General features: G+C 69.6%; 50 protein-coding genes (1 of these 50 cut by a window edge). 14 read left to right on the top strand and 36 right to left on the bottom strand.

The window, feature by feature from the left end; all coding sequences use genetic code 11:
• Positions 1-208, top strand: a 208-nt coding sequence (locus H8N03_RS26045; RefSeq protein WP_222623061.1) for a hypothetical protein, incomplete at its 5' end; no start/stop codon positions are given.
• Between the two features lie 4 nt (positions 209-212).
• Here H8N03_RS26045 and coaD read toward each other — a convergent pair.
• From coaD to H8N03_RS20270, 4 genes are all read right to left on the bottom strand, one after another.
• Positions 213-713: a pantetheine-phosphate adenylyltransferase gene (coaD, locus tag H8N03_RS20285; RefSeq protein WP_187078036.1), complete on the bottom strand. Its 501-nt coding sequence runs from the start codon at positions 711-713 to the stop codon at positions 213-215.
• A 51-nt stretch (positions 714-764) separates the two neighbouring features.
• Complete coding sequence (gene rsmD, locus H8N03_RS20280; RefSeq protein ID WP_187078035.1) at positions 765-1,352, bottom strand: 16S rRNA (guanine(966)-N(2))-methyltransferase RsmD; 588 nt, start codon at positions 1,350-1,352, stop codon at positions 765-767.
• A gap of 195 nt (positions 1,353-1,547) precedes the next feature.
• A complete protein-coding gene (locus tag H8N03_RS20275; RefSeq protein WP_187078034.1) occupies positions 1,548-2,888 on the bottom strand; it encodes a M16 family metallopeptidase in 1,341 nt (446 codons plus the stop codon).
• Between the two features lie 17 nt (positions 2,889-2,905).
• Entirely contained in the window at positions 2,906-4,267 is a 1,362-nt protein-coding gene (locus H8N03_RS20270; protein ID WP_255428307.1) for a M16 family metallopeptidase, read from the bottom strand.
• Positions 4,268-4,356: 89 nt separating this feature from the next.
• Between H8N03_RS20270 and ftsY the strand changes: the two genes are divergently transcribed.
• The gene (gene ftsY / locus H8N03_RS20265) at positions 4,357-5,496 is read left to right on the top strand and encodes a signal recognition particle-docking protein FtsY (RefSeq protein WP_187078032.1); all 1,140 of its coding nucleotides are present in this window, start codon (positions 4,357-4,359) and stop codon (positions 5,494-5,496) included.
• A gap of 132 nt (positions 5,497-5,628) precedes the next feature.
• Here the strand turns inward: ftsY and cutA are convergent, their stop codons facing one another.
• Positions 5,629-5,961, bottom strand: coding sequence for a divalent-cation tolerance protein CutA (cutA, locus tag H8N03_RS20260; RefSeq protein ID WP_187078031.1), 333 nt, complete (start codon positions 5,959-5,961; stop codon positions 5,629-5,631).
• 83 nt (positions 5,962-6,044) lie between these two features.
• On the opposite strand from cutA, the gene H8N03_RS20255 reads away from it, so the two are divergent.
• From H8N03_RS20255 to H8N03_RS20245, 3 genes are all read left to right on the top strand, one after another.
• Positions 6,045-6,503: an Mpo1 family 2-hydroxy fatty acid dioxygenase gene (locus H8N03_RS20255; protein ID WP_187078030.1), complete on the top strand. Its 459-nt coding sequence runs from the start codon at positions 6,045-6,047 to the stop codon at positions 6,501-6,503.
• 138 nt (positions 6,504-6,641) lie between these two features.
• Entirely contained in the window at positions 6,642-7,577 is a 936-nt protein-coding gene (gene rpoH / locus H8N03_RS20250) for an RNA polymerase sigma factor RpoH (protein WP_187078029.1), read from the top strand.
• Positions 7,578-7,779: 202 nt separating this feature from the next.
• A complete protein-coding gene (locus tag H8N03_RS20245) occupies positions 7,780-9,444 on the top strand; it encodes a sensor domain-containing diguanylate cyclase (protein ID WP_187078028.1) in 1,665 nt (554 codons plus the stop codon).
• Between the two features lie 94 nt (positions 9,445-9,538).
• On the opposite strand, the gene H8N03_RS20240 is transcribed toward H8N03_RS20245, so the two are convergent.
• The 6 genes from H8N03_RS20240 to H8N03_RS20215 all read right to left on the bottom strand — a co-directional run bounded on the left by H8N03_RS20240 (position 9,539) and on the right by H8N03_RS20215 (position 14,391).
• Positions 9,539-10,348, bottom strand: coding sequence for a DNA alkylation repair protein (locus H8N03_RS20240; RefSeq protein WP_187078027.1), 810 nt, complete (start codon positions 10,346-10,348; stop codon positions 9,539-9,541).
• 1 nt (position 10,349) lies between these two features.
• Positions 10,350-10,934, bottom strand: coding sequence for an SCO family protein (locus H8N03_RS20235; protein WP_187078026.1), 585 nt, complete (start codon positions 10,932-10,934; stop codon positions 10,350-10,352).
• Between the two features lie 63 nt (positions 10,935-10,997).
• Positions 10,998-11,936, bottom strand: a complete 939-nt coding sequence (cyoE, locus tag H8N03_RS20230; RefSeq protein ID WP_435531676.1) for a heme o synthase — start codon at positions 11,934-11,936, stop codon at positions 10,998-11,000.
• A complete protein-coding gene (locus H8N03_RS20225) occupies positions 11,867-13,003 on the bottom strand; it encodes a COX15/CtaA family protein (RefSeq protein WP_187078024.1) in 1,137 nt (378 codons plus the stop codon). The genes cyoE and H8N03_RS20225 overlap by 70 nt, the downstream gene beginning before the upstream one ends.
• A gap of 1 nt (position 13,004) precedes the next feature.
• Positions 13,005-13,727, bottom strand: coding sequence for an SCO family protein (locus tag H8N03_RS20220; RefSeq protein ID WP_187078023.1), 723 nt, complete (start codon positions 13,725-13,727; stop codon positions 13,005-13,007).
• Complete coding sequence (locus tag H8N03_RS20215; protein ID WP_187078022.1) at positions 13,678-14,391, bottom strand: SURF1 family protein; 714 nt, start codon at positions 14,389-14,391, stop codon at positions 13,678-13,680. The genes H8N03_RS20220 and H8N03_RS20215 overlap by 50 nt, the downstream gene beginning before the upstream one ends.
• A gap of 30 nt (positions 14,392-14,421) precedes the next feature.
• Here H8N03_RS20215 and H8N03_RS20210 point away from each other — a divergent pair, with 30 nt between their 5' ends.
• Positions 14,422-14,640 (top strand): twin transmembrane helix small protein, encoded by a 219-nt coding sequence (locus H8N03_RS20210; RefSeq protein ID WP_187078021.1) that lies wholly within the window; start codon positions 14,422-14,424, stop codon positions 14,638-14,640.
• Between the two features lie 77 nt (positions 14,641-14,717).
• On the opposite strand, the gene H8N03_RS20205 is transcribed toward H8N03_RS20210, so the two are convergent.
• From H8N03_RS20205 to H8N03_RS20175, 8 genes are all read right to left on the bottom strand, one after another.
• Complete coding sequence (locus tag H8N03_RS20205) at positions 14,718-15,599, bottom strand: cytochrome c oxidase subunit 3 (protein WP_187078020.1); 882 nt, start codon at positions 15,597-15,599, stop codon at positions 14,718-14,720.
• Between the two features lie 40 nt (positions 15,600-15,639).
• Positions 15,640-15,816 (bottom strand): DUF2970 domain-containing protein, encoded by a 177-nt coding sequence (locus H8N03_RS20200; protein ID WP_187078019.1) that lies wholly within the window; start codon positions 15,814-15,816, stop codon positions 15,640-15,642.
• Positions 15,813-16,400, bottom strand: coding sequence for a cytochrome c oxidase assembly protein (locus H8N03_RS20195; RefSeq protein ID WP_187078018.1), 588 nt, complete (start codon positions 16,398-16,400; stop codon positions 15,813-15,815). Before H8N03_RS20195 ends, H8N03_RS20200 begins: the two co-directional genes overlap by 4 nt.
• A 4-nt stretch (positions 16,401-16,404) precedes the next feature.
• A complete protein-coding gene (locus H8N03_RS26040) occupies positions 16,405-16,518 on the bottom strand; it encodes a cytochrome oxidase small assembly protein (protein WP_222623059.1) in 114 nt (37 codons plus the stop codon).
• A gap of 11 nt (positions 16,519-16,529) precedes the next feature.
• A complete protein-coding gene (gene ctaD, locus H8N03_RS20190) occupies positions 16,530-18,206 on the bottom strand; it encodes a cytochrome c oxidase subunit I (RefSeq protein WP_187078017.1) in 1,677 nt (558 codons plus the stop codon).
• A gap of 31 nt (positions 18,207-18,237) precedes the next feature.
• Positions 18,238-19,398 (bottom strand): cytochrome c oxidase subunit II, encoded by a 1,161-nt coding sequence (gene coxB / locus H8N03_RS20185; RefSeq protein WP_187078016.1) that lies wholly within the window; start codon positions 19,396-19,398, stop codon positions 18,238-18,240.
• Between the two features lie 54 nt (positions 19,399-19,452).
• On the bottom strand, positions 19,453-19,929 hold the full coding sequence (locus H8N03_RS20180) for a DUF2244 domain-containing protein (protein ID WP_187078015.1): 477 nt from the start codon (positions 19,927-19,929) through the stop codon (positions 19,453-19,455).
• A 130-nt stretch (positions 19,930-20,059) separates the two neighbouring features.
• Positions 20,060-20,947 (bottom strand): class I SAM-dependent methyltransferase, encoded by an 888-nt coding sequence (locus H8N03_RS20175; RefSeq protein WP_187078014.1) that lies wholly within the window; start codon positions 20,945-20,947, stop codon positions 20,060-20,062.
• 28 nt (positions 20,948-20,975) lie between these two features.
• On the opposite strand from H8N03_RS20175, the gene H8N03_RS20170 reads away from it, so the two are divergent.
• Positions 20,976-21,677: a ComF family protein gene (locus H8N03_RS20170; protein ID WP_187078013.1), complete on the top strand. Its 702-nt coding sequence runs from the start codon at positions 20,976-20,978 to the stop codon at positions 21,675-21,677.
• A gap of 12 nt (positions 21,678-21,689) precedes the next feature.
• Positions 21,690-22,160: a tRNA (uridine(34)/cytosine(34)/5-carboxymethylaminomethyluridine(34)-2'-O)-methyltransferase TrmL gene (gene trmL, locus H8N03_RS20165; protein WP_187078012.1), complete on the top strand. Its 471-nt coding sequence runs from the start codon at positions 21,690-21,692 to the stop codon at positions 22,158-22,160.
• Positions 22,161-22,355: 195 nt separating this feature from the next.
• On the opposite strand, the gene H8N03_RS20160 is transcribed toward trmL, so the two are convergent.
• The 15 genes from H8N03_RS20160 to H8N03_RS20090 form a co-directional block, all read right to left on the bottom strand.
• Positions 22,356-22,811 carry a MaoC family dehydratase gene (locus tag H8N03_RS20160; RefSeq protein WP_187078011.1) on the bottom strand — a complete coding sequence of 152 codons (456 nt, stop codon included), beginning with the start codon at positions 22,809-22,811 and terminating at the stop codon, positions 22,356-22,358.
• Between the two features lie 40 nt (positions 22,812-22,851).
• Positions 22,852-23,469 (bottom strand): ParA family protein, encoded by a 618-nt coding sequence (locus H8N03_RS20155; protein WP_187078010.1) that lies wholly within the window; start codon positions 23,467-23,469, stop codon positions 22,852-22,854.
• Positions 23,470-23,548: 79 nt separating this feature from the next.
• Complete coding sequence (locus tag H8N03_RS20150) at positions 23,549-24,775, bottom strand: methyl-accepting chemotaxis protein (protein WP_290428160.1); 1,227 nt, start codon at positions 24,773-24,775, stop codon at positions 23,549-23,551.
• A gap of 128 nt (positions 24,776-24,903) precedes the next feature.
• Complete coding sequence (locus tag H8N03_RS20145) at positions 24,904-25,665, bottom strand: sulfite exporter TauE/SafE family protein (protein ID WP_187078009.1); 762 nt, start codon at positions 25,663-25,665, stop codon at positions 24,904-24,906.
• Positions 25,666-25,814: 149 nt separating this feature from the next.
• The gene (locus tag H8N03_RS20140; protein WP_187078008.1) at positions 25,815-26,357 is read right to left on the bottom strand and encodes an NADPH-dependent FMN reductase; all 543 of its coding nucleotides are present in this window, start codon (positions 26,355-26,357) and stop codon (positions 25,815-25,817) included.
• A 48-nt stretch (positions 26,358-26,405) separates the two neighbouring features.
• Positions 26,406-27,371 carry a Bug family tripartite tricarboxylate transporter substrate binding protein gene (locus tag H8N03_RS20135; RefSeq protein WP_187078007.1) on the bottom strand — a complete coding sequence of 322 codons (966 nt, stop codon included), beginning with the start codon at positions 27,369-27,371 and terminating at the stop codon, positions 26,406-26,408.
• A gap of 1 nt (position 27,372) precedes the next feature.
• Positions 27,373-27,990 carry a nuclear transport factor 2 family protein gene (locus H8N03_RS20130; protein ID WP_187078006.1) on the bottom strand — a complete coding sequence of 206 codons (618 nt, stop codon included), beginning with the start codon at positions 27,988-27,990 and terminating at the stop codon, positions 27,373-27,375.
• Between the two features lie 240 nt (positions 27,991-28,230).
• Entirely contained in the window at positions 28,231-28,944 is a 714-nt protein-coding gene (locus tag H8N03_RS20125) for an ABC transporter ATP-binding protein (protein ID WP_187078005.1), read from the bottom strand.
• Positions 28,937-30,685: a branched-chain amino acid ABC transporter ATP-binding protein/permease gene (locus H8N03_RS20120; protein WP_187078004.1), complete on the bottom strand. Its 1,749-nt coding sequence runs from the start codon at positions 30,683-30,685 to the stop codon at positions 28,937-28,939. The genes H8N03_RS20125 and H8N03_RS20120 overlap by 8 nt, the downstream gene beginning before the upstream one ends.
• Positions 30,682-31,545, bottom strand: coding sequence for a branched-chain amino acid ABC transporter permease (locus H8N03_RS20115; protein WP_187078003.1), 864 nt, complete (start codon positions 31,543-31,545; stop codon positions 30,682-30,684). The genes H8N03_RS20120 and H8N03_RS20115 overlap by 4 nt, the downstream gene beginning before the upstream one ends.
• A 7-nt stretch (positions 31,546-31,552) precedes the next feature.
• Positions 31,553-32,743 carry an amino acid ABC transporter substrate-binding protein gene (locus H8N03_RS20110; protein WP_187078002.1) on the bottom strand — a complete coding sequence of 397 codons (1,191 nt, stop codon included), beginning with the start codon at positions 32,741-32,743 and terminating at the stop codon, positions 31,553-31,555.
• Between the two features lie 36 nt (positions 32,744-32,779).
• Entirely contained in the window at positions 32,780-33,754 is a 975-nt protein-coding gene (locus H8N03_RS20105) for a Bug family tripartite tricarboxylate transporter substrate binding protein (RefSeq protein ID WP_187078001.1), read from the bottom strand.
• On the bottom strand, positions 33,751-34,914 hold the full coding sequence (locus H8N03_RS20100; protein WP_187078000.1) for a CaiB/BaiF CoA transferase family protein: 1,164 nt from the start codon (positions 34,912-34,914) through the stop codon (positions 33,751-33,753). Before H8N03_RS20100 ends, H8N03_RS20105 begins: the two co-directional genes overlap by 4 nt.
• On the bottom strand, positions 34,911-35,711 hold the full coding sequence (locus H8N03_RS20095) for a citryl-CoA lyase (RefSeq protein ID WP_187077999.1): 801 nt from the start codon (positions 35,709-35,711) through the stop codon (positions 34,911-34,913). Before H8N03_RS20095 ends, H8N03_RS20100 begins: the two co-directional genes overlap by 4 nt.
• A 129-nt stretch (positions 35,712-35,840) precedes the next feature.
• Positions 35,841-36,725, bottom strand: a complete 885-nt coding sequence (locus H8N03_RS20090) for a dioxygenase family protein (RefSeq protein ID WP_187077998.1) — start codon at positions 36,723-36,725, stop codon at positions 35,841-35,843.
• Between the two features lie 111 nt (positions 36,726-36,836).
• Here H8N03_RS20090 and H8N03_RS20085 point away from each other — a divergent pair, with 111 nt between their 5' ends.
• The 4 genes from H8N03_RS20085 to H8N03_RS20070 all read left to right on the top strand — a co-directional run bounded on the left by H8N03_RS20085 (position 36,837) and on the right by H8N03_RS20070 (position 39,607).
• Positions 36,837-37,721, top strand: coding sequence for a LysR substrate-binding domain-containing protein (locus tag H8N03_RS20085; RefSeq protein WP_187077997.1), 885 nt, complete (start codon positions 36,837-36,839; stop codon positions 37,719-37,721).
• 8 nt (positions 37,722-37,729) lie between these two features.
• Positions 37,730-38,113, top strand: coding sequence for a hypothetical protein (locus H8N03_RS20080; protein ID WP_187077996.1), 384 nt, complete (start codon positions 37,730-37,732; stop codon positions 38,111-38,113).
• Entirely contained in the window at positions 38,110-38,895 is a 786-nt protein-coding gene (locus H8N03_RS20075) for a DUF6544 family protein (protein WP_187077995.1), read from the top strand. The genes H8N03_RS20080 and H8N03_RS20075 overlap by 4 nt, the downstream gene beginning before the upstream one ends.
• A 178-nt stretch (positions 38,896-39,073) precedes the next feature.
• Positions 39,074-39,607: a hypothetical protein gene (locus H8N03_RS20070; RefSeq protein ID WP_187077994.1), complete on the top strand. Its 534-nt coding sequence runs from the start codon at positions 39,074-39,076 to the stop codon at positions 39,605-39,607.
• A gap of 6 nt (positions 39,608-39,613) precedes the next feature.
• Here the strand turns inward: H8N03_RS20070 and H8N03_RS20065 are convergent, their stop codons facing one another.
• Entirely contained in the window at positions 39,614-39,868 is a 255-nt protein-coding gene (locus H8N03_RS20065) for a hypothetical protein (protein WP_187077993.1), read from the bottom strand.
• A gap of 140 nt (positions 39,869-40,008) precedes the next feature.
• The gene (locus tag H8N03_RS20060) at positions 40,009-40,917 is read right to left on the bottom strand and encodes an alpha/beta fold hydrolase (protein WP_187077992.1); all 909 of its coding nucleotides are present in this window, start codon (positions 40,915-40,917) and stop codon (positions 40,009-40,011) included.
• A 94-nt stretch (positions 40,918-41,011) separates the two neighbouring features.
• Here H8N03_RS20060 and H8N03_RS20055 point away from each other — a divergent pair, with 94 nt between their 5' ends.
• Positions 41,012-42,772, top strand: coding sequence for an ATP-binding protein (locus tag H8N03_RS20055; protein ID WP_187077991.1), 1,761 nt, complete (start codon positions 41,012-41,014; stop codon positions 42,770-42,772).
• A 53-nt stretch (positions 42,773-42,825) separates the two neighbouring features.
• Positions 42,826-43,294 carry the 5' portion of a Crp/Fnr family transcriptional regulator gene (locus H8N03_RS20050; protein WP_187077990.1) on the top strand. It continues 263 nt past the right edge of the window, so 469 of the gene's 732 nt are visible here — the first part of the coding sequence; its start codon is at positions 42,826-42,828; its stop codon lies off the right edge, out of view.

Here is a 43,294-nt window from a genome sequence, read left to right as displayed (position 1 = left end):
AGAGAAAGAGAAGCAGGCGCCGCAGGATCTACGCCACGGGTTCAAAGACCAAAGGCTGGGTACGGCGTGCGCCCGCTTCCGGGTTGCCCCAAAAACAAGATTGGAAGAATACAAGGCTGGGTTTCGCGCCAGCGAACCCCAGCGCTGGCGCGCAGTGCTGGGGTGCGCGTTCGCGCAACCCAGCCTACGGGCAGCCAGCGATCAATGAAGCGTCAATCGCGCCCCAGGCTCCGCACCTTGTCGATCAGCCGCTGCTGCACCGTCCCCGACACGAACTGGTGCACCTCGCCCCCCAGCACCGCGATCTCGCGCACGAACGTGCTGCTGATGAACTGGTACTTGTCGCTCGGGGTGAGGAACACGGTCTCGACTTCCGGCATCAGGTGCCGGTTCATGCCCGCGAGCTGGAACTCGTAGTCGAAGTCGGTCACGGCCCGCACGCCGCGGACCATGGCCTTGCCCCCGCGCGCGACGACGAAGTCGCGCACCAGGCCGCTGAAGCCTTCCACGGTGACCTGCGGATAGTCCTTGAGCGCGTCGCGCGCCATGTCGATGCGCTCCTGCATCGTGAAGAGCGACTTCTTGTGGTGGCCTGCGGCCACGGCGACGATCAGGCGGCCGAACAGCTGGCAGGCACGGTGGACCACGTCCTCGTGGCCGAGGGTCATGGGATCGAAGGTGCCGGGGTAGACGGCGATGACGTCGTGGGCCATGGAGCTCTCCTCATCGCCTGCGGGGCGTTCAGGCCGGTTTGCTGCGCCGCATTATGCAACCGGTCGCAACAGGTGGCCGTGCACGGCGCCCGCCTTGAGGTACTTCACCCGTTCCAGCCGGTGGGGCGCGAGCGCCGGCGCGTCCCATTCGCTGGGCGCTTCGAGATAGAGGAAGCCCTCGCCGGAGAGGGCGGGACGCGCCGCGGCCAGCGCCTTGTCGAACAGGTCGGCGTCGAACGGCGGATCCAGGAACACGAGGTCGACGCCGCCGGGCGGCAGGGCGGAGAGCACGGTCAGGGCGTTTCCCCGCTGCACCCGCACGTTGCGCGCATCGAGCTTCTTCGCGACGGCCCGGAGCTGGTCGACGAGCGGCCCTTCAGCCTCCACCAGCAGGACGTCGGCGGCGCCGCGGGACGCCGCCTCCAGCCCCAGGGCGCCCGTGCCCGCGAAGGCGTCGACGCAGCGCCAGCCGGTCAGGTCCTGGCCGAGCCAGTTGAAGAGGGTTTCCCGCACGCGGTCCGGGGTGGGCCGCAGGCCGGGACGGTCCGCCACCGGCAGCGGGGTCCGCTTCCAGAGTCCGCCGATGATGCGGACCTGGTTGGGAAGGCTGCGGCGGGCGGGCGGTGCGGTGCGGGGCATCGGGGGAGCTTACCCGCGCCCGGCGCAAAAAAAGGGGTGCGGCCTGGGCCGCACCCCACACTCTCTCCCTGTGAAAACCTTCTCTGGTCTGGTTGCCAGAAGCGTGACAGCGCGTAGCCATTGTTCAGGCTCCCGCGCCGTCCTGCCCGGGAACCCCTGTCAACCTTGACAGGGGACCCCCCAAAGGGAGGAGGTTTACTGTCGGGACGCCGCGACGTCGCCGCCGACAACCACCGTGACCATGCGGTCCGGCTGCAGCTTGCGCGCGAAAGCGGCCTTGATTTCGGCGGCCGTCACCTTCTCCACCTGCTTCGTCCAGGTGTCGAGGTAGTCGAGAGGCAGGTCGTACCAGGCGATGTTGGCCAGGTTGTCCAGGAGCTTGCGGTTGCTGTCGATGCGAAGCGCAAAGCCGCCGATCATGAAGTCCTTGGCCGCCTTGAGTTCCGCGTCGGTCGGCCCTTCGGCCACGAAGCGGCGCACCACGTCGCGCGAGACCTGCACGGCCTGTGCCGCCTGGTCCGGACGGGTCTGCAGGCCGAGCGTGAAGGCGCCGGCATGCATGCCCGGTGCGAAGTAGCTGTAGACGCTGTAGCTCAGTCCGCGCTTCTGGCGCACTTCCTCGGCGAGGCGCGACACGAAGCCGCCGCCGCCCAGGATGTAGTTGCCCACCAGCAGCGGGAAGTAGTCCGGGTCCGCGCGCTTGTAGCCGGGCTGCCCGATCAGCACGTGCGCCTGCGCCGAGGCGAAGGGGATGTTGCGTTCGGCGGCGGCCGACAAGGCCGGCACCTCCGCCACCGGCGGCAGCGGCTGGCAGGTGCCGTTCGGCAGGCGCGAGAGCAGCGTGCTGACGATCTGGTCGGCCTGCGCGCGGTTCACCGCGCCCACCACGCTCACCTTGGCGCGGCAAGGCTGGATCGCCTTGTAGAACTCGCGCATGTCCTGCACCGTGATGCGGTTCAGCGTCTCCTCGGTGGTGTCGTAGCCATAGGGGTGCGTGCCGTAGACGGCCTGGCCGAAGGTGCGCGCTGCGATGGTGCCCGGGCGCGTGTTCGCCTCGCGGATGGACGCGGCCCAGCGCTGGCGATCGCGCTGCCAGATCGCCTCGGGGAAGGACGGTTCGCCGATCTGGCGCGCGGCGAGTGCGACCGCCTTGGGCAGCAGGTCCGGATAGGTGAGCGTGCGCAGCGTGAAGCTCATGCGGTCCTGGCCGGAGCTGGCGCCGAAGCCGGCGCCCAGGTCGGCCCAGGCTTCGCCGAGCTGGTTCTCGTCGAGCGCCGGTTCGCCGTTGCGGGCAGCGACGCCCTTGCTGCTCATGCTGGCGGTGGCGCCGGCCAGGCCCGACTTGTCGGCCGGGTCGCGGCGGTCGCCCGCGTCGAAATCGATCTCGACGTCGAGGATCGGCAGGCTCGGGCTTTCGATCAGCCACACCTGCGCGCCGTTCGCCTGCTGCCATTTCTGGATCGGCAGCGCCGCGGCGGCGGGCAGGGCAATGGAAAGGGCCAGGCTCGCGCCGGCCAGGATTCGGTTCGTTCGCATGTTCTGGCGGTCTTGTTTCAGTGACGGACCGGCACCGCGGGCTGGCGGGGCTTGCGGTTGGGATCGACGGGCAAGGGGCGCAGGATGCCCACCGTGAGCTGGTCGTCGCCGAAGTAGCGTCCGGCCACCGACTTGACCTGGTCCGCCGTCACTTCGCGCAGGCGCGCCATGAGGCGCTCGTCGGCGTCGATCGGCAGGCCCTGCACCCACGCGCTCCCCAGTTCGCGGGCCTGGTTCATCACCGAGTCCAGCTTGTAGATCTCGCCGGCGATCCAGCGGGTCTTCACGCGATTCAGTTCCGCATCGGTGACGCCTTCGCGCGCCACGCGGGCGACCTGCTCGCGCAGGGCCGCTTCCACCTGCTCCGGCGTCTTGCCGGGCGCCGGCACGCCGGACAACGTGAAGAGCTGCGGGCCGCGGCCCCACAGGCCGTTGCCGGCGTCCACGCTGTCGGCGAGGCGGTCCGGGCCTTGCGTGAGCGCGCGATCGAGGCGCGCGCCTTCGTAGCCATCGAGCACCGCGGAGAGCACCGTCAGCGCCAGGGCATCGTCGTTCTCCGGCGTCTTCTCGAAGGAGCGCAGCTGCGGCACCTTGAAGGCGAGCGTCACGTACGACTGGTCCGCGGGCGCCTTGAACTCCATGCGGCGGATGCCGTTCTGCTGCGGCTCCTGCTGCGCCTTGCGTGCGGGCACGGCGCGCGCGGGGATGGAGCCGTAGTACTTGTCGACCAGCCTGCGCACCTGCTGCGGGTCGACGTCGCCGGCGATGATCACGGCGGCATTGGCCGGCACGTACCAGCGGCGCCAGAAGTCCCGCGCGTCCTGCGCGGTCATGGAGTCCAGGTCGCTCATCCAGCCCACCACGGGGCGGCGGTACGGCGACACCTGGTAGGTCACGGCGCTGAGCTGCTCGTACAGCTGCGCGCGCGGGTTGTCGTCGGTGCGCATGCGGCGTTCTTCCTTGACGACCTCCAGCTCGCGCTTGAACTCGTCGTCGGCCCACTGGTTGCGCGCGAAGCGGTCGGACTCGAGGCGGATCACGTCCTCCAGCCGGTTCGCGGGAATCTGCTGGAAGTACCCCGTGTTGTCGCGGGTGGTGAAGGCGTTCTCGCGGCCGCCGAGCGCGGCGACCTTGCGCGAGAACTCGCCCGGGCCGGTGGTCGGCGTGCCCTTGAACATCATGTGTTCCAGCACGTGCGCCAGGCCGGAGCTGCCGTCGACTTCGTCCATGGAGCCCACGCGCACGTACAGCATGTGCACCGCGGTGGGCGCCCGGCGGTCCGGCTTGACGATCACCGTCATGCCGTTGGCGAGCTTGTACTCCAGCGGCTTCTCCTGCGCAGGCGCGGGCCCGGTGATCTGGGCACCGGCCGGGGGCATCAGGAGAAGGGGGAGCGAGGCGAGGAGGGGGAGGAGGACTGCGCGGAGGGGCGGTTTCATAGAATCCTGTGATTCTAGAAACGGTCCTGATGTTCAGCTTCTTCCGGAAAAAACCGCCGGCGACCCCGGCGCCGGCGCCCGCCAGCCCCGCCCCCACCGCCGCACCGGCCGCCACGGCCGCGCCGGTGGCGGCGCCCGCGCCTGTCGCCACGCCTGCGCCCGCCCCTGTTCCCACGCCGGCGCCCGCGCCAGCAAAGGCCGGCGGACTCATCGGCAGCGCGCTGGTCGCGCCCATGGAGATCCCCGTCCCGGCGGCGGAAGTCGCACCGGAGCGGCAGAGCTGGATGGAACGGCTGAGCGCCGGCCTGCGCAAGACCGGCTCCAGCATTTCGCAAGTCTTTACAGGCGCGCAGATCGACGACGCGCTCTACGAAGAGCTGGAAACGGCCTTGCTGCTGGCGGACACGGGCGTCGCCGCCACCGAGCATCTCCTCAACGAGGTGAAGCGCAAGGTCGCCGCCACCGGCGCGACGCGCCCCGTGCAGGCCCGGAACATCCTGGTGGACGCGCTCACGCAGCTGCTCAAGCCGCTGGAGAAGCCGCTCACGATCGGCAAGCACGTGCCCACCGTGATCATGGTGGCGGGCGTGAATGGCGCGGGAAAGACCACGTCCATCGGCAAGCTCACGAAGCACCTGGCCGACGAAGGCGAGACCGTGCTGCTGGCGGCGGCGGATACCTTCCGTGCGGCGGCCAGGGAGCAGCTGGCGGTCTGGGCCGACCGCAACAAGGTGGAGATCGTCAGCCAGGAAGGCGGCGACCCCGCGGCGGTGAGCTTCGACGCGGTCACCGCCGGCAAGGCGCGGCGCAAGGACGTGGTGATCGTCGACACGGCAGGCCGCCTGCCCACGCAGCTGCACCTGATGGAGGAGCTGCGCAAGATCCGCCGCGTGGTGACCAAGGCCGACGCGAGCGCGCCGCACGAGGTGCTGCTCGTGATCGACGGCAACACCGGCCAGAACGCGCTGGCGCAGGTGAAGGCCTTCGACAACGCGCTGCAGCTCACGGGCCTGGTCGTCACCAAGCTCGATGGCACGGCCAAGGGCGGCGTGCTGGCGGCGATCGCGCAGGAGAAGCCGGTGCCCGTGTATTTCATCGGCGTGGGGGAGAAGCTGGAAGACCTGGAGACGTTCAGCGCGCGCGAATTCGCGCTCGCGTTGCTGGCTTAGGTCCATCGGTGGGGTTCGCTGGCGCTCACCTTCGGCGGCTTCGCCGCGCCACCCTACAAGACACGGCCACCGCACCTGTAGGGTGGGGCGGCGAACGCCGCCGAAGGTGAGCGCCAGCGAACCCCACCGCCATCACACCGGATCCGGCTCCCCGCCCGCGACGGTCCGCACTTCCCCACGCGCCCACGCGAGGTAGTCCGGGCTCGCGTGCATGCCCACGGCCAGGAACTGCGGCACCTCGTAAGGATGCTTCTCCCGGAACAGGGCGCGCAGCGCCTCCGCGCACGCCGCAAGCGTCTTGATCGTCAGGCGCACTTCCACATCCGCGCAGTCCTTCCCCTGCCACCGGTAGAACGAGGTCAGCCCCTCTTCCACCTGCACGCAGGCGGCCAGCCGCCGCTCCAGGATCGCCTGGGCCAGCGCCTCGGCGTCCGCCCGGGTCCCGACGGTCGTCGTGATGCTCACAATGTCCACTTCTTTACAGTCTTCCATGGCGGCGGGCTCCCAGAATGCGCGCATTGTCCGCCCGAGAGACGAAGGAGACGCCCATGTCCACGCTGACCGATTCCGCCAGCGCCCCGGCCCGCCGGGTCGACCAGCTGCTCGCCCACTACGAGGAAAGCCACCGCGACCCGCGCAACGAACGGATCCACTTCGTGGCCATCCCGCTGATCATGCTCAGCCTGATCGGGCTGCTGTACTGCCTGCACCCGTGGGTCGCCTACGCCTTCATCCTGGCCAGCATGGTCTACTACGCCCGGCTGTCCACGGTGTTCCTCGTGACGATGGCGCTGCTCTCCGTGGTGGGGCTGGCACTGGTCTACGCGATGGGTGAGCACCGACTCACGATCTCGGTGGCGATCTTCGTCGGCGCCTGGATCGCCCAGTTCGTGGGCCACAGGATGGAGGGCAAGAAGCCCAGCTTCTTCGAGGACTTGCAATACCTCTGGGTCGGCCCCATCTTCGTGCTGAGCAAGCTGTTCCTGAAGCTCGGCGTCCGCTGGTAACGGAGGACCCCCCCGGGGCGCTTGCCTTCCCGACAGGCGCCTCCCACTGCCGGTCGGCACCCCTGCCTACGGAACCCTTTGCTTAGCAGTCTGTCCAACAGAGTGCTAATATTTTCACAAGCAGAAGGAGATTCCGGTATGTCCTCTCAAGTTGGAACCGCGGGTACCACGGCACTGGCAGTCGCCAGCCCCTGGGCCGTCGTTCCGTCGCTGGGCAACCTGGACGCATACATCTCGGCGGTCAACCGGCTGCCGATGCTGACGGCGGAGGAAGAACAGGAGTACGCGAAGAAGTTCCGGGAGCAGAACGACCTGGAAGCCGCAGGGAAGCTGGTGCTGTCGCACCTGCGCCTGGTGGTGTCGGTTTCGCGGAAGTACCTGGGCTACGGCCTGCCCCACGGCGACCTGATCCAGGAAGGCAACATCGGGCTGATGAAGGCGGTGAAGCGCTTCGACCCCGACCAGGGCGTGCGCCTGGTCAGCTACGCGCTGCACTGGATCAAGGCGGAGATCCACGAGTACATCCTGAAGAACTGGCGCATGGTCAAGGTCGCGACGACCAAGGCGCAGCGCAAGCTGTTCTTCAACCTGCGCTCGATGAAGCAGGGCTTCAAGGACGAAGCCGACGCCGAGACGCACCGCGAGACGCTGACCGACGCGCAGATCGACGTGATGGCCCGCGAGCTGAACGTCAAGCGCGAGGAAGTGATCGAGATGGAGACCCGCATGTCCGGCGGCGACGTGGTCCTGGACCCGGGCCCGGCCGACGACGGCGAGGAAAGCTTCGGCCCGATCGCCTACCTGGCCGATGCGTCCCACGAGCCCACGGCGGAACTGGAAAACCGCCAGCGCGACACGATGGCCAGCGAAGGCATCGCGCAGGCGCTGGAGCAGCTCGATCCGCGCAGCCGCCGCATCGTGGAAGAGCGCTGGCTGAAGGTCAACGACGACGGCTCCGGCGGAATGACGCTGCACGAGCTCGCCGCGGAATACGGCGTGTCCGCCGAACGCATCCGCCAGATCGAGGTGGCGGCCATGAAGAAGATGCGCAAGGCCCTGGCGGCTTACGCCTGAGGCCTTCCACCTTCCGAAAAGCCCGGCACCGCCGGGCTTTTTTTGTTGTATCCGCGCCCTCGTCACACCTTTTTCGCGCCTGCGGTCTACCCAGCTCGACGGGGGCGCTGCAACAATTCCGTGCATGAGGAGGAGTGCGCTTGGCGTTCTGTGCGCCATCTGGCTCTGGTGCGCCTCCTGTTGGGGCGGCACCGGCGGGGCCGTGGCCGCTGAAACGGAGGCTCCCGCGCACGTTTCGACGATCGCCCTCGGCGGCGAGACCGCCTGGGCGCCCCTGAACGGCCGCAGCCTCTACTGGTTCGATGCCGCGGGCAATTCCACCGTCGACAACGTGGAGGCGCGGTTCGCCACCCTTCCCTGGCAGGTGCGCAAGCGCGAGCCGCACGACCGCGTGCTGGGCGGCGCCTACTGGTTCCAGTTCGAAGCCACCGCGCCCGTGGGCGAGCACTGGTACCTGGAGCTGAACACCGCGTTCTACGACCACGTGGAGATGTTCTACCGCGACCGCCGCGGCAACTGGGTCGTGCAGCAATCCGGCACCACGCACGCCGTGTCCGACTGGTCGGTGCCCGGCCGCCTCCCCACCTTCGCCCTCGCCTTCGACGACCCGCGGCCCGTTCGCTACTACGTGCGCGTGCAGGACGACCGCGCCGACCTCTCCGCGCCGGCGACGCTGCTGCGCGAGGAGGCCGTGCAGGCGAGCCGCGAGCGCGAGCAGTTCCTGTTCGGCGCCTACTTCGGCCTCGCCGCCCTGATCACCGCCGCCGCTTTCGTGAACGGCCTGCTGTACCGCGACCGCGGCTTCCTCGCCTTCGGCCTCTACACGCTGCTGCTCGCCGCGGGCCAGCTGGGGCGCTCCGGCGTGCTGGCGCAGCACCTGTGGCCCGGGCTGCCGGGATGGAACGGCATGGCGCTGGCGCTCTGGCCGGGCGCGGCGACCGCCGCGGCGCTGTGGTTCGTCAAGGTGGTGACGGAGCCGGTGCGCCTGTCGCGCGCGCTGGACCTGGGCGTCTGGGCCCTCATCGCGGCGGTGCTGGCCGCCGTGGCCGTGGACATCGTCGTCGTCACGCGCGTCAGCATGCTCCTCGTGCTGGTGCTCACCGGCCTGTCGCTGCTGGCGATCACGGCCATGCTGGCCTGGGGCTTCGTGGACAGCAAGGAGCACCACGTGCGCATGCTGGCGCTCGGCTTCGTGCCGGTGCTGCTGATGGCGATCTTCCCGCTGTCGCGCGGCCTGGGCCTGGTGCCGAGCAACACGCTCACGCGCTACGGCCTGTACTTCGCGGCCGTGATCGAGCTGCCGATCCTGTTCTACGCGCTGCACCGCCGGCTGATGGCGTTCCGCGAGGCGATGCTGCGGGCGAACGCCCTGTCGCGCACCGATCCGCTCACGGGCCTGCCGCACCGGCGCGGCCTCGTGGAGCGGCTGGAATCGAGCCTGGCGCACGCGCGGGGGCAGAAGCAGAACTGCGCGCTGCTGGGGGTGCGCATCTCCAACCTGGACGCCATCGCCGAGGAGTTCGGCAAGGAGGCGGCGGAGAAGGCCCTCGTGGTCGCCGCCTCGCACCTGCGGCGCACCAGCGTGGAGTTCGACATGGCGGCACGCGTGGGCGAGCGCGAGTACGCCGTGCTGCTGGAAGCGCCGGTGACGCCGCAGGCATTGAGCTCGCGCGCGCAGCAGGTCGTGGCGAGCGGCCTGCGCCAGGTCGACCAGCTGCCCGCGGCGCTCACGCTGAAGTTCCACGTCACCGCGGCGATCCTGCCGGTGCCGCAGCTCGATGGCGAGGCGACGCTGCAGTGGGTGATGGACGGCCTGAACCAGATGAACCAGGACGCGAAGAAGCTGATCAAGCCGTTGAATTTTTGAGCGCCGGTGAAAGCTGGGGTGCGCTGCGCGCAACCCAGCCTACGGACGGGCGCCGTGCTCGGTAGGCTGGGTTGCGCGCCAGCGCACCCCAGCTTCACCCCCGCAAACTCCTCCGCGCCCGCTTCACGATAGACGCCGTCGCCGCCGACCCACTGCTCCGGCTCCAGGCCTCGCACACCTCCTCCACCCACGCCGGCTGCGTCTTCGCCGCGTCGTTCAGCCAGTTCGCCACCGAGTTCTGCACATAGCGGCTCTCGTCCGCTTTCAGCGGCTCCAGCAGCGGCAGCCCGCGCCAGGGCTCGCGCTTGAGGGTCTCGATCTGCGCGCACCACACGCCGCGCGGACGCGTCGCTTCGCTCGCGAAGCGGCGGATGTTCGGGTCGGGGTGGCAGGACCAGGACTGCAGCAGGCGCACCGCCGTGTCCACGTCGCCGGCGATCTCGTCGCGCACCGCCATCCAGGCCATCTCGCGCACGCCGAAGTGCGCGTCGGCCGCGAAGCGCCAGGCGGACGCGAGCTTGCCTGCGAGCGGCAGGCTGCTGAACGCGATCCATTGCGCCGCCCAGTTGCGCGCCACGTCGCTCGGGTGCGTCGCCAGCGCATGTGCGACGGCATCCCGGTCCGGGCGCGGCTCGGTGAGGTCGTGCAGCGCGCGCGCCACGTGAAGGTGGCGCTTCACCGGCGCGAAGGCCGGCAGCATCGCGAAGGTGTCCTCCAGGCGCTCGTGGCCGGGATCGAGGCCGATGTCGCGCGCGACGTTGCGCGCGAGGACGGGGAGGTCCAGCGCCAGGAACTCGTTGAGGTTGACGGTGGGGAGGGTCCCGGCGTTGAGCGCGGCGAGCACCTCGGGCGGGATCAGCGCGATGCGCGCCGCGCCCTTGCGCCCGAGGAGGTGCCGGACCACGTCACGCCTGGAGCAGCAGCTTCAGGTCGTCGGCCAGCGCCTGCGCGCCGCTGCCATAGCGGCTGTACAGGCGCAGCTTGCCTTGCGGGTCGTAGACGTAGCTGGCTGCCGTGTGCTCCATGAAGTAGCTGCCCGGCGCCTTGCCTTCCACGCGCTTGTAGTAGACCTTGAAGTCCTTGGCGACCGCCGCCGTCTGCGCCGCGTTGCCGCGCAAGGCCACCATGTCGGGGCCGAAGTTGGCGACGTAGGCCTTCAGCAGTTCCGGCGTGTCGCGCTCCGGGTCCACGGTGATGAAGACGCCCTGGACCTTGCCGCCGTCGGCGCCCAGGAGCTTCTTCGCCTCGGCGATCTCCTGCATCGTGGTGGGGCACACGTCCGGGCATTGCGTGTAGCCGAAGAACACGACGACGGCCTTGCCCTGGAAGTCCTTCAGGGTGCGCAGCTTGCCGTCGGCGTCCGGCAGCGCGAAGTCCTTCGCGTAGTCGGCGCCGGTGATGTCCACGGCCTTGAACTGCGGCTTGCCTTCCGGTGCGCAGGCCGCGAGCACGGATCCGGCGAGGGTGAGGAGTGCGGTACGTCGCAGCATTTCAATTCTCCGTAGCGCGTTGCCTTTGGGTCGCGCAGGCGCCGCAGGCGCTTCGGGGGTGGGTCATATGTAGTGGTCGACGAGCAGTGCCGCGAACAGCACGCTCAGGTGGATCAGCGAGAAGCGGAAGGTCTTGCGCGCGAGCGCGTCCGAGTACTCGCGCCAGAGGCGGAAGCCGTACCAGGTGAAGCCCGCGCTCAGCACGAGCGCCGCCGCGAGGTACAGCCACGAGCTCATGCCGTAGGCGAAGGGCATCAGGCAGGCCGCGAACAGCACGATCGTGTACAGCAGGATCTGCAGGCGCGTGAACTCGTTGCCGTGCGTCACGGGCAGCATGGGCAGCCCCGACTTGCGGTAGTCCTCCACGCGGTACAGCGCCAGCGCCCAGAAGTGGGGCGGCGTCCACAGGAAGATGATCAGGAACAGGATCAGCGCTTCGGGCCCGACCTCGCCGCGCAGCGCGGCCCAGCCCAGCACTGGCGGCATGGCGCCCGAAGCACCGCCGATCACGATGTTCTGCGGCGTGAGCGGCTTCAGGATCACCGTGTAGATCACCGCGTAGCCGACGAAGGTGGCGAGCGTGAGCCACATCGTGAGCGGGTTCACCCAGGCATACAGCAGCCACGAGCCCGCGGTGCACAGCACGGCGGAGAAGAGCAGCGTCTGCCAGTCGCTCAGCTCGCCCTTCGCGGTGGGACGCCACGCCGTGCGGCGCATCTTCGCGTCGATGCCCTTCTCCACCAGGCAGTTGAAGGCGGCAGCGGCGCCGGCGACCAGCCAGATGCCGAAGCAGGCGATGAGCGCGATGCGCACGTCCTCCCGGGACGGCAGGCCGGGCACCGCAAGCACCATGCCGATGAGCGCGCAGAACACGATCAGCTGGATCACGCGCGGCTTCATCAGCGCGTAGAACTGGCGAACGACGGAGGCGTTCATGCCGCCACCTCCCTCGCCCGCACCTGCGGCTGCGCCACCGGCGCGCGGCTTTCGCGCAGCGCCCAGGTGAGCGCCACGACCAGCCCCGCGGCGCCGCCCGTGTGCGACACGGCGGCGATCATGGGCCAGTCCAGCACCACGTTCGACAGGCCCGTCGCGAACTGCCACAAGGCCAGGCCCGCCACGATGCGCGCCGTGTCGTGCAGCGCGCCGCGCCGCAGCTTCCACGCGAGCACGCCCAGGACGGCGAACAGGCCGTACGCGACGAGCCGGTGCGTGTAGTGGATCGCCGTGAGCGCCGCGAAGGTGATGTGCTCGCCTTCGCCGGTCTTGCCGAGGTCGCGCCACAGCTCGAATCCCTGCGCGAAATCCATCGCGGGCCACCAGCTGCCCTGGCAGGTGGGAAAGCTGCTGCACACGAGCACGGCGTAGTTCGTGCTGACCCAGCCGCCCAGGGCGACCTGCAGCCACAGGAGCGCGTAGGCGCCCAGCAGCCAGCGGCGCGCACCGGCGTCGATCTCGAAAGCGCCCGAGCCCCGCTGCGCCTGCCGGTACGCCACCGCCTGCATCGCGAGCAGCGCGAGCAGCACCAGGCCGCCCAGGAGGTGCAGCGTGACGATCGCGGGGAACAGCTTCATCGTCACCGTGAGCGCGCCGAACGCGCCCTGCACGCACACCCATGCGAGCGTGAAGGCCGGCCAGCGCGGCTGCACCGGCAGGCCGTTCTTGCGCTGCAGCCAGGTGGCGAGCGCCAGCGTCGTGATCAGCACGCCGACGCCGGTGGCGAGGTAGCGGTGCACCATCTCCACCCACGCCTTGCCGTGCGTGACGGGCCCGGTGGGCATGCGTGCTTCCTCCGAGCGGATCTCGTGCAGCGCACCGATGGGGCTGGCGTTGCCGTAGCAGCCGGGCCAGTCGGGGCAGCCGAGGCCGGAGTCGGTCAGGCGCGTGAAGGCGCCGAACAGCACCAGGTCGAAGGTGAGGAACAGCGTGAGGACCGTCAGTGCGGCGAGGCGCTGGGCCGGAGCCGCCTTCTTGTTGCGCAGCCAGATCCACGCGAGCGGCCCCGACGCCACGGCGATGCCGAGCAGCGCCACGCGCAGCGCGGGGGCGAGGTCGTACAGCTCGCCCATGTCAGTTGCCCGGCCTTCCTGCCTTGTCCCAGCCGGCCGAAGCGCGCATCAGGCGCTCGAGGTCCTTGCGGGCCTTGGCGGCGGACGCCAGGTCCGTGGCGGGCGGGAAGCGCATCATCCAGTGGCCCAGCGGGTCCACGACGTACAGGTGGTTCGCCAGCTGCTCGCCGCGCGCGGGCGAGAGCCATTGCGCAAGCTGCGCGCCATCGACGCGCAGCACGGTCGCCTGTTGCAGCGCCGGCTGCAGCGCGTCGCGCACCGGCACGTCGTCGGTGACGAACCAGACCCAGTCCAGGCGGTCCTTGTCCTTGCCGAGGGCTTCGCGCATCTGCCGCTGCAGGTACAGGTGCCGCTCGCAAGCCTCCTGGCACGCGCCGCCGGCCACGCTCACCAGCAGCCACTGTCCTTGCAGCGTCGGGAGCGCGACGGGCTTGCCGTCGAGCGTCCTGCCGGTGATGGAGGGGATCGGCCGCTGCGGGTCGATCAGCTCGCCGTAGCTGCGCCGGCTCTCCGGCCGCACCACGTAGTAGGTGAAATACGAAGCGATGACGGGCGCCGCGCACACCAGCGCGACGACCAGCATCTTCCAGCGGCCGCGGCGCGTGCGTTGCTCGTCGGCGAGCGCCGCCTCCTGCGGGAGCGGCAGCGAATGCACCGTGAGCCCCAGCGGCTGGTCAAGGACGCCGGGCGGGCCGGCGGGGGACGACGAGTTGGAACCAGACATAGAGGATGGCGATCAGCGCGGCCATGGCCCACCACTGGAAGGCGTAGCCGAAATTCTTCCCGGCACCGCTGCCCACCGCGGGCCATTGGCGCAACAGCCCTTCGGAAGGGGCACCCACCTGCTGCACGGACACCGGCAGGAGCGGCAGGCCGGTTTCCGCGCGGAAGGCGGCCAGGTCCAGATTCTGCCGGATCGGGCCCTTCTCTTCCGTGGCGAAGGCGTATAGCTTGGCAGGGGGCGGGGCCAAGCGGCCGCGGACCTCCACGGTCCCGGCGGGCGTCTGCACCGCGGGCAGGCGCGCGCGCTGCTCGAAATCCCGCTGGACCCAGCCGCGCTGCACCAGCACCACGGCCTGCGTCCCCTCCACGCGCAAGGGCGTGACGACATAGAAGCCCGGCACCGCGTTCATCTGGCGGTTGTCGAGGAACACGGTGCGGTCGGCGATCCACTCGCCGCGCAGGACCACGGGGCGGTGCAGCAGCGCGCCCGCGTCCGCACCGGCCACGAGTTCCTGCACGGGCACCGGCGCCGAGCGCTCGCGGGCCTCGATCGCTTCCTGCATCGCCGTGCGCTCCTGCCCCCGGCCCCATTGCCAGAACCCGAGGCTCGCGGTGACCGCGATGCCGGCGATCGCCGCCAGGGCGACCAGTGCGCGCTTCAGCATGCGGTGCGCGCGCGGCGGATAATCGCCTGCATGAAGTATTTCGTCATCGTCGGCTTCATCCTGATCATCGCCAGCCTCGGCTCGGCGCTGTTCTTCATGATGCGCGACGGCCACGACGGCCGCCCGAAGACCAGCAACATGGCGCGCGCGCTGGCGTTCCGCGTCGGCTTTTCCATCCTGCTGTTCCTGTGCATCCTGCTGGCGTGGAAGTTCGGCTACATCCAGCCGACGGGGATTCCGCTTCGCTGAAGGGACTAGGGGCTAGGGAGTAGGGAAGACCTCCCTAACCCCTAGCCCCTAGCCCCTAATCCCTGTTTACTGGATCGTCAGAGCCAGTAAACGAGCGTGTACAGGAACAGCCAGACCACGTCCACGAAGTGCCAGTACCAGGCGGCGCCTTCGAAGCCGAAGTGGCGGTCGGCGGTGAAGTGGCCCTTCATCAGGCGCAGCGTGATGAAGAACAGCATCAGCATGCCGACGATCACGTGGAAGCCGTGGAAGCCGGTGAGCATGAAGAAGGTCGAGCCGTAGGCGCCCGAGCTGAGCTTCAGGTTCATCTCGCTGTACGCGTGGAAGTACTCGTAGCCCTGCACGATGGCGAAGGCCAGACCCAGGGCCACGGTGATCCACATCCAGAAGATCGTCGCGCCGCGGCGGTTGTCGCGCAGCATGTGGTGCGCGATGGTCAGCGTGACGCCGGAGGTGAGCAGCAGCGCCGTGTTGATCGTCGGCAGCCAGAAGGGCGTCATCACCTGGAAGGGTTCGATCACGCCGGCCGGCGAGGCCGTGGTGCCGGGCGCGACGGTGGGCCACACGCCCTTGAAGTCGGGCCAGAGCAGCGCGTTGTCCAGGCCGCCGAGCGCCGGCACGGAGTGCGAGCGCATCCACCACAGCGCCGTGAAGAAGGCGCCGAAGAACATCACTTCCGAGAAGATGAACCAGCTCATGCTCCAGCGGAAGGAGAGGTCGATCTTGCGGCCGTACTGGCCGCCTTCGCTCTCGTGCGCCGCGTCGCGGAACCACTGGAACAGCACCCAGAACAGCCACAGCAGGCCGAACAGGACGGAGTACTTGCCCCAGTCCGCGCCGTTGATCCAGTTGGCCGCGCCGAAGATCACGAAGAACAGGCCGAAGGCCGCGAACGCCGGGTGGCGCGAGGGCTGCGGCACGAAGTAGTGGGGCGTGGTCCCCGGTGCGCTGGTGCTCATCTTGACTCCTGAATCCTCAGTCTCTCTTTTTCAATCCTGTTCAGACGACCCAGTTCACCAGGGCGATCAGCCCGCCGATGAACAGCAGCACCAGCACCAGCGCCACCCCGATGATGGCGAAGGGGCTGAGCTTGCCCAGGTCCTCTTCATATCCACTGCGCTTGCGGACGCCGAAGAAGGCCCACAAGACCGCCTTGAACGTGTGCAGCAGCCTCAACCGCCCACCTCCTGCGAAGGGGCCTTGGCCGTGGGCGCCGGCGGCGTCTTGCTGCCCACCTCGAAGAAGGTGTACGACAGCGTGATCGTCGTCACGTCCTTCGGCAGCTTCGGGTCGATCACGAAGGCGACCGGCCACTGCTTCTTCTCGCCCGGCGCGAGGGTGTACTGGTTGAAGCAGAAGCACTCGAGCTTGTTGAAGTGCGGACCGGCCTGGCGCGGCGCGTAGCTCGGGATCGCCTGCGCCGCCATCGTGCGGTCCTGCACGTTCTCGAACTCGTACATCACCGTCGCGAGCTGGCCCGGGTGCACCTGCAGCGAAGCCTTCTCGGGATGGAAGCGCCACGGCCCGCGGGCATTGGCGTCGAACTCCACCGTGACCGTGCGGCTCGTATCGACCTGGCTGTTGCCCGTCGCCGTGGAGCCGCCCGGCACCTGCTTCTCGCCCAGCGCCAGGATGTTGATGCCGGTGAGCTCGCAGATGTGCTTGTAGATCGGGATCAGCGCATAGCCGAAGGTGAACATGCCGGCCGCCACGACGGCCAGCTTGCCCAGCATCTTCCGGTTTTCCGCGCCGCGCGCCACGTTGCTATCTCCCCAGCAGGAACATCTTGCCGACGAAGCCGAGGAAGAAGACCAGCGCGATCGACGCCAGGATCAGCGCGAGCCGCAGGTTCTTCTTCCGCTGTTCTTCGTCGGCCATGGCGGCGGTCTTCAATGGGCGCCGGCCGCGTTCTCGGGCTGCACGCGCGCGTCCAGGACGCGGGTGGCCGTCGGGTCCAGCTTCGGGGGCACTTCGAACGTGTGGAAGGGCGCCGGCGACGGCACTTCCCACTCCAGGCCTTCGGCGCCCTTGCCGTCCGGGTCGTTCCAGGGACGCTGCGGGGCAGCCGCACCCTGGCCGCGCATGCAGGGCAGCACGACGAAGAAGAAGAAGTACACCTGGGCGAAGCCGAAGAAGAAGGCACCGATCGACGCCACGGCGTTGAAGTCGGCGAACTGCATCGGGTAGTCGGCATAGCGGCGGGGCATGCCGGCCAGGCCCAGGAAGTGCATCGGGAAGAAGGTGACGTTGAACGAGATCAGCGACCACCAGAAGTGGATCTTGCCGCGCGACTCGTTGTACATCACGCCGGTCCACTTCGGGATCCAGTAGTACACGCCGGAGAACAGCGCGAACAGCGAGCCGGCCACCAGCACGTAGTGGAAGTGCGCCACGACATAGTAGGTGTCCTGCAGCAGCAGGTCGATCGGCGCCATGGCCAGGATCAGGCCGGTGAAGCCGCCGATGGTGAACACGAAGATGAAGCCGCAGGCGAACAGCATGGGCGTCTCGAAGGTCATCGAGCCCTGCCACATGGTCGCGATCCAGTTGAAGATCTTCACGGCCGTCGGCACCGCGATCAGCATCGTCGCGTACATGAAGAACAGCTGGCCGGTCACCGGCATGCCGGTCGTGAACATGTGGTGCGCCCACACGATGAACGACAGGATGGCGATGGAGCTCGTCGCGTACACCATGGAGGCGTAGCCGAACAGGCGCTTGCGGGCGAACGCGGGCACGACCTGGCTGATGATGCCGAAGGCCGGCAGGATCATGATGTAGACCTCGGGGTGGCCGAAGAACCAGAAGATGTGCTGGTACATCACCGGGTCGCCGCCGCCGGCGGGGTTGAAGAACGTCGTGCCGAAGTGGCGGTCGGTCAGCGTCATGGTGATCGCGCCGGCCAGCACGGGCATCACGGCGATCAGCAGGTAGGCCGTGATCAGCCAGGTCCAGGCGAACATCGGCATCTTCATCAGCGTCATGCCGGGGGCGCGCATGTTGAGGATGGTCACGATGATGTTGATCGAGCCCATGATCGACGAGGCGCCCAGGATGTGCATCGCGAAGATGCCGGCGTCCATCGAGGGGCCCATCTGCAGCGTCAGCGGCGCGTACAGCGTCCAGCCGGCGGCGGGCGCGCCGCCGGGCATGAAGAACGAGCCCACCAGCATGATGCCCGCGGGCACCATCAGCCAGAAGCTGAAGTTGTTCATGCGGGCGAACGCCATGTCGGGCGCGCCGATCTGCAGCGGGATCATCCAGTTCGCGAAGCCCACGAACGCCGGCATGATCGCGCCGAACACCATGATCAGGCCGTGCATGGTGGTGAACTGGTTGAACAGCTCGGGGTTCACCAGCTGCAGGCCGGGCTGGAACAGCTCCGCGCGGATGCCCAGGGCCAGCAGGCCGCCGAACATCAGCATGAAGAAGGAGAACAGCAGGTACAGCGTCCCGATGTCCTTGTGGTTGGTCGCGTAGACCCAGCGGCGCCAGCCGGTCGGGGCGTGGTCGTGGTGGTCATCGTGGCCGTGGACGTGGCCGTGGGGGTCCAGAACTGCGCTCATGGATGGTTTCCTCTATTCCTCTGCCCGATGATCACTTGCCGCGCTGCGCCAGCACTTCGGCGGGCTGCACGATCTGGCCGGTCTTGTTGCCCCAGGCGTTCTTGGTGTAGCTGATGACCGCCGCGAGGTCGGTGTCGCTCAGCTGCTTCCACGGCGGCATGGCGGCACGGCCGTTCAGCACGATGTGGATCTGCTTGGTCTTGTCGGCGTCCAGCACCACGGGCGAGCCGTCGAGCGGGAGGATGGGGCCGGCGCCCTTGCCGTTGGCCTGGTGGCAGGCGGCGCAGTTGGCGGCGTAGACCTTCTCGCCGCGGGCGACGATGTCGGTCATCGTCCAGACCTTGGCCGGATCGTCGGCCTTGGCGGCCATGATCTTCTTCTGCTCGGTCGCCCAGGCGGCGAACTGTTCCTGCGACACCACCTTCACGTGGATCGGCATGTACGCGTGCTCCTTGCCGCACAGCTCGTAGCACTGGCCGTAGAAGTCGCCGACCTTCTCGCTGCGGAACCAGGTGTCGCGCACGAAGCCGGGGATGGCGTCCTGCTTCACGCCGAAGGCGGGCACGCCCCAGGCGTGGATCACGTCGTTGGCCGTCGTGATGATGCGCACCTTCTTGTTGACCGGCACCACCAGCGGGTTGTCCACGGCCAGCAGGTAGTTGCTGGGGATGTCCGCGGCCTTGGCGCCGTCGTTGGACATCTCGCGGTGCGAAGGCAGCAGCGTGGACAGGAAGCTCACGCCCTGCGCGTCGCCGCTCAGGTAGTCGTAGCCCCACTTCCACTGGTAGCCGGTGGCCTTGATGGTCACGTCGGCGTTGGAGGTGTCCTTGGAGGCGACCAGCACCTTGGTGGCCGGCAGCGCCATCAGGATCACGATGATGAAGGGGATGATCGTCCAGATCACTTCCACCGTCACCGACTCGTGGAAGTTCGCGGGCTTGTGGCCGACGGACTTGCGGTGCTTCCAGATGGAATAGAACATCACCGCGAACACGGCGATGAAGATCACGATGCAGGTGATCAGCATGAACCAGTGCAGCCAGGACTGTTCCACGGCGATGCGCGTGGCCGCGGCGTGCAGGTTGAGCTGGCGAACCGCCGGGCCGCCCGGCAGGTCCTCCACGGCATGGGCCGTGCCGGCCAGGGCACCCGCCAGCGAAAGCAGCGCCGCGATCTTCGAAATACTCTTCATATCGTTTTCAGCCTCAAGCCTTCAAAAAACCGTCCCCCGCAGCCTCCGGTGCGCTCAAGCCTCGCGCAGGGCCCTGCGGATCTCCCGCGCCAGCACCGGCCGCAACTCCGGCCGGAGATGCCGTCCGACGCTCACGCGCCGTCCCTGCCCGGACACCTCGATCAGCGATCGGTCGTCCACCGCCGGCTCCACGCGGACCCAGTCACGGTTGAATTCCGCCCGCTCCACGCGCCCGGCGTTCTCCGTCTCCACCACCAGCCGCCGCCCGGAAAGCGAGATGTGCTCCCGGTCGGCCGCATGCCGCGCATAGGCCAGGAAGGCCACGCCCACCGCCGCGAGCTCGAGCCACGCGAAGGGGAGGACCAGCACCGCGCCCTGGAACCACAGGAAGGTTCCGATCCCGAGCGTCACCAGGCACAGCGAGAGGTACAGCCAGCCCAGCTGGGCGGGCTTCACCGAGCAGTTGCGCCCCAGGAACCAGTGGATGGCCTGGCCCCGGACGGTGGCGAAGCGGAAGGCAGGGTACGACACGGCCTACACACGTAAATCAACCGCGCATTGTAGCCGCGTGCAACCTGCCACTTTCCGGGGCGGCCGGGCTTGATGCCGCGCAAGCGACGCGGTGTTGCGGATTGACCCCGCGCAAGCGAGGAGCGCCCCGCTAGGTGCGGCCGCCGCGCAGCATGGAACGCATGTCGTCGACCGACACGGAAGTACGCTCGCCGACCTTCGCGCGGGGCGCGGGCTTGAGCGCGTGGCCGTAGACGACCTCGAACGTGAGCGTGATCTGCCCGTCCGGCCCGCGCAGGCGGCGGTCCATCTCCTGCAGCAGCCGCGCGTGCCACCCGCGCCCGCGCAGGGCCGGGAAGCGCCCCGGGTGCAGGTTGGCGCCGAGTTCGCGCAGCTCCGCGAGCAGCCGCTCGGGCGTGGCGAAGGCGAGCTGGATGCGCTCCATGTCCATGACCGGCTCGGCGAAGCCGCCGTGCACGAGCATGTCGCCCCAGTCGTGCATGTCGGTGAACTCGTGCCCGGGCGGCGGCCAGCCGAGGTCGGCATAGAGGGCCCGCAGCTCGCGCAAGGTGTCCGGGCCGAGGCAGGAGAACATCAGGAAGCCGTCCACGGCCAGGGCCTCGTGCCACTGCTTCATCACCGCCTGCGGGTCCGCGCTGGTGTGCAGTTGCATGTTGGACCACACCATCTGCATGCTGCCGGGCGCCACGGGGCCGAAGTCGACCTTGCCCGCGCCGGCAAGGCGCTTCCACCAGGCGCCGGCCAGCTTCTCGCGGGCGACCGCCGCGCGCGCCGGCTGCGGCTCCACCACGTGCACGCGCGCCTGCGGGTAGCGCTGCACGACGCGCTGGTGCGCCTGCAGGCCGCCGCGGACGGGCTCCCAGTCGGCCCAGGCGCCGGGCGCGCGCTTGATCCATTCCAGGCGTTCTTCCATGCGCCGGCCCACTTCCTCGTGCAGCCAGGGACTGGCCGCGGGCGCGGCGTGCTCCCAGCGCGCGGCGGCGGTGGGGTCGATGGTGGGGGGACGCTCGGATGGCATGGACGGGGCTGGCAAGTATATTGAGGCGATGCGCAACGCCTGGCTGCAGCGCTGGACGAAAGACCTGCCGAGCCGCTGCGCCGTGTGCGGCGCCTGGCCGGCGCGCGCCTTGTGCGACGCCTGCGTCGCCGGCTTCGCGGCGCCCCGGCACCGTTGCGGCACCTGCGCGCTGCCCTTGCCGGAGGGCGTGGCGACCTGCGGTGCCTGCCTGCGCGAGCCGCCGCCGCTGGACGCCTGCTACGCGGCGGTGGCCTATGCGTATCCCTGGTCGGGGCTGGTAGCGCGCTTCAAGTTCGGCGGCGAGCCGGGCTGGGCCGCGGCGCTCGCCGAGCGCATGGCCGCCGTGCCGGGCGTGCGCGAGGAACTGGCGCGTGCCGACCTGGTCCTGCCCGTCCCGCTCGCGCCGCGCCGGCTTGCGGAACGCGGCTTCAACCAGGCCCTGCTGCTGGCCCGTGCACTCGCGCGGGACAAGACCGAGTCGCAACTGCTCCTGCGCCTGCGCGAGACCGGCTCGCAGGCCGCGCTCGATCGCAAGGCGCGCAGCGCGAACGTGCGCGACGCGTTCGGCGTGGAGCCGCTGCGCGCCGCGGAGGTGAAGGGCCGGGCGCTCGTGCTGGTCGACGACGTGATGACCAGCGGGGCCTCGCTGCATGCCGCGGCGGCCGCGCTGCGGCAGGCGGGAGCGGCGCGCGTGGCTGCGGTCGTGCTTGCGCGCACCGCGGAGGACTGACAATCCCGCCCCATGTTCCGCATCGTCCTCGTCACGCCCGAGATCCCGCCCAACACCGGCAACGTGATCCGGCTCGCCGCCAACACGGGCTGCGCGCTGCACCTGATCGAGCCCCTGGGCTTCTCGATGGACGACAAGCACATGCGCCGCGCCGGGCTGGACTACCACGAGTACGCGGAAGTGAAGCGGCACGCGGACTGGGACGCCTTCCTGCGCGACGAGGCCCCCGACGCACGCCACATGTTCGCGCTCACCACGCGTGCCACGCGGCGCGTGCACGACGTGGCGTTCACTCCGGGTGACTGGCTCGTGTTCGGCTCGGAGACGGCGGGCTTGCCCGCGCCGCTGCTGGAAAGTTTCGCGCCGCCGCAGCGCCTGCGCCTGCCGATGCGCGCGGGCCAGCGCAGCCTCAACCTCTCGAACGCGGTGGCCGTGACGGTGTTCGAAGCCTGGCGACAGCAGGGCTTCGGCGGGGCCGGCTGAGCCTGGGTGCGCACTGCGCGACACAAGCAATACTCCGTTGCACTCCGCTCAGTTTGAACTCTTTCGCACTGTCCCGCATCTCACTTCTAACCGGCCCGATCAGGGCAGGCCAGGCAACCCAGACTCCTTTCTTCACGGCCCGCTTCGCGCGGGCCTTTTTTTGCCCGCCGACGCGTGTAACGCGATACACATGCCTCAGGCGTAGCGGCGCGTCAGCGACTCGGCCACGCACACCGGCTTCTCGCTGCCCTCGCGTTCCACGGTGACGTTCCAGGTCATCTGCCAGCCGCTCTCCGGCACGGGGTCGCAGGCCAGGAGCTTGATGCGCGCGCGCAGGCGGCTGCCCACGGGCACCGGGGCGGTGAAGCGCACGCGGTTGAGCCCGTAGTTCACGCCCATGCGCGTGTCCAGCACTTCGAGCGACGATTCGAAGAAGCGGGGCAGCAGCGACAAGGTGAGGAAGCCGTGCGCGATGGGTGCGCCGAAGGGCCCTTGCTTCGCCCGTTCGACGTCGACGTGGATCCACTGGTGGTCGCCGGTGGCCTCGGCGAACTGGTCCACCTGCTGCTGGGTCACGGTGATCCAGTCGCTGGTGGCGACTTCCTCGCCGACGAGGGCGGCGAGCTCGGAGAGCTTCTGGAAGGTTCTCATCCTCCGCAATGTAGCGCGCGGAGGTGCGCTGCAGGGTCGCTCAGGCGTCGAGCCAGCGCGCGATCCCTTTCCACTGCTCGAGATCGCGCTCGACCTTCGCCGGCGCGAGGTCGAAGAGGGTCAGCCCGCGCGCGGCGAGGTGCACGTAGTTCTGCGTCGGCCGCAGGAAGCCCAGTACCGGCAGGCCGAGCGCATCCACGAACTCCTGCAGCTTGTCCGCCGCGATCGTGCGCTGGTCCACGCGCGTGCCGACGATGCCCACCTGCATGCGGCCGGCCTTGCGATGGTGCGCAAGCTCGTCCAGGAAGGCGCGGGTCGCGTACATGTCGAAGATGCTGGGCGACAGCGGCACGAGGACCTTGTCGGCGGAGCGCAAGGTGTCTTCCATCCACTTGCCGTGCATGCCGGCCGGCGTGTCGAGCACGACGTGCGTCGTGCCCTTCGGCGGCTTGGCGATCTGGCCCTCGCCCACTTCCCAGCTGGCGATCGGCCGGGCCTCCGCGGGCCGCAGGCGCAGCCACAGCCGGGAGGACTGCTGGCGGTCCGCATCGCCCAGCATGACCTGCCGGCCCTGGCCGGCGTAGTAGCCGGCGATGTTGGTGGCGACCGTGGTCTTTCCCACGCCGCCCTTCGGATTCGCAACCACGACGACCGGCATAGCCGTTCCTCCTGTGCTTTGCGGCAGCCTGCCGACCAGGGGATGTTACCGCCCACGGCTGAGTTAGGGAACCCGCCGCTCAGAACTCCCGCCACCGGCCCGCCGGGGCCGCTGGCAGCAAGGGCAGGGGCGACGTGGCGGTCCAGGCCGGCGCGGCGGGCGCCTTGGGGCCTTGCACCTGGGGCGCGTCGCCCAGGCGGAAGCGGGCCACGAGGCGCAGGAGCACCTGCGCGCGGTCCTTCATGGATTCCGTCGCGGCCGAAGCCTCCTCGACCAGCGAAGCGTTCTGCTGCACCACGCGTTCCATCTGCGTCATCGCGTCGTGCACCTGCGCGATGCCGGCGCTCTGCTGCTGGCTGGCGGCGGCGATCTCGGTGACGAGCCCGGTGACCTGTTCCACCGCCTGCACCATTTCCTGCATCGTGCGGCCGGCGGCATCCACCAGCCGCGAGCCCGCGTCCACCTTGCCGGCGGAGTCGGTGATCAGCGCCTTGATCTCGCGCGAGGCGACGGCGCTGCGCTGCGCCAGGTTGCGCACTTCGGCCGCGACCACGGCGAAGCCGCGGCCCTGTTCCCCGGCCCGCGCCGCTTCCACCGCGGCGTTCAGCGCGAGGATGTTCGTCTGGAAGGCGATGCCGTCGATCACGCCGATGATGTCCTCGATGCGGCGCGAGGCGTCCGCGATGTCGGTCATCGTGGTCACCACGTCGCCCACCACCTGACCGCCGCGGCGCGCCACGTCCGAGGCACCCGCCGCCAGCTGCGCCGCCTGGCGGGCGTTGTCGGCGTTCCGGGCCACGGTCGCCGTGAGCTCCTCCAGGGAGCTGGAGGTCTCCTCCAGCGTGGTGGCCTGCTCCTCGGTGCGCTGCGACAGGTCGAGGTTGCCCTGGGCGATCTGCGCGCTGGTCTCCGCCACCGTGCGCGCCGAGCCCGCCACCTCCCCCACGAGCGCGCGCAGGTGCGTGACCATGTCCTGCAGCGCGCGCATCATCTTCGAGATCTCGCCCCGGCCGATGATCTCCACCTCGGTGCCCAGGTCGCCGTCGGCGATGCGGCGCAGCGAGGTCGCGGCGCTGCGCACCGGCAGCAGCACGTGCAGCTGGATGGACCGCGAGAGCACCACCCCGAGCAGCGCCATGGCCACGACCAGCACGGCGGCCGCGACCATGCCGCCACGCACGACTTCGGCCGGCGCCTGCGCCTGCTGCAGCAGGTAGAGGCCACGGGCGGCGGTGGCCACGAGGGCGGCGAGCATCAGGCCCACGAGCAGGGCCAGTTTCTGCGGCAGTCTCAGTCGGTTCAGCAAGGCACTCCTCCAGCGGCGCTTCCGTCACTGCCGAGGATGCCAGCCGCCCTGCCCTGCGTCCATTTCCGCCCGCAGGCGGCAGGGCGCAGGGCGGCATTTTTCGATGCCGGCGCAACGCCGGCGCACCATCACGCCGGCCCGAACGCGTCCCAGACCAGCTTCAGCCCGGTGAGCAGCATGCCCAGGTAGATCAGCTGGTAGAAGCGCTTCGGCTGGATGCGGTGCGCCAGCCGCACGCCCACGAGCACCCCCACCGGGGCGAACGGCATCAGCGCCAGCGAGGTGCTCATGTTGCGCAGGTCCAGCAGCCCGAGCCAGCCGTAAGGGATCCACTTGCTCAGGTTGATGACGAAGAAGAACACGCTCATCGTCGCCGCGAAGGTGACGGGCGCGAGGCGCAGCGGCAGCACGTAGGCGTTCACCGGCGGCCCGCCCGCATGCGCGACGAAGCTCGTGAAGCCCGAGGTTGCCGTGAGCACGGCGCCCAGCCAGCGCGGGGGCGGCTTGCTGTCCGCCCGCGGCGGAAAGGCGAGCCGCTGCGCCAGGAACAGCAGCGTGAACACGCCGACGATGCCGGCGACCAGCGTGGCATCCAGCAGGCGGAACGACACCGTGCCGATGACCGTTCCCACGAGCCCCGCGGGCACCAGGAACCGCAGCAGCTTCGCGTCCCACTTCCCGCGGTAGGCCGCCAGGCCCATCACGTCCATCACGAACAGGATGGGCATGAGGATCGCCGCGGCCTGCGGCACCGTCACCGCCAGCGCCATCAGCGGGACCGCCAGCGAACCGAAGCCGGCGCCGAAGCCGCTCTTGCTGATGCCCAGGAGCAGGACGGCGGGGATCGCGGCGGCGTAGAAGTGCCAGTCGGTGATAAGGGGAAGAGACAAGGGATGAGGGGCTAGGGACTAGGGACTAGGGACTAGGGACTAGGGACTAGGGACTAGGGACTAGGGATTAGGGACTAGGGATGAGCGTAACAGCCCCTCCTAGCCCCTAGCCCCTAGCCCCTAGCCCCTAGCCCCTAACCCCTGCCCCCTCACCCGACCCGCTTCTTCAGGTTCTGCGTCGCCACCAGCAGGTCGGTGATGAACTTCGCCGTCGGCTCGTCGGTGAGCTCGCCCTGCGCGTTGAACTTGGTCTGCGCACTGCTGATGAACACCTCCGGCTTGTTGACCGTGAAGGTGTTCATGTAGACGAGGATCTTGCGCAGGTCGTACTGGCCGCGCGCCGTTCCCACCGGCCCCTGGCTCGCGCCCATGATGGCGACCACCTTGCCCTCGAAGGGCGGCTCGGGCGGGCGCGACATCCAGTCCAGCATGTTCTTCAGCACGCCGGGCACCGAGAAGTTGTACTCGGGCATCACGATCAGCACCGCGTCGGCGGCACGCACCTTCGCCTTGAGCGCTGCGACTTCGGCCGGCTCGCCGGCGGCGCGCACGTCGTCGTTGTAGAGGGGGATGGCGGCGATGTCCGCGATCTCCACCTCCATGCCCGCGGGTGCGAGCTTCTGCGCGGCGCGCAGGGCCATGGCGTTGAAGGAAGCCTTGCGCAGGCTGCCGCAGATTCCGAGTACTTTCATGTCGTCCCGTGAGAGGTCGTCATTCCCGCGAACGCGGGAATCCAGGTTTCATTCCGCGCGGATGGCGAGCGTCCTCACCAGCTTCGACCAGTGGTCCACGTCCCGCTTCACCAGCGCACGCGCATCATCGCCGATCAGCGCGAGGGGCTTGCCGCCCGTCTTCGCGAGCGTCTCCCGCACGTCGGGCAGGGCCGCGAGCTTCGCAAAGTCCGCGCGCAGCTTCTGCAGCACCTCGGGCGGCGTCTTCGCCGGCGCGAACAGGCCGAACCAGGACTCCAGCTCCAGCGGCGCCGCGCCCGTCTCCTGCACTGTCGGAACCTGCGGGTGCATGGCATTGCGGGCGGCGCCGGAGACGGCGAGCGCCTTCGCGTTGCCGGCGTCGACCTGCACGCGCGCGGTCGGCGAGAGGTCGAAGAACAGGTCGACGCGGCCACCGAGCAGGTCCTGGTAGGCGGGTTGCGCGCCGCGGTACGGCACGTGCGCCACGTCCACCTTCGCCAGGTGCCACAGCGCCGCCGCGAGGACGTGCTGGCCGGAGCCATTGCCGGCCGACGCGTAATTCAGCTTGCCCGGGTTGGCCTTCGCGTACGCGAGCACCTCGGGCCGCGACCGCAACGGCAGGTCCTTGCGGCCGACCAGCGTGTAGCTGTAGCTCACGAGGAGACCGATCGGTTCGAAGTCCTTCAGGCTGTCGTACGGCAGGTTGGCGTACAGGCCGGGATTGAGCGCGAGGTTGGAGACCGAGCCCACCAGCAGCGTGTAGCCGTCAGGGGCTGCCTTCGCAGCGTAGTCGGTACCGACCAGGGTGCCGGAGCCCGTGCGGTTCTCCACGACGAAGCTCTGGCCCGTGAGCTTGCCGTAGCGATCGGCGAGCAGCCGGCCCACGGTGTCGAAGCCGCCGCCGGGCGGCTGCGGGACGATGATGCGCACGGCCCTGGAAGGGTAGCCCTGCGCATGCACGAGGGGCGCCGCACAGGCCAGTGCGGCCGCTGCGAGGAGGGCGCGGCGCTGCATCTCAACGCTCCAGGGGACCGCCCGCCAGCCAGCGCGCGCCGCGCTTGTACAGCTCGTGCACCACGGGGCCCTTCAGCATGGGCATGTCCATCTTCACCCGGTAGCCGATGCGCGTCTGGATGTACGCGAGGTGCCGGTAGCCTTCTGGCATGCCGGCGAGCAGGGAGGGATCGAGCTTCAGCTGCGCGGTGGGGTCGACCGGGTCGATGCGGTCCTTCTCGTAGATCGGCTGGCGGTGCAGCACCTTCCATTCGCCCTGGTACTTCGTGATGAAGTCGTGGAAGCGGCCGGTGCAGACCACGTCGCAGAGCACCGGGCCGTCGACGCCTTCGACCATGCCGCGCTGCGAGATGGTCATCTTCGTCTGCGCGATCGCGCGGTCGCCCGCCACCTCGATCGCGGAGCCGCCCAGGAAGTGCAGGATGCTCACGCCCCTGTCCCAGCCCTCCTGCGTGACGCGGATGAAGTCGCGCCACGGTCCCTGGAACCACGTGGCCATCATCACGCCCTCGGGATGCCACACGGTGGCGAACCGCTCCCAGTCGCCGGCATCGCGCCAGACGGCCCATCGCTCGACGAGTTCGCGGATGAGGAGCTTGTCCTCCAGGTCCTGGTTCATGCCTGTCTCCTTGGATCGCGGAACTCTAGCGAGCGGGGGAGCGGGTGGGAAGGAAATGAGTTTTTCGCCGCGTGAAAGAGTGAAGGCCGATCGGTGGGGTTCGCTCGCGCTCACCTGCCGGCGCTGGCGCGCCGCCACCCTACATGGCGCCACATGCACGCAATTTCGCGCTCTCCTGTAGGGTGGCGCGGCGAAGCCGCGGACGGTGAGCAGCAGCGAACCCCACCGACCGCGCAGCGGCTAGTGCGTCTCCACCCCGAGATACGCCCGGCGGATCTCCGGCCGGTCCATCAATTCCTTCGCCAGCCCCTCCGCCACGATGCGGCCCTCCTCCACCACGTACGCCCGCCGCGCCAGTTCCATCGCCATCGCGACGTTCTGCTCCACGAGCAGCACCGAGGTGCCGCCCGCGTTGATCTCGCGGATCGCCTGGAACATGTCCAGCACCACCGCCGGCGCCAGCCCCAGCGACGGTTCGTCCAGCAACAGCAGCTGCGGCCGGCTCATGAGCGCCCGCCCGATCGCGACCATCTGCTGCTGCCCGCCGGACAAGGCGCCGGCCGGCTGCTGCAGCTTCTGCTCCAGCGCCGGGAACAGGGCGAGCACGCGCTCCAGGGACGCGGCGCGCTGCGAGCGCGCCTGCGGCAGGTAACTCCCGAGCTCCAGGTTGTCCTGCACGCTCATCGTCGTGAACAGACGCCGCCCTTCCGGCACGATCGCGATCCCCGTCGAACAGAACCGGTGGCTGGGAAGCTGCGTGATGTCCTGTCCCTCGAAGGCAAGGCGGCCGCCGCGTGCCCGGTGCAGGCCGGCGATGACGTTGATCAGCGTGCTCTTGCCGGCGCCGTTGGGCCCCACCACGCACACGAGCTCGCCGCGCGCCACGCGCAGCGACACGTCCCACAAGGCCGGCGCGGCGCCGTACGAAGCCTGGATGCGTTCGACTTCAAGCATGCGCGGCCTTCCCCAGGTAGGCGCTGACCACCTGCGCATCGCGCATCACCTCGTTCGCGTGGCCTTGCGCGATCAGCTTGCCGTGGTTCAGGACGACGATGCGGTCGGTCAGCGCCATCACCGCACGCATCACGTGCTCCACGAACACGATGGTGGCACCCTGGTCGCGGATGCGGCGGATCAGCTCGATGGCTTCGTTGATCTCGCCGGGCGTCAGCCCGGACAGCACCTCGTCGAGCAGCACGAGCCGCGGACGCGCCGCGAGCGCCCGCGCGAGCTCCAGGAACTTGCGCTGGTGCAGGTTGAGGTCGTCGGGCAGCGCCTGCGCCCTGCCCTGCAGCCCGGTGAACTCGAGCCACTTCCACGCTTCGCGTTCCGCCGACTTCTCGTCGAGCGAGGCACAGCCGAACATCGCCACCATCGCGACGTTCTGCAGCACCGTCATGTGCGCGAAGGGCCGGGGGATCTGGTAGGTGCGCGCGATGCCCGCGTGCGCCATGCGGTGCGCCGGCACGCCCGTCAGGTCCTGCCCGTCGAACACGATGCGCCCGGCCGAGAGCGGGTAATGGCCGCTCACCACGTTGATGAAGGTCGACTTGCCCGATCCGTTCGGCCCCAGCAGGCCGAGGATCTCCCCCTGGCGCACCTGCAGGTCCACGCCGTCCAGCGCCTGCACGCCCTTGAACGCCTTCGACAGCCCGCGCACTTCCAGCAGCGGTGCCGCCGTGGGGTGCGGGCGCACGCTCGCGGTCGGCACCACCGCCTGCGGCACGGCGACCGGCGCGGGCGCGGGTGCGTCCTTGCGCTTCGCCGCGCGCCGCTTCAGCACCTGCCCCAGGATGCCTTCGGGCAGGAAGAGGATCACCACCACCAGGATGGCGCCCACGGCGGCGCGTCCCGCGACGGCATGGTCGCCCGCGGTGAAGAAATACTGCAGCGCGGTGATCGCGGCGGCGCCCACGGCAGGACCCGCCCAGTGCCGCGTGCCGCCCAGCACGCTCATGAGCACCACGGTCAGCGGCACCGTGATGTTGAAGGTCTCCCCGACCGTCACGTACGACACGAACAGCGCGTGGATGCCGCCCGCGAGCCCGGCCAAGGCGCAGGAGAGCGCGAACGCCAGCAGCTTGTAGCGGAAGGTGGGCACGCCCATCACCTCGGCGACGTCCTCGTCGTCGTGGATCGCGAACAGCCCGATGCCCAGCTTCGAGCCCTGCACCTTGCACGCGGCCACGAGCGTGAGCACCGCGGCGAGCAGGATCATCAGGTACAGCGACGAAGCCGGCGACGGCCCGACATGCGGTACCTCCACGGCGTTCAGGTAGATGCCGGGGCCGCCGTCGATCGGCGTGTTGATGATGATCGTGGCGACCACGAAGGTTACGGCCAGCGTGAGCAGCGCGAACAACTCCCCGCGTACCGCCTTGACCCGGAACACCACGAAGCCGATGAACAGCCCCAGCAGCGCCGGCAGCAGCGCCGCCATCGGCAGCGTCGCGAGGAAGGGCCACCCCAGCTTGCCCGCGAACACCGCGCTGGCGTACATGCCGATGCCGAAGAACGCGCCGTGGCCGAACGAGAAGTAGCCGGAATAGCCGGAGAGGATGTTCCACGAGACCGCCAGCACGATCCAGTGGCACACGAGGTAGAGGATGGACTCGTAGAACGGCGGCAGCCCCAGCCACGGCAAGGTGGCCAGCGCGGCGCCGGCGGCGACGATGGCGGCGATGCCCTTGTTCATCGCCACGCCCTCCCGGGTCGGAACAGCAGCATGAGGATCAGCAAGGAGAAGGAAACGATCGGCGCCCACGACGGCGAGGCCACGGCCATGGTCACCGCCTCGCTCACGCCGATGACGATGCCCGCCACCAGCGGGCCCAGCGCGCTGCCCAGGCCGCCCAGCATGACGGCCGCGAACACCACGCCCACCCACGCGAAGATCTGCGACGGCGTCAGCGTGAACGTGAGCGCGAGGCACACGCCCGCCACGCCGGCCAGCGCCGCGCAGCAACCCGCGAGCACGAGCTCGAGCTTCTTGGCGTCGATGCCGAAGGCCGAGGCGATCGGCCCGTCCACCGCCATCGCGCGCAAGGCCTTGCCCAGGTCGGTGTAGCGCATGCCCGCCCAGATCGCGAGCGAGATGCCCAGCGCCAGCAGGAAGGTGACGAGCTCCGGGATCGGCACGTACAGCTTGCCGATGGTGAACTTCATCGCGTTGTAGTGCGATTCCAGCCGGCGGTAGTCCGCCGTCCAGATGGCCTGGATCGCGCTCTCGATCACCACCGTGATGCCGAAGGTGACCAGCAGCGAGTTGAAGGGCGTGATCGCGAAGCGCGAGAGCACCCATTGCATCGCGACGCCGACCGCGAAGAACGCCGGCGGCACGACGAGCAGGGCCAGCAGCGGGTCGAGCTGCCACGAGGCGGCCATCTGGTAGCTGAGGTAGCCACCGAGGAAGACCAGGCCGAAGTGCGACAGGTTGATCTGCCGCAGCAGGCCCCAGGTGAGCCCCAGCCCCAGACCGATCAGGCCGTAGAGCCCGCCGATGAAGATGCCGGAGAGGATGGCCTGCAGCAGCAGGTTCAGGCTGGGCAGCGTCATGCCGCCGTCAGCGCATCTGCAGCGAAGCGCCCGGTGCCGCGAACGACGTGGGCCACACCACCTTCCAGGCGCCGCCCTGCACCTGCTTGATCTTCATGAGGTCGTCGCCGTAGTTGCCGGGGCCATCGAAGCGCAGTCGGCCCTGGATCGTGTCGATCTTGTTCTTGCGCAGGAACTCCGCGATCTTCTTGTCGTCCAGGCTGTTGGCGCCGCGCACGCCCGCTTCCAGGATCTGCCAGGCGGAGTACGAGGCGGCCGCCTGCACTTCCACGTGCGTGTCCGGCAGCCCCGCCGCGGCCGCGCGTTCGTTGAACACCTTCACGAATTCCGCGGCCGTGCCGGAATTGGTGAAGGGCGGGTGCTCCTCGAAGATCGTGACCGACAGCGCCTTGTCCCCTTCCGGCGACTTGAGCATCGGGCCGGGCGCCGGGTACATGTGGAAGTGGATCGGCGGCGTGTAGTCGATCTTCTTCATCGCGTCGAGCAGCATGTTGCCTTCCAGGCCGATGTCGCCGATCCACACCATGTCGGGGTTCGCGTCCTTCACGCGCGCGGCGATCGGGCCGAAGTCGCGGTTGCCGAATTCCCATTCGAGGAACAGCACCTCCTTCAGGCCGCGCTTCTTCGCCACCTCGCGGCCGCCGAGCGACATGAAGTGGATGGACGGGAACTTGCTCGTGACGATGGCGATGGTCTTCGGCGGCTTCCTGGACTGCGCCAGCATGTCGAACAGCGAGTTCGACACCGTGTTCTGCGGGTCCGGCCCGAGCGACCACGCCGGGAACTGCATGTCGTACTTGGCCTGCGAGGGGATGCCGAAGGTGTGGTGCACCAGCACCTTGTTGTAGCGCTGCGCCACGCCCATCGCGGAGAGGATGGCACCCGTCGCGTACGGACCCATCAGCAGGTCGACCTTGTCGCTGGTCACGAGCTGCTCGTACAGGGTACGCGCGAGGTCGGCCTTCGACTGGTCGTCCTTCACGATCCACTGCACGGGGCGGCCGAGGAGCCCGCCGCGCTTGTTCAACTGCTCGACGTAGATCTCGCCCACGAGCTTGTGGGTGAGCGCGGTGGCCGAGAGCGGCCCGGTCAGCGCGAGGGTGCTGCCGATGCGGATCGGCTGCCCCTGCTGCGCGAGCACCGGCAGCGCCAGCGCGGCGCCGGCGGCGCCCAGGAGGTTGCGGCGAGAGAGGTTCATGGCTTGTCTCCTTGGTCTTGGTCTGGGTTTACCGGCTCAATCCACCTGCGCGCCCGAGCGTTTCACCAGCTCGGACCATTTCGCCAGTTCGGTGCGGCCGAAGGCAGCGAGCTCCTCCGGCTTCAGCAAGGGCACTTCCAGCCCCTGCGCGGCGAGCTTCGCCTTCGTCTCGGGATTCGTCACGGCCTGCGCCACCGCGTCGCGCAGCTTCGCGAGCACCGGCGCGGGCGTGGCGGCGGGCGCGTAGAGCATGAACCAGGCGACGAGGTCGAAGTCGCCGTAGCCCTGTTCGGTGATCGTGGGGACGTCCGGCGTCGCGCCGCTGCGCTTCGCGCTCGACACGCCCAGCGCCCGCAGCTTGCCCGCCTTCACCTGCGGCAGCACGGCGGCCGGGTGGTAGAACATGAACTGCGCCTGGCCGGCCATCACGTCGGAGAGCGCCATGCCGCCTTCCTTGTACGGCACGTGCACCATCTCGCCGCCAAGGCGCGCCTTGAGCAGTTCGCCGGCGAGGTGGCCCGAGGTGCCGTTGCCCGCCGAAGCGAAGCTGATGCCGCCCTGCTTCTGCGCCGCGGCCTGCAGGTCCTTCAGGCTTTTCACCGGCGAGTTGGCGGCGACCACCAGCAGCGTCGGCGTGTAGCCCGCGAAGCCGATGGGCGCGAAGTCCTTCTGCGCGTCGTAGGGCATCTTGCGGTACAGGCCCGGGTTGATCGCGTGCGTGCCCACCGTGCCCATCACGATCGTGTAGCCGTCGGCGGGCGACTTCGCCACGAGGTCGGCGCCGATGTTGCCGCCGGCCCCGGCGCGGTTCTCGACGACGATCGCCTGCCCGAGCGGCTTGGCCATCGCTTCGGCGAACACGCGCGCGATGATGTCCGTGGTGGTGCCCGGCCCGAAGGGAACCACCAGGCGCACGGGCCGCGCGGGGTAGTCCTGCTGCGCCTGCGCGGCGAACGGCAGGCCGAGCGCGAGGGCGACGAGCGCGGCGACGACGGGACGGCGGTGGCTCACTTGCGGGTCTCCTTCTGCGGGTTGCCGCGCGGCTTCCAGCCGCGGGCGAGTTCCTCGTTGTGTTCGCCCAGCACGGGCGGCGCGCTCACCTCCACCGGCCGTTCGCCGTCGAAGGACACGGGCGAGCGCACGGTGCGGAAGGTGCCCACCACCGGGTGCTCGGTCTCCACGAACAGCTGCAGGTGCTTCGCCTGCGCATCCTCGGGCACTTCGGCCGTCGTGTACATGGGGGAATGCGGCACGTCGTTGGCTTCCAGGCGCCGGCACCATTCCGCGCGGTCGTGGCCGCGGAAGATGGGCCCCAGCACCTCGATCAGCGCTTCCTGGTTCTCGATGCGTGCCTGCCGGCTGGCGAAGCGCGGGTCCTCGAAGAAGCGCGGCTGCTCCATCGCGGTGGCGAGCCCCTGCCAGAACTTCTCGGGGGAAGACATGTGCAGGGCGACCCACTTGCCGTCCTTGCATTCGAGCACGTACGACTGCGACACGCTCGGGCGGCTGAACGGCCCCATCACCTCGTTGGCGGAGAACAGGTGCTGGAAGGCGTCGAGGTTGAAGTGCGTCATGGCCTCGAACATCGACAGCTCCACCTTGCGCGCGGTGCCGTGCTTCTCGCGGTCGTAGAGCGCGCCGAGGATGCCGTAGGCCGCGTAGAAGCCGGTGACGAGGTCGGCGATGGCCGGGCCGGTGACGCGCGGGTTGCCCGGGTTCACCAGCAGGCGCAGGAAGCCGCTCGCGGCCTGCGCCACGCTGTCGTAGGCGGGGCGCTGCGCCGCGGGACCCGAGGAGCCGAAGCCGCTGATGGCGCAGTAGATGAGGCGGTCGTTGATGCCGCGCAGGCGTTCGAAGCCGGCGCCGATCTGCTCCGCGAAGCCGGGGCGGAAGTTCTGGATGTAGACGTCCGCGTCCTTCACGAGCGCGTCGAACTTCTCCAGGTCGGCGGCCTGCTTCGTGTTGAGCGTGACGCTGCGCTTGTTGCGGTTGACGGTCTGGTAGTGGGGCGAGTAGAGCCCGCCCTTGAACGCGCGGAAGGGGTCGCCCGTGCCGGGCAGCTCCACCTTCACGACGTCGGCGCCGAGGTCGGCCAGCAGCATGGAGGCCGCGGGACCGGTGATGAAGGTGCCGTGCTCCAGCACGCGCACGCCATCGAGGACCTTGATCACTTGCGCTCCTGGGGCATCGCGCCCGTGTATTCGAACTCGCGCATCGCCTGGTACGACAGGGCGAAGCCGATCGGGTCGCTCATCTCCTCGTTCAGGTGGGCGATCAGGCTGGCCGTGCGCGCGAGGATGGGCACGCCCTTGAGCGCGCCGACGGGGAAGCCCACGCCGAGCAGCACCGCGGGGATCGCGGCGGAGACATTGAGCTTGAGGTCCTTGCCGACCACCGCGGGAATGATGTCTTCGACCGCCTGCGCGATCTGCACGAAGTGCTGGCCGCCGCCGGCCTGGCGCGAGACTTCGAACAGGGCGTCGACGCGGCGGTCGCGCTCCTTGTGCTCGGGATGGCCGTAGCCCGGGATCGCCTGCTTGCGCTCGCGGCGGCCGGAGACGATGGCCTTCGCCGCCTCCCGCAGGTCGCCGCCGCGCTTCTTCGCCTCTTCGTCGATCTCGACGAACATGCGGCCGGCGGTTTCCGACGCGCCGAGGATCACGGAGCCGCAGCCGAGGATGCCCGCCGCGACGGCGCCTTGCAGCGCCTCCGGTGCGGCGGCGTACGTCATGCGCGCCGCCTGCACGCTGGGCACGAGGCCGTGGTCGGCGATCGCGACCAGCGTGGCGTTCAGCACCGCGCTGCTCGCCGCGTCCGGTTTGCGCCCGGTGAGCAGGAAGTGGAAGTAGTCGCCGAAGTTCACCTGCCCGATCAGGTCGCGCGACAGGTCCTGCCCGCGCACGACGATGGTGTCCGCGTTGGACGTGGTGATGGCGGAGCGCGGCACGGTGGCCTTGCCGATTTTCAAGAGGGTCTCCCGTTGTGTGGTCGGGCTGGGGTGACGCTTCGCGTCAACCCAGCCTACGAAGAGGGTCGCGTTGGGGGCGTTCCGTAGGCTGGGTTGCGCGAAGCGCACCCCAGCTATCCGCCGGAACCGTCACCGCATCGACGGCACCAGCCTGAAGTCGTACTTCGCCGTATAGAACGGCTTGTCCATGCTGCGCCCGTCCGGCGCCTTGCCCGGCGCGTGCTTCGGGAACTCCACGATCAGGCTGTTGCGCACGCCGAAGACGGCGTCCGAATCGAGGTAGGGGCTGTCCTTGACGAAGATGTGCGTCACCAGCTTCTCGTGCCCGGGCGCGTCCAGCATCATGTGCATGTGCCCCGGACGATTGAGGTGGCGGCCCATCTTGTCCAGCATGCGGCCCACGGGGCCGTCGCCCGGCACGGGGTAGTAGGTCGGCTTGATGGACCAGAAGCGGTAGTTGCCATCCTTGTCGGTGCGGAACTGCGCGCGCAGGCTCATCTCGTCGCCCTTCTGCATGTCGTAGAGGCCGCCTTCGTCGCCGGACCAGACGTCCACCACGCAGCCGGCGATCGGCCGGCCGCTGGTATCCGTCACGCGCCCGTGGTACAGCGTGGGCTCGCCGAGGCCGGCGCCGATGTCGTCGCCGAGTTCCTTCTGCGGCGCGCCGGGCCAGAAGAACGGGCCTTGCACGGTGGCTTCCGTCGGCCGCTCGCCCGGCTGCTCCGCCAGCGCCTTCGCGCCGCGCGCCTGCGCCAGCGCGACGATCAGCATGGAGATCCCCAGCGTGTCCGACAGCAGGATGAACTCCTGCCGCTTCTCGTCGCACTTCTTGCCGGTCTCGGTGAGGAACTGGATGCCGGCCATCCACTCGTCCGGCGTGAGGTCCACCTCGCGCATGAAGGCATGCGCGTGCTTCACCAGCGAGGTCATGACCTGCTTGAACCGCGCGTCCTTGCACTCGCCCATGCGGTCGATCACCGCCTGCGCGAAATCGCTCACTTCGAGTTGGGCCATGGCCTGTCTCCTTGGTTTCGGGCGCAGTCTAGGAGCGGGCCGCGGGGCTGGAAAGTGATGATTTTCAACGGCTATGATCGATGCCATCGATCGCTATCGGGACCAACCCTGATGGAACTCCGCCACCTCCGCTACTTCGACGCGATCGCGGAAACCCTCAACTTCACGCGCGCCGCGGAGCGGCTGCACGTGACGCAGTCGACGCTGTCGCACCAGATCCGGCAGCTGGAGGAGGAGCTGGGCACGCCGCTCTTCGACCGCAGCGGCAAGCAGGTGCGCCTGACGGAAGCGGGCGAGATCCTGCGCAGCCACATGACGCCGGCCCTGGAGCAGATCGACCTCGGCGTGCAGGCGCTGCGCCAGCCCGGCGAGGCGATCACGGGCAGCATCCGCCTGGGCACCACCCCGAGCTTCAACACGCGCATGGTCCCGCAGTGCGTCGCGACGCTGCTCAATCACTATCCCGGCATCGCGGTGTCGGTGGAGGAGCTCGCCGCCGGCCAGATCCTCAAGCGCCTGCGTTCGGGGCACCTGGACATCGCGGTGTCCTATCCGCCGTCGGACGGCGGCGACCTCTGGTTCGAGCCGCTCTACAACGAGGAACTGCGCCTGGTGGTCGGCGTGCACCATCCGCTCGCGCGGCGGCGGCGCGTGCGCATGGTGGAGCTGCACGACGTGCGCATGGTGCTGCTCACGCCGCAGTTCCTCACGCGCAAGCTGCTCGACGACTGCTTCGACCAGGCCGGCGCCGAACCGCTGGTGGTGGCCCAGATGAATTCGGTCGCGCCGATGATCGAGCTGATCCGCCAGACCGACCTGGCCGGGATCATCACGGAGACGGCCGTGTCGCAGTCCGCGGACCTGCGCGTGATCCCGCTGGAAGACCCCACGCCGATCCGCACTCCGGGCATGCTGTGGCCCAAGGGCGCCACCCGTTCGCCGGTGCTGAGGCATTTCGCGGAGATCATCCGGCGGGCGGCGGGAACCGCGGCCTGAGCCATCGCATGAAACTGGATCCCTACGTACAGGTCGACGACACGCCTTTCACCGTTTCCGCCGCGGACGTGCAGCGCGCACGCGGCCTGCCCTGGCGCTCGGGCCGCAACGGCGTCGGGCTCGACGAGATGGACTACGGCAACGTGGTCTACCGCTTCCAGGACAACGGCCGGCTGGAGGAGATCACGCTGGAAGCCGAGGCCGTGAACCTCGGCAAGGTCTCCGTGCCGTTCGCGATGCTCGCGGCCTTCATCCGCGGCCAGGACCCGGAGGCCTTCGAGCGTGCCGGCTTCCTCGTGAGCCCCGCGTTCGGGCTCGCCTTCGATCCTTCCGAACCGTTCTGGGTCACCGCGCTGGCACGCCACTGCATTCCCGAGTGGCAGGCCTTGTGAGCCTCCTCTCCGACCGCAGGGAGGCACGCGAGGCGCGCGACGCCTTGCACGCGTTCCGCCTGCCGCTGCCGGAACGCTTCTCGCCGGAGCTGGTGGCGCAGCTGCCCGAGCCTGCGCAGCGCTACTTCCTGCACGCGCTGCAGCCCGGCGCGCGTCTCGCAGGCATCGCCGAACTCGCCATGGAAGGCGAGCTGTCCCTCGGCACGCGCGACGACCCCAAGGTCCAGCCCATGCGCGCCCGCCAGGTGCTCGCCGCGCCCGAAGGCCTGCTGTGGGAAGTGCAGGCGGGCCGCGCGTGGATGCGCATCGCCGGCTCGGACGGCATGGTCGGCGAACGTTCGTGGACGCGCTTGCGCCTCTTCGGCATCCTGCCCGTGGTGCGCGCCGGCGGCACGGCCGACCACCTGCGCTCCGCATTCGGCCGCGCCTGCGCGGAGGCGGCGATCTGGGCGCCTGCGTCGCTGCTGCCGCAAGCCGGCGTGCGCTGGCTGGACGCCGGCCCCGACACGGCACGCGCGCTCGTCACGCACCGCGGCATGGAGCAGCAGGTGGACATCCGCGTGGATGCGCGCGGCCAGCCGCTGTGGGTGTGCATGCCGCGCTGGAGCAATGCGAATCCGCAAGGCGTGTTCCGGCTGCAGCCTTTCGGGGGCGAGCTCGGCGACTTCCGCACCGTCGAGGGCTGCACGGTGCCGTTCCGCGTCGATGGCGGCAACTTCTTCGGCACGCCCGACTACTTCCCTTTCTATCGCGCCCGCGTGACGGGGCTGCGCTTTCCCTGAGCGCGGCGCACGCCGCGTTACATGGGCATACGCGGCACCGCGACCGCCGGTCGCCCGCCGGCGACCGGCGCGCGGGAAGCTGACAGCCCCCTGTTGCGCGCTCCGCTAATTCCCTAGCGTTCCCACGGATGAGCATGGTTCACTGGAACGGTCCAGAAGGACGTCGAGGGGAACAGAGATGGAGCAGAAGCGAGGGGCCACCCTGGCCCGCTGGTGCGCGGCCGCAATGCTGGCTGCATGTGCTTTTTCGGCGCGCGCGGGCGTCGCCGACGAAGCGATGGAAGGCGCGGTGGCCGACGGCGTCACGACCGCGATCGGGCTCGCAGTCGGCGCGGCCGAACTCAACCCGCTGGGGCCGGTGCTCGGCATCGGCGTGAAGTACGCCGTCATGGAATACGCCAAGGCCCTGCCCGACACCGAGAGGCCCGCCGTGTACGCCGCGGCGGCGTCGCTGTGGCAAGGTGCATCGGCGAACAACATGTGCGTCGCGGCGGCCATCCTGAGCGGTGGCACGTTCGCGCCCGCCTGCATCGCGCTGGGCATCGCCTGGGGCATGAAGACCTGGGGCGAGAGCGAGCACGAGCGCCAGTTCTGGGAAGGCTGCAAGGCCTTGCGCGACTACGCGCAGCGTCCCGACATGCCCTGCATCTACAACGCGCCGGGCCAGCCTCCCGCGCGTCCGCAGGAGATCATGGTGCAGCTGATCGAGTGAGCCGGCTCAGGAGTGCTGGAGGCGCGCGGCGCGCTCGGCGGAATCGTTGAAGTGCCGCACGAACTCCAGGAAGGAGTTGCGGCTCTGCGTGACGCCGTCGAGCACGACGACCGAGTTCGCGTAGTGCACCGCCCGGTTGTAGAAGCGGCGCAGGGCCGCGTGGAATTCGGAGGCCGGCACCTGCTCCGACGCGACGATCTCGCCGTAGGCGCTCGCAATGCTGATGGTGCGCGTGGTCGCGGCGGGAGTCGGCTGAAGCATGGGGACCGTCCGTTCGTTGCCTGGGTCTGTGCACAGGATGGACGATGGACGGGCGCCCCGGTGGCCACGGAGCGAGACGAAGCAGGTAGGGCACCGCCGCCTGGCCGGCGGGACCGGCGCCTACGCCCAGCACGGCTGCCTCAGCGTGAACCGCGCACCAGCTCGAGCACGGCGTCGGCGAAGACGCGCGGCTTCTCCTGCGGCAGGTTGTGGCCGGCACCGGCCACGATGCGATGCGAGCGCGGCCCGGAGAAGAAGCGCGCGTGCGCGCTTTCTGGCGCCGGCGCCCGCACGCCGTCGTCGGCGCCGTCGAAGGTGATGGCCGGCACGGTGATCGCCGGCTGCGCCGCGAGGCGCCGTTCGATGTCGGCATAGGCCGGATCGCCGGGCGCGAGTCCGTAGCGCTGCCGGTAGGAGTGGATCACGACCTCGACGAAATCGGGGTTGGCGAAGGCTGGCGCGGTGCGCGCGAAGGTCGCGTCGTCGAACTTCCACGACGGCGACCACAGCTCCCACAACAGGCGCGCCATCGCCTGCCGGTGCGCCGCCAGGCCGGCGCGGCCCCGCTCGCAGTGGAAGTAGTACTGGTACCAGTACTTGCGCTCGTTCTCCGGCGTGTCCGGCTCCATGGCACGGGCGACGTCGTGGATGTTGTAGTTGTTGTACGAGACCAGGCCCGCGCAGCGCCCGGGCCACAGCGCCGCCACCACGCAGGCCGCGCGCCCGCCCCAGTCGTAGCCGGCGAGGACGGCGCGCGGCACCTGCAGCGCGTCCATCAGCGCCAGCAAGTCCGCTCCGAGCGCCGCCTGCTCGCCCGAGCGCATCGTGTCCGCGCGCAGGAAGCGCGTGGGGCCGTAGCCGCGCAGGTAGGGCACGATCACCCGGCAACCCTGCGCCGCGAGCAGGGGCGCGACTTCCTCGTAGGAGTGGATGTCGTAGGGGAAGCCGTGCATGAGGAACACCGGCGGCCCGTCGCCGGGGCCGGCCTCGTACCACGCGACTTCGAGGACGCCGGCGGTGGCGCTGCGCAAGGGCTGCATCGTGTCCATGCGCGCAGGTTGCCACAGGCCGGGCCTCGCCCGAAAGGGGGAGGTGCGTCCCGCACCTCCCGCCCAGAATGCGCTCCAAAGGAGCGCAGAGGGCATGAAGTCGTATGGGGGTCCCGCGGAGGACGTGCCGATGCTGCGCGAGCGCGTGCGCCTCCTCGCCGAGCAGTCCGCGGGCGCCGCCGCCTCCACCTTCCTGGGCGCCTTGCTGATCGGCGTGGTCCTCGCCTCCGGGCCTTCGCGCTGGCACGCCGTCCTCTGGATCGCGGCGTACATCGGCCCGGCGTTCCTGCGCGTGACGTTCAGCCGCCGCGTTCTGGCCGACAAGGTACCGGCGGATGCCGCCGCCCTGCGCCGCTACCTCGGCTTCGCCCTCTTCAACGGCGTGTGGACCGGCGCGCTGCCGGTCGCCTTCTTCTCCGGGCTTTCTGCCGAGGGGCGCGCGGCGCTCACCGTGGTCTCTTTGCTTGCCCTCACCGCGGGCGCGGCAACCTTCGCCTCCTACCGCACCGGCTACCTGTACGTGCTCGCGCTCGCCTTGCCGCCCCTCATCGCCTACTGGGCGCAGCTGGGGGGCAGCCACGCATGGATCGTCGTCGTGACGCTCCTGGTCTTCGGCGCGCTCATGGTGCGCCTCTCGGGGCACCTGGCGGAGGTGTTCGAGCGCTCGGTGCTCATCCGCTTCGAGCGCGAGCGCGTCGTGGAGCAGTTGCGGCGCGAGAAGGAGGAGACCGAGCGCGCCCGCGAGAAGGCGGAGGAGGCGAGCCGCTCCAAGTCCCGCTTCCTGGCGAGCGCCAGCCACGACCTGCGCCAGCCGGTGCACGCCCTGGGCCTCTTCAGCAGCGTGCTGGACGCTTCGGCGGAAACCCCGCAGCTGCGCACGCTGGCGCAGCACATCGCCTCCGTCAGCGACATCCTCAAGAAGCTGCTCGACAACCTGCTGGACATCTCGCGCCTGGACGCCGGCGTCGTCTCGGTCTCGGTGCAGCCCGTGTCCCTGCAGGCGCTCGTCGACGGGCTGGCGACGGAAGCGGGCCGCCTCGTGTCGGGCCGCCCGGTCGAGATCGTGGCGCAGGCGGAGGACCTCCGCGTCGTGCTCGACCCGGTGCACGTCGAGCGCTGCCTGCGCAACCTGCTGGACAACGCGTGCAAGTTCACGCAGCGCGGCCGCATCGCGCTGCACGCCGCGCGCGAAGGCGAGGACCTCGTCTTCCGTGTCTCGGATACCGGCATCGGCATCCCGCCCGACCAGCTGGACCTCGTCTTCGAGGAGTTCTACCAGGTGGGCAACAAGGCGCGCGACCAGGCGCAGGGCCTGGGGCTCGGCCTGTCGATCGTGGCGCGGCTCGCGGCGCTGATGCAGGGCGAGGTGCGCGTGGAGTCGCTGGCCGGCCACGGCAGCACCTTCCAGCTGCGGATCCCCTACGTCGCCGCGCAGCGCGCCGTGCCGCGCGCCCAGGAGCGCGGCGGCGGCGCGCCGGACCTGCACGACCGCCGCATCCTGATCGTCGACGACGAGGCGCTGGTGCGCGCCTCCATGCGCGAGCTCCTCACGGCCTGGGGCGCGGAGGTGGACGAGGCGGACGGCTGGCGCCAGGCGAGCGCCATCGGCGAGGACCAGGCGCAGGCCTGGGACCTGTGCCTGTGCGACCTGCGACTGCGCGACGGCGAGGATGGCCTCGATACGGCGCAGCGCCTGCGGGTGCTGCAACCGGAGCTGCCCGTGGTGCTGATCACGGGCGACACCGCCCCGGCGCGCATCGAGCAGGCCGCGCGCACCCGGCTGCCGCTGCTGCACAAGCCGGTGGGCCCCGCCGAACTCGGAAAGGCCATCCGCAGCGCCCTCGCCGCCGGGTGAACCTCCTTGCCAGCGCGCGCGTTTGGCACCAGAGTGGGGGCCGGAGCGCGACGATGGCGAGTTCGACCCAACCCTCCAGCCTCGGCCTGCGGCAGATCGACCTGTTGCAAGGCCTTTCCGCGGACCGCCTGGACGCGATCGGCCGCCAGTGCGCGTGGCGGCCCTACGAGGCCGGCCAGCGCCTCGTGGCGCGCGAGGACGCGGACCGCGACGTGCACTTCATCGTGGGCGGCACGGTGCTCGTGACCACCTACGCGGCCAACGGGCGCGAGACGAGCCTGCGCGAGCTGTCCGCCGGCACCTCCTTCGGCGAGATCGCGGCGGTGGACGGCCGCCCCCGCTCCGCCGACGTGGTGGCGCTCACCTCGGGCCTGCTCGCCTCCATGTCGCCCGCCGACTTCCGGGAGCTGCTGCGCGCGGAATGGCAGGTGAACGAACGCGTGCTCCAGCGCCTCAGCCAGCTGGTGCGGCTGCTCACCGAGCGGGTCGTCGAGGTCAGCACGCTCAACGTGCAGCAGCGCG

It is taken from the genome of Ramlibacter cellulosilyticus, assembly GCF_014297465.1.
Classification (GTDB): Bacteria; Pseudomonadota; Gammaproteobacteria; order Burkholderiales; family Burkholderiaceae_C; genus Ramlibacter; species Ramlibacter cellulosilyticus.
This window is presented reverse-complemented; position numbering and strand designations above follow the sequence as displayed.

Excerpts from the sequence above, each read along its gene's own strand:
- coaD (WP_187078036.1), bottom strand. The coding sequence starts at position 713 with ATGGCCCACGACGTCATCGCCGTCTACCCCGGCACCTTCGATCCCATG.
- rsmD (WP_187078035.1), bottom strand. The coding sequence starts at position 1,352 with ATGCCCCGCACCGCACCGCCCGCCCGCCGCAGCCTTCCCAACCAGGTC.
- H8N03_RS20275 (WP_187078034.1), bottom strand. The coding sequence starts at position 2,888 with ATGCGAACGAACCGAATCCTGGCCGGCGCGAGCCTGGCCCTTTCCATT.
- H8N03_RS20270 (WP_255428307.1), bottom strand. The coding sequence starts at position 4,267 with ATGCCCCCGGCCGGTGCCCAGATCACCGGGCCCGCGCCTGCGCAGGAG.
- ftsY (WP_187078032.1), top strand. The coding sequence starts at position 4,357 with ATGTTCAGCTTCTTCCGGAAAAAACCGCCGGCGACCCCGGCGCCGGCG.
- H8N03_RS20255 (WP_187078030.1), top strand. The coding sequence starts at position 6,045 with ATGTCCACGCTGACCGATTCCGCCAGCGCCCCGGCCCGCCGGGTCGAC.
- rpoH (WP_187078029.1), top strand. The coding sequence starts at position 6,642 with ATGTCCTCTCAAGTTGGAACCGCGGGTACCACGGCACTGGCAGTCGCC.
- H8N03_RS20235 (WP_187078026.1), bottom strand. The coding sequence starts at position 10,934 with ATGCTGCGACGTACCGCACTCCTCACCCTCGCCGGATCCGTGCTCGCG.
- H8N03_RS20225 (WP_187078024.1), bottom strand. The coding sequence starts at position 13,003 with ATGGGCGAGCTGTACGACCTCGCCCCCGCGCTGCGCGTGGCGCTGCTC.
- H8N03_RS20220 (WP_187078023.1), bottom strand. The coding sequence starts at position 13,727 with ATGTCTGGTTCCAACTCGTCGTCCCCCGCCGGCCCGCCCGGCGTCCTT.
- H8N03_RS20215 (WP_187078022.1), bottom strand. The coding sequence starts at position 14,391 with ATGCTGAAGCGCGCACTGGTCGCCCTGGCGGCGATCGCCGGCATCGCG.
- H8N03_RS20210 (WP_187078021.1), top strand. The coding sequence starts at position 14,422 with ATGAAGTATTTCGTCATCGTCGGCTTCATCCTGATCATCGCCAGCCTC.
- H8N03_RS20205 (WP_187078020.1), bottom strand. The coding sequence starts at position 15,599 with ATGAGCACCAGCGCACCGGGGACCACGCCCCACTACTTCGTGCCGCAG.
- H8N03_RS26040 (WP_222623059.1), bottom strand. The coding sequence starts at position 16,518 with ATGGCCGACGAAGAACAGCGGAAGAAGAACCTGCGGCTCGCGCTGATC.
- ctaD (WP_187078017.1), bottom strand. The coding sequence starts at position 18,206 with ATGAGCGCAGTTCTGGACCCCCACGGCCACGTCCACGGCCACGATGAC.
- coxB (WP_187078016.1), bottom strand. The coding sequence starts at position 19,398 with ATGAAGAGTATTTCGAAGATCGCGGCGCTGCTTTCGCTGGCGGGTGCC.
- H8N03_RS20175 (WP_187078014.1), bottom strand. The coding sequence starts at position 20,947 with ATGCCATCCGAGCGTCCCCCCACCATCGACCCCACCGCCGCCGCGCGC.
- H8N03_RS20170 (WP_187078013.1), top strand. The coding sequence starts at position 20,976 with ATGCGCAACGCCTGGCTGCAGCGCTGGACGAAAGACCTGCCGAGCCGC.
- trmL (WP_187078012.1), top strand. The coding sequence starts at position 21,690 with ATGTTCCGCATCGTCCTCGTCACGCCCGAGATCCCGCCCAACACCGGC.
- H8N03_RS20160 (WP_187078011.1), bottom strand. The coding sequence starts at position 22,811 with ATGAGAACCTTCCAGAAGCTCTCCGAGCTCGCCGCCCTCGTCGGCGAG.
- H8N03_RS20155 (WP_187078010.1), bottom strand. The coding sequence starts at position 23,469 with ATGCCGGTCGTCGTGGTTGCGAATCCGAAGGGCGGCGTGGGAAAGACC.
- H8N03_RS20140 (WP_187078008.1), bottom strand. The coding sequence starts at position 26,357 with ATGAAAGTACTCGGAATCTGCGGCAGCCTGCGCAAGGCTTCCTTCAAC.
- H8N03_RS20135 (WP_187078007.1), bottom strand. The coding sequence starts at position 27,371 with ATGCAGCGCCGCGCCCTCCTCGCAGCGGCCGCACTGGCCTGTGCGGCG.
- H8N03_RS20130 (WP_187078006.1), bottom strand. The coding sequence starts at position 27,990 with ATGAACCAGGACCTGGAGGACAAGCTCCTCATCCGCGAACTCGTCGAG.
- H8N03_RS20125 (WP_187078005.1), bottom strand. The coding sequence starts at position 28,944 with ATGCTTGAAGTCGAACGCATCCAGGCTTCGTACGGCGCCGCGCCGGCC.
- H8N03_RS20120 (WP_187078004.1), bottom strand. The coding sequence starts at position 30,685 with ATGAACAAGGGCATCGCCGCCATCGTCGCCGCCGGCGCCGCGCTGGCC.
- H8N03_RS20115 (WP_187078003.1), bottom strand. The coding sequence starts at position 31,545 with ATGACGCTGCCCAGCCTGAACCTGCTGCTGCAGGCCATCCTCTCCGGC.
- H8N03_RS20110 (WP_187078002.1), bottom strand. The coding sequence starts at position 32,743 with ATGAACCTCTCTCGCCGCAACCTCCTGGGCGCCGCCGGCGCCGCGCTG.
- H8N03_RS20090 (WP_187077998.1), bottom strand. The coding sequence starts at position 36,725 with ATGGCCCAACTCGAAGTGAGCGATTTCGCGCAGGCGGTGATCGACCGC.
- H8N03_RS20085 (WP_187077997.1), top strand. The coding sequence starts at position 36,837 with ATGGAACTCCGCCACCTCCGCTACTTCGACGCGATCGCGGAAACCCTC.
- H8N03_RS20080 (WP_187077996.1), top strand. The coding sequence starts at position 37,730 with ATGAAACTGGATCCCTACGTACAGGTCGACGACACGCCTTTCACCGTT.
- H8N03_RS20070 (WP_187077994.1), top strand. The coding sequence starts at position 39,074 with ATGGAGCAGAAGCGAGGGGCCACCCTGGCCCGCTGGTGCGCGGCCGCA.
- H8N03_RS20065 (WP_187077993.1), bottom strand. The coding sequence starts at position 39,868 with ATGCTTCAGCCGACTCCCGCCGCGACCACGCGCACCATCAGCATTGCG.
- H8N03_RS20060 (WP_187077992.1), bottom strand. The coding sequence starts at position 40,917 with ATGGACACGATGCAGCCCTTGCGCAGCGCCACCGCCGGCGTCCTCGAA.
- H8N03_RS20055 (WP_187077991.1), top strand. The coding sequence starts at position 41,012 with ATGAAGTCGTATGGGGGTCCCGCGGAGGACGTGCCGATGCTGCGCGAG.